Source organism: Raineya orbicola (assembly GCF_002843425.1).
In the GTDB taxonomy this organism is placed as follows: domain Bacteria; phylum Bacteroidota; class Bacteroidia; order Cytophagales; family Thermonemataceae; genus Raineya; species Raineya orbicola.
Genome location: NZ_NKXO01000003.1, coordinates 1 through 57,671 on the forward strand (window position 1 = coordinate 1; position 57,671 = coordinate 57,671).

The following is a 57,671-nucleotide window of genomic DNA, read 5'->3' on the forward strand; positions in this document are numbered from 1 at the left end:
TGTCCTAACGGGCGTAGAGAGTTCTCTTTTTTTAGGTATGGTTTCCTGTTTTTGCAATATTGCCTCTTAAATGATACCCAATATCCACAACTTGTAAAAACTATTCAACTTTTGTCGGAGGACTAAAAAACCAACAATAAAAATGTATTTTTTCATTGAAAGGGAAATTTCCTTGCAAAGATAAAAATTTTGCACAGATTTTTGATGATGAAGGCAAGTTGTTTCTTGTAAAAGTAGAATTATGCTTGCATTAGCTGATTGGTATTTACCTGATTACTTCACTCAACTTTTCCCAAATCTGATTTTGAATATCAAAGGCAACTAATGAGGTAGTAGAGCCTCCCATTCCCATACGCACTACAATGAGGTTCTGACTGGGTACAATATTCAGGATTTGTCCATTTTTACCAACAGCCGCATACATATCTGCGGGAGCATACGGACAAATAGTTCCACTAAAAACCAATTGTGATTGAGGTATCATAAAGGAGTTTTTACCATTAAGCCACCACAAATAGCCATAGCTCTGATTGAGATTTTGCGAGGTATTTATCATTGCTTCCAAGTAGTTGGTATCGTTTAGAATGGTTTCATTTTGCCATTTACCTTTGGCAGAAATCAGTATGCCAAAGCGTGCCATAGACCGAGCCGTGCTGTAGTACACGTTATTAAAATTCTGACTATTCCAAGAGCCGTCCATACCAATTTTATCACGAATACGGCTTGCAAAGTAATTGTTATAGGTTTGTCCTGTGGCATTTTCCACAACTTTGCTCAAAAGTGTGTAAGGGGCATTATGATACGCCCAACGAGAGCCTGCACTTGCTTTGAAAGTCAGACAATTAGGGGTTGTGCAATCGGGGTTACTTACGGCATCATCAAGTCCTGTGGTCATAGTGAGTTGATGACGAATGGTAATTTGGCTTTCTTGGGCAGGTGTGAGGCTTGTCCAGCCTGTACCTAAAAAGTCAGAGGTTTTTTGATTGATATTCAGAAAGTTCTCCTCTTGGGCTTTTCCTACAATAGTAGCAGTAAGTGATTTGCCTGCTGAAGCCCAATACCAAATGCTATTTTGTGTAAAGGGCTGTCCGAAAAGGTCGTTATTGTAGTATTTTTCTATGACAATTCTGCCGTTTTTTAGAACAATAAAAGCTCTTGTACCATTTTGTTGTAAAATATTTTCTAAATCTGCTATTTTGGCGGTGTTCCAACCTAAATCTTCAGGTTTGATTTGTTCCCAAGTTGTACTTTGCAAAGGAGGAAAATATAAATCAGTAGGGATAGCTGGTTTTGTATCTTTTTTCTTGCAAGAAAAGCCTACCAAAAATATTAGCAAAAGTAAAAGTATTTTTCTCATAAAGTTCAAATTTTTGGTTAGACGAAAAATTGAACGAAAGGTTTAATCAGTATCAGTTTTTTGAATTTAGCCTTCAAAAGATTGAAGTTAGGAGACGCAAAATCCTGTTTCCTGTTTCCTGTCTCCTATTTCCCAAATATATTTGTCTCATTGTCTAATTTTTAGGTAACTCAAAAGGAATTTTGAGCATTAGTTTCTTTTTTTGGGGCTTTCCTGATGCGTCAAACACAATAAAACGAGGTGCATTCGCAATAAGCCTGCGAACTTCCTCATTAAAATACTCTTCACAACTAAAATTTGCACGCTCTTTATCTATTTCCATTTTGCCAGTTTCATCAATCACTACTGCTACAAATACATTGCATTCTTTACGTTCTCGCAGTGCTTGGGGTGGATAGCGTAAATTCTTTTTCACATACACGCTCCACATATCAGGCGAATAAGTTTGAGCTGGCTCGTTATGATTGCTTTCAGACGAAGTAGAGTTTGGGAGGGTATCCTTGTTAGGTTTATTTTCTGTTGAAGTAGAGCCTTTCTCATTTTGGGGTGTTTTATTTTGTGTAATATCTTCAACGACACTGATTTCTTGGTTATTTTCTGTATTTTTTTCTGAGTTTTTTTGAGGTTCAGTTTCGTTTTTAGGAGGCGGCGGTGTTTGCGGTAAAAGCAAAATAGGCGTTTCCTCAAAATTGATGTCCTGTAATTCAACTTCTTGCACTTGTAGCATAAATTCTTGTCCTTGCGGCTTGGAAGTAGTTGGGGAATTACTTTTAGAAAAAAATTTTACATCAAGAGCTAAAAGTAAAATAAGCGGTAAATTCGTAAGAAAACCTATGGTAAGAGCTTTATGATAATTTTTTCGCAAATAATACGCTCCGTAAAGTTTGTTGCGATTTTCAAAAATAATTTCTGTAAGTTCAAATAGCATAGCCTGTGAATAATTTTTCTAAACAACTTTCTATCAAAAATAAAGCCAATGCCAATGAAATCCATTTCTAAAATTATATTCCAAAGCAGGAGCAGGCAAACGAATAGTGCCGAGCGTCCAAAAAATTTTTTTCAGCAGACGATTTTTGGTAGGAATATTCTGCAAATGAAAATCTACCCCCAAATAAAAACGTCTGTACGATTGAAATCCATTCGCATTATTTTCAGGCTCACGAGCATAAACCATTTCGCTGGCTCCTGTACCCAAAGCAAGATTTAGCCAAGCAGGAAATTTTTTACTTTTCACAAAATAAGCCAAATCTACCGAAAGCCAATAAGTTTGCCCGTTGTAGTCTTTGAGAATTTGTTCGGACAAGTTTTTGCCCAATACATTAGGACGCAAACTTGCATATGGGCTTTGTGAAAAAGAAAATTTGAAATGCAGATGTGGTTCTTGCCATAGTTGCCCCTGTCCCCACCAAAGCAATGCCCCTGAAAAATTAGCGAGCAAATCACCCCAAGAAGCTCCATAAGAAGCAGAAAAGCCATCAAAAATTTCAATAGGTGTCATCAGGATTTGGCTGGTAATAGCTCCCCAAAGCATAGCCTTTTTGCGTTGCAAGCCTGCCCATTGAAATAGCTCGGTACTGGCACGACTGATATGATATGCCGAGTAGGCGTGTCCGATTTTATCTATTTGTCGCCATTGGGGGTTGTCGTCAAAGAAATGAAACTGCGTGCGAGGGCTGTTTTTATACCAAGCCTCATTCAGAAGCACCAAAGAACCCGCATAAGTTGCTCCACCTGCCCCTATTATCCAGTACAAACGTTTTTTATGCAGTGGCTTCGTAAGCGTATCTTGGGCTGAAAGGTGAAAAGAAAATAGCAGAGCTATAAGAAATGAAAAGCTAAATTTCACAAGAGCAATTTTTACGCAATTTACTTAAATTCTATCAAGTTCTTTATCATTTAAGTAAGTTTTTTTTGCACTTTTTGAGGAATAAAAATAACTTTGCGTACTTTTTTGAAAACCAAAAACTACGCAAATGCAATCTATTTTTGAACAATTAAACCTTCATCAGCACGAGCAGGTTGTTTTCTGCAACGACCCTCACACAGGGCTAAAAGCCATTATTGCTATTCATAATACTACTCTCGGACCTGCCGCAGGCGGTACGCGTATGTGGCTTTACAATTCCGAAGCCGAAGCACTCAATGATGTTCTGCGACTTTCACGAGGTATGACCTACAAAAATGCCGTAGCAGGCTTAAATATTGGCGGGGGCAAAGCCGTAATTATTGGTGATGCTCGCAAACATAAATCCGAAGCACTTTTCAGAGCTTTTGGGCGTTTTGTAGATAGCTTGGGCGGAAAGTATATCACCGCCGAAGATGTTGGCATAAGCACCCAAGATATGGAATTTGTATCAATGGAAACCCCTTTCGTAGCAGGAAAACCTAAAAGTTTAGGCGGTAGTGGCGACCCTTCCCCTTTTACTGCTTATGGCGTGTATATTGCAATGAAGGCTTGTGCCAAAAAAGTGTATGGTTCTGAAAGTTTGGCAGGCAAAAAAATTGCCGTACAAGGCGTAGGACACGTAGGACAAAACCTTGTTGAGCATCTCATCAAAGAAAACGCCCAAGTGCTGATTTCAGATATTTACGAAGACCGCTTGCAAGCTATCAAAAACAAATTTCCACAAGTGCAAATTGTAGATAAAGATAAATTTTACGATGTAGAAATGGATATTTACGCCCCTTGTGCGTTGGGTGCAACCATAAATGATGAAACTTTAAGCAAACTTAAATGTAAAATCATTGCGGGTGCCGCCAACAACCAACTTGCTGATGAAAATCGCCACGCTGATATGTGTGCAAGCAAAGGCATCTTATACGCCCCTGATTTCCTTATCAATTCAGGCGGTATTATCAATGTTTATTGCGAAATTGCAATGCCCGTGTATAACGAACAAAGAGCCTACGAACAAACCGAAAGAATTTATCAATTCACTACTGATATTATTGAAACTGCTGAAAAAGAAAACATCAATACACACCAAGCCGCAGTAGCACTCGCTCACAGGCGTATGGAAGCTATTGCCCGATTGAATGCTAATGCTTTTAATCGTAAAAAGTGAGTAAAAAAGAGACAAGAGACAGGAAGCAAGAGACAAGAGAAAGCAAAAAGAAATAAGTTTCAAACTTTGTATATTTTCATTTAGACCTTCAACCTCAAATATTTACGCAAAAGAATGGCATCAAAACATTGGTACGCTGTAATAATGGCAGGGGGCATAGGCACAAGGTTCTGGCCTTTTAGTCGTCAGCGTTTTCCTAAGCAGTTTCACGACATTTTGGGCACAGGGAAAACGCTCATTCAGCAAACCGTAGAACGTTTTGAGCAGATTTGCTCTGCTGAAAACATTTACATTGTAGGAAGTCGGGAACACGAAAATTTACTCTACGAGCAGTTACCCAACCTCGCCCCACATCAATTTATCCTTGAACCCAGTCGGCGAAATACTGCCCCTTGCATTGCGTATAGTGCTTTCAAAATTTTTCAAAAAGATAAAAAAGCTAATTTAGTAGTCTCCCCTGCCGACCATTACGTTAGCAATGAAAAAGAATTTACCAAAACTATTCAGAAAGCCCTCAAAGAAACCGCTCAAAAAGATATTTTGGTAACTTTGGGCATACAACCCTCTCGCCCCGATACAGGGTACGGCTACATTCAATATTGCGAAGAAAAAACTACGCTTTGGAAAAAGATTTTAGGCATCAGCTCGCCTATTAAAAAAGTAAAACTTTTTGCCGAAAAACCCCCCTTAGAGCTTGCGATAGAATTTTTACGTAGCGGTGATTTTCTTTGGAATTCGGGAATTTTCATTTGGAATGCTCAAACTATTCTCAAAGAATTTGAAAAACACCTACCCGATATTTATGAGGCTTTTTGGGAAATAAAAGACACTTTTTTTACAGAAAACGAAAACAAAGCCGTTGAAAAGGCTTATACGCAATGCCGAGCTATTTCCATAGATTATGGTATTATGGAAAAATCAGAACACGTTTTTGTAATGCCTGCAAATTTTGGTTGGTCAGATTTAGGAACGTGGAAATCTCTTTTTGAATTAAGCCCCAAAGATGAAAAAGAAAATGTTATCAAAGGCAATGTAGTAGCTTTGGATACCGAAAACTGCATCATTCAAACACCTGATAATCGTTTGGTGATTGTGAAAGGTTTGAAAAACTTTATTGTTGCCGAATACGAAAATGCCCTAATGATTTGCCCCAAAGATGAAGAACAGAGTGTCAAAGAGTTTGTAAGCATTGCCGAAAAAAAGGGGCAAGATTTTGTATAAAAAGCTATTGTGTGGTTTTAATTTTTCACTTTTCTTATGTATCGTTTCGCACTGGTAATTTTTGGGATTTTCTTTTTTGTATTTGGCTTTGTAACTTGGCTCAATAGTGTGCTTATTCCTTATTTGAAAATAGTTTGCGAATTGCCAAGTAATTGGCAAGCCTATTTAGTAGCTTTTGCTTTTTACATTTCTTACTTTGTGATGGCTTTGCCTTCGGCTTGGTTTTTGGAAAAAGTTGGCTTTCAGAAAGGAATGGCTTGGGGTTTATTGATAATGGCTATTGGCTCAATTATTTTTATTCCCGCCGCCGAAAATAGAATGTATGAAGTTTTTTTAGCAGGGTTATTTGTACAAGGTACGGGACTAGCAATTTTGCAAACTGCCGTCAATCCTTTTGTGGCTATACTAGGTAAGCCCGAAAGTGCCGCCCAACGTATTAGTATTATGGGCATTGCCAACAAAACCGCAGGCATCATTAGTCCGATTGTGTTGGGTTTTATTGTTTTCAGCGATATTGAAAGCATTGAAAAAGAACTTTCTACTGCAACAATCACCCAAAAAGCTCAAATCCTAACCGACCTTGCCAGCAAAGTTATTGAACCTTACGGCATAATGGCTTTTGTACTTATACTGCTTGCCGTGATGATACGCTTTGTTTCATTGCCTAATGTAGCCCCTGAAAGCAAAGAAAGTGATAGTTCAAAATCTTTGTGGCAATATCCTCAACTGGTTTTGGGTGTGATAGCCCTCTTTTTGTACGTAGGCGTAGAAGTAATTGCAGGTGATACGATTATTCAGTATGGAATTTCGTGGGGATACAACAAACAAGAAGCGAAGTTTTTTACTTCTTTTACGCTTGCGGGTATGCTTGTGGGTTATGTGATAGCTATTTTTACTATTCCTCGCTTTCTTTCACAAGCAAAAGTGCTTGCTATTTCGGCAATTTTGGGCATAGTTTTCAGCATTTTTATTCTTATTACAGAAAAATCTGTTTCTGTAATGTCGGTAGCACTTTTAGGACTGGCTAACTCGGTGATGTGGCCTGCTATTTTTCCGCTTGCCATAGCCGATTTAGGCAAAAATACTCCCAAAGGTTCGGCTTTGCTGATTATGGCGATAGCGGGTGGTGCTTTGATGCCCCTAATGTATGGTGGCATAGCAGATTGGCTCAAAAACGAACAATTTGCCTACATCATACTCATTCCTGCTTATGCTTTTATTGCTTATTATGGAATAAAAGGCTATAAAAAACGTTCTTGGCGATGAGTAGTGAAGAAATCAAATCACTTTTACAAGTCCAATTTGGCGAAAATTGTATTCTTGCCGAAGACAAACGCTCCCCACAAACGATTTGGCAAGTTCCTTGCGAACTTTTGCCTGAAATTTGCTTTTTTCTGCAACAAAATCCACAAACCTATTTAGATTTCCTTTCTTGCATTACAGGCATAGACAACGGCAAAGAAGCAGGAACAATGGAAGTAATTTATCACTTGTATTCCATTCCTTACAACCATTGGGTGATTTTGAAAGTAATTGTGCCTCGCAACGCTGAAAATGAGCCTCTCCCCGAAGTTCCTACGATTAGCCACATATGGAAAGCCGCCGATTGGCACGAAAGAGAAATTTACGATTTACTTGGTATTCGTTTTACCAACCACCCTGATTTACGGCGTATCTTGCTCCCCGCCGATTGGCAAGGACACCCGCTTCGCAAAGATTATGTTCCACAAGAGAATTATCACGGCATACAAGTAAAATACTAACTTCACTCCCCCACTCCTTTGGCTCGGCTTACCCAAGCATTGCCCTTGATGCGAAATCGCCAAGGTAAAAAGGCATCTTCTTGTGCATATGCAATTCCTACACGCGTAGAAGTAAGAATTTCAAAATTTTCTCGGCAAAACTGATTTTCAGCTATCCAAATGGTATCTCCCCAAAGAATTTCTCCATAATGCTCCCTGCCTATTCCCAAAGCCTGTGATAAGGCACCGGGTCCTGCCGTGAGTTGTGGTTTGATTTTCGCAAAATTTCGCCTTTCAAGCATTATTTCAATTCCTTCCACAGGTTCAATGGCTCGCACCAAAACGGCATCTGCTTCGCCTTTTATATTTGTAACCACATTAAAAAGCGAATGCATACCATAACACAAATACACATACGCCCTACCTCCTTCCTCAAACATAATTCGGGTGCGTTCCGTGTAGCGATTTCGGTGAGCGTGGCAGGCTTTATCAGTTTTGCCACAATAGGCTTCCGTCTCTACAATTTTTCCTGCGGTAATCACTCCATTTATTTTTGTAAAAAGATACTTGCCTAATAAATCTTTGGCTATTTGCACTACATCATCTCTTGTGTAAAATTCTTTGGAAAGTTTTTGCATAAAATTCCACTTCAAAAACCACTCATTTTTCGTAACTTTGAAAAAGTGCTTAAAATTACAAAAAGAAGCAATTCAATGTTTTTAGTAAAAAGGTTTTGGCAAAGCTTGTTCCAACAAAAAAATAAAAATCTCTCATCTTGGTGGCAAAGTGAGCATTTGCGTTTAGAAGTAAGTAGCAAATGCCAACTCAAATGCCCTTTGTGCCTTACAGGAACGCACTATCACCGAAAACACTCCGCTATTGGTTGGGGGCATTTGAGTTTAGAAAATTTCAAAACCTTTTTAAGCCAAAATCCACAAATCAAGAGCCTTGAGCTTTCTAATTATGGCGAACTTTTCTTGCACCCACACATTGAGGAAATTTTACGGCTTGCTTATGAAAAAAATATCAAACTCACTGCCCTCAATGGAACTAACCTCAATCATTTGCCCGATAGCACCGCCGAAGCCCTTGTAAAATATCGCTTTGAGAAAATCAAAGTTTCCATTGATGGAGCAAGCGAAGAAACCTACCAGATTTACCGAATTGGCGGGAGTTTTGAAAAAGTTTTAGAAAATATCCGAAAAATCAATTTTTACAAGGCAAAATATCAAAGCCCTTACCCAAAACTGAAATGGCAGTTTATTATTTTTGGGCATAACGAACACGAAATCAGCAAGGCAAGAAATTTGGCAAAAGAGCTAAAAATGGGTTTCAAGTTGAAATTCAATTATTCACCTAAAAAGTTTCCTATTCGCAATGCTGAATACGTTGCCCAAGAAATGGGAGCAAGCACTATCACAGAATTTGAACAAAAAAACCGAAAGCTGTATTCACCTGCTTGCTTTCAGTTATGGTCTGCTCCGCAAATCAATTGGGACGGCAAACTTTTAGGCTGTTGCGTTAATCATTTTGGCGACTTTGGTAATGTTTTTCAGGAAGGTTTGGAAAATTTATTGCAATCAGAAAAATATTTGTATGCTAAAAAAATGCTTTTAGGCGAAGTACCTGCCCGAGCAGATATTCCTTGTGTGCAGTGCAATCGTTACAAAAAAGTTTTACAAATTCCTTTTCGCAAGCAATTAGAGGCACATCTCAAAGCACTGCAATTTTAGCTACCTCTCCTGCCTCGCCTTCGGCATTTACAGAAAAAACCAAATAAATACCCGGTGCGGCACGTCTGCCGTTGTAGTCTCTAAGATTCCACGTAGCTGTACCACCTTTGGCAGTAGTTTGATAAATGAGCGTTCCTGAAACATCAGTAATTTTGACTTCTGCATTTTCGGCAAGTCCTTCAATACCCACCAAACCCGAAAAATCGGGCTTTACAGGATTAGGGAAAACTTTTACTTTACCCAAATTTTCGGAGGCTACCGTAACCCCTTCTCGGTAAGAGCATAAACCCTGATTGGTGGTAATAAAAACTTCTCCGTTTCTATCATTGATGCTAATATGACGAATTTGATTGGAAATCAGCGGACTATTTTCTGTAGTAAAATGAGCTAAAAGTTTGCTTACAGTAGCATCAAAAAGATATACGCCATTTTTGTGAGTGCCAAACCATTTCCGATTGGCTCCGTCTATGGCAATAGCCGTTACGGCAATACTCTCGAGCAATTGTCTTCGCTCAAAAATAGGAAAAGTAACTTCAAAATTGCTGTTAAAAACATTTTGAGGGTTAAAAACGGTCATTACACCACTTTCAGAACCGAGCCAGAGAACACCATTGCGGTCAATAGCAATAGAAAGAATATTTGGGTTTGTCAGTTTGCCATTTGTAGGGGTAAGATGTTTGTTTTGCCCGCCTTCGGTATCACACACCCATACACCTGTGGCGGAAGGTATAGGCGAAAGTCTTATCCATTTGTAGCCTCTAAAATCCACGACAATATCCTCGGGAAAGCGTGTAGCACTATTGAAACCAAAACTTTGCCAAGTGCCATCAGTTCTACGGCAAAGCAAAGAATTGGTTGCTCCATATCTACCAACCCACAAGTTACCCTGACGGTCTGTGGTCAGGGCGGAAACTTTTACATCAGAAGCCCCAAAAAAAGGCGTATTAGGGGTAGTTTCATCAATGACGCTAAAAGTTCCTGTTTCTGTGTTTTGCTGAATAATTCCGTTACCAAATGAGCCAAGTGTTAAGGTTTTTTGAGAAGCGTTGTAAGCGGCACAATTCAAATCAAAAGCAAAAGGCATCGGCAAGGTATTAGACAAATTCTGAAAATGATAACTCTGCCAAAATCCCTCACTGAAAATATCAAAGCCATCGGTATTATTCAAATTAGCATAACTGCTATTGTACCCCCCTGAAAGAGCAACTATTTTTCCCGCAAAATAAAAATTTTTCCAGTTTCTTATGCTAAAAGTCCCATTAGGGCTGTAAGACCTGAAACTCCCTTCCCAATCAGAAAGCAATCCATTGATAGCATCAGCCAACCAAAAACGATTGTTTATTTTTTGAATAGCGTTTATTTTTTGAAAAAGTGGATTTGAAAGATTGCCCACTATACCTGATGTATTGAGCCAAATTACTTGGTTATTTTGCAATACAGCAATTTGATTATCAATATTTTGTAAATTATTGTAGCCATTGATAGGCATACCTGTTACCGCTTGCCAAGTAGTAGGATTAATGAGTTTGTACAAGCCAAAACCTTCTAATGAAACATATAAGAGATTATGCGAAAAGGCAATGTTTTGCACTGCTACATTTGCAGGCAAGCCGCTACTTACTCCAAAAAACTGCCAACTATTGAAGTCTTGCAAATTTGCCGAAACACTCGCAAAACGCACCCCTTGTGGGGTTGCCAAATAGAAACGTAAGCCATCAGAGGCAATCGCATTCACGGCTAAATTACTTCCTCCTGTGCCTAAATTTCGCCAAGTTTCGCGAATTTCGTTTTTTTCTAAATCTACTACCACCACTCCGAAATTAGTTGCTAAATAAGCCCAACGCCCTTGCAAAAAGATATGATTGATGTTTTTTAGGTTTTCAGCAACTTGTGTAGAATTACGAATAGCAGGCAAATTGATGATATTTCTACCTGCAATCAAATCAATATTTCCATTAAAATAACCCACAATGAGTTTTTGATATTCAACAGAATAAGCAATTTGCGAGGCTTGGGCTTCGGCAAGACCATCGCTTTTAGAAAGAATTTGCGTGCTATTTTCTTGCAAATCATACACAAAAAGCCCCGATTGAGCCACTGCATAGATTTTACTTTCACTCGCCGCCAAAGATTTTACAGAGCGATAAGGCAAATGCACTCGCCACGTACCCAAAGGGATATTTTCTTGAGCCAAAGCGTAGGTAAAAACTTGAAAAATCAGGCAAAAAACAGTTACTTTTTTCATTTCAGACATCAAACCTTTTTCTTTTGAATTCGTACAATTCGCCCAAATATTTAGCTCTTACTTCCTTATCATTTACCAAATCTTCGGGAACGCCTTCTTTGAAAACTTTTCCTGCACTCATTACATAAACCCAGTCGGTAATAGAAAGAGTTTCATCGGCATTGTGGTCAGTGATAAGTACGCCCAAATTTTTGAATTTCAACTTATAGACAATCTTTTGAATTTCCTCAACTGCTAGTGGGTCTACCCCTGCGAAAGGTTCATCAAGCAAAATAAATTTAGGATTCGTAGCCAAAGCTCTTGCAATTTCGGTGCGTCTGCGTTCTCCTCCTGAAAGCACTTTCCCCATACTTTTTCTGACGTGAGTAAGATTAAATTCCTCTAAAAGGGCTTCTGTACGCTCTTTTTGCTCTTGCTTGGAAAGGTTTGTCATTTCCAAAACGGCTTTGATATTATCTTCTACGCTCAAATTTCTAAAAACCGAAGCCTCTTGTGCCAAATAACCCAAACCCATTCTTGCCCTTTTGAACATAGGCAGTTGCGTAATATCCTCATCATCTAAAAAAATTTTGCCTTCATCGGGTTTTACAAGCCCCACGGTCATATAGAAAGAAGTGGTTTTACCTGCTCCGTTGTGTCCGAGAAGTCCCACAATTTTCCCTTGCTCTACCTGAATAGAAACGTGATTTACTACATAACGCTTACCGTACTTTTTGACCAAATTCTCTGCCCGAAGTTGCATATTTCTCTCATTTTTCGCTGATAGTAGCAAAATGTATTCCAATTTTTCCTGTAAATGCCTTCTATAAAACTTTTATTGGCTTATAGCTTGTGCTTTATTTTTGCAAAATTAGCCAAAATTCGCCAAAATTCGCAAGGAATAGCCCATTAGTCTTGTCTTTTCTTTTTTAACCACACATAAACAGGCAAACCCGAAAGTACAATCAGAAAGCCGTAACGTGTGTAAGGTTCGTAAATCAACCAAATAATGCTAATGATAGTTATCAAAACCAAATACAAAGCAGGTAAAAAAGGATACGCTACAGCTTTGTAAGGACGAGGCAAGTCAGGCATTTTTTTACGCAAAATAAACACTGCAAGAATAGTCAGAAAGTAAAAAAGCATCACGGCAAACATCACATACCCCAACAAGTCGCTATACGCCCCCGAAAGACACAAAACCGAAGCCCAAATTGCCTGCACTACCAAAGCATTCTGAGGTACATCATTTTTATTTAGTTTGCCCAATGCCGAAAAAAATACTCCATCTTTTGCCATAGCATAATACACCCTCGCCCCCGAAAGAATACAGCCATTATCAGAGCCAAAAGTAGAAATCATTATCAAAACGCTTACCAAGAGTAAGCCTATTTGCCCTAAAACCTGCGAGGCGGCGGCAGTTGCTACTAATTCATTGCTTTGTATTTGTGGAAAGGGTAAAGCTATCAAATAGGCAACATTGGTAAGCAAATAAATCAGTGTTACAAGCCCTGTACCTATTGCCAAACTGCGAGGAATGGTTTTTTCAGCATTGACAATTTCATCACCTGCAAAACTGATATTATTCCAAGCATCACTGGAAAATAACGAACCAATCATTGCTACTGCAAACAAAGGCAAATACTCTGCAAGTGAAACATTTTCAGGCAAAGCCCAATATTTTCCAAAATTTTCACTGATAGCCACAACATTTCTACCAAAAACAAAGATAATGAGCAAAAGTAAAGCCAAGGCGATAATTTTGGTACTACCAAAAAGATTTTGAATCAGCGTTCCGTATTTTACGCCTTTGGTATTGATGAAAGTGAGTAGCCAAATCACGATAATTGCCAAAATTTGATTAGTAGCAATGCTAAAATTGCCTATTTCTATGATTTTGTTGTTTTTACTAATAAACGGAAAAAGATTTCCTGTAAAATTGGCGAAAGCTACCGCCACTGCCGCAATTGTGCCTGTCTGAATGACCGCCAGTACCGTCCAGCCATACAAAAACGCAATGAGCGAATTGTAAGTCTTACGCAAAAATACATATTGCCCTCCTGCTTGGGGCATCATAGCGGCAAGTTCGCCATAGCTCAAAGCTCCTGCCATTGTAATAAGCCCTGTAATAAGCCAAACTATCAATAAACCGAAAACAGACTGCGTTTTTTGGGCAATATCAGAGCTTACAATAAAAATGCCCGAGCCAATCATTGTACCTGCTACGAGCATTACGGCATCAAATAAACGAATTTCCTTGCGAAAAGACATTGGAAAAGGTTTTTAATCTTCAAATAAATCGTTTTGTTTAGTAAATTGGCTAATTCCTAAATGTTTATAGGCTTTTTCGGTAGCTTCTCTACCCCTTGAAGTTCTTTTGATGTAGCCTTCTTGTATTAGGAAAGGTTCATACACTTCTTCAATAGTTTCTGCCTCCTCACCGCAAGCCGTAGCGATAGTAGTAATACCCACGGGTCCTCCCTTGAACTTATGAATAATGGTTTGCAGAATACGATTATCCATTTCGTCCAGTCCGTTTTTATCTACTTCCAGAGCTTGTAAAGCTACATCAGCAATAGCCAAATCTATATTGCCATTCCCTTTGACTTGTGCAAAATCACGAATGCGGCGAAGTAAGTTATTAGCAATACGAGGCGTGCCTCTACTACGGCGGGCAATTTCGTAGGCGGCTTCCTCCTCAATTTTTACACCCAAAATTTTGCAAGAACGCTTGACAATTTGGGTGAGCAAATGAGCATCATAATATTGCAGACGAGCATTGATGGCAAATCTGGCTCTCAAAGGGGCTGTCAGCAGACCTGAACGCGTCGTTGCTCCGATGAGCGTAAAAGGATTTAGCCCTATTTGCACGGTACGAGCATTCGGACCTGAGTCCAGCATTATATCAATTTTGTAATCTTCCATTGCAGAGTACAAATACTCCTCTACAATAGGATTGAGGCGATGAATCTCATCTATGAAAAGTACATCATTAGAATTGAGTTTTGTGAGCAAACCTGCCAAATCGCTGGGCTTATCTAATACTGGTCCCGAAGTAGTCATCATTTCTACTCCAAGCTCATTGGCAATGATATTAGAAAGTGTTGTTTTTCCTAATCCGGGCGGTCCGTGTAGAAGGACGTGGTCAAGGGCTTCCTTGCGTTGTTTGGCGGCAAGTACAAATATACGCAAGTTTTCAACGATTTTTTCTTGCCCTGTAAAATCCTCAAAACTCAAAGGACGCAAAGCCTTTTCTATCTCTCTATCCGAAGGCGAAAGTTTTTCTTCCTCACCCGTGAGGTAATCTTTACGCATAATTTTTTTTACTGCTCTGCAATAATTCTGATATTGAAGGTAATATTTTCCAAAAGATCTTGATAATCTTTACCCGCTTCAATCATATCGTCATCAAACTCTTCGCACCACCAGTTTATTTCTACGGCGGCTCCCGATGCTTTCAGTTGGGCTATTTTTTTGAATACATCAAGCAAACATTTGGAAGAACTTGTGTTGAAATATTCTAATTCTACATCAAGGCTTAAAACTCTTTCAGCCGCTTGTGCTTTGAAGCGTTCCAGCCAATCGTTGATAGGCGTGTAGAACTCCAAGGGGTTTTCTGGTACAGAACGCCCTTTTATTTCCAACTTTCCTGTATCAGGATCTAAATGTACAAAGGGAGTATTGAGCGTTTTTTCAATTTTCAAGCTTTCCATAAAAAATGCTATTTAAGACGAATGTTCCTGTTTGTTTTCAATTCTTGGAATTTCTACTTTCAAGGTAAAAAAAGCTAAGTTATCATCTAAATGACTAAACTCATATCGTAAGTTACCCTCCGATTTACGGGCAATATCCACAAAACCCAACCCTGCTGTGCCTTTTTCCGAAAAGCCCTCACTACCAAGTATTTGTTTATGGTACTCTCGTAATTCTTCTTTGCTCAAAGAGTTGATATAATCAATTTTTTCTTTAATTTTTTGCTCGCTTTGCTTAAAAACATAGTTACCTGTAGCGATAATGTACTTATCCTGATAGGCTTCAAACACAGCAAGCCCTTTCATTCCTATTTCTTCACTATGCTTTTCTAAATGATGACTTAAATTCTGATAGCATTCGGTTGCGATATTATAGACTTTTTTGCGAGTTTTAGGGTTTTGTTCGGCAGTTTCAAGTCTATCTTCAATGATACGAAGCAAAGAATTAATTTGCACAAACCCCACCTGCCCTTTGTAAGACAAGATAAAATTCTCATCTTGCATTTCATTATACACTTGGCTATAATCTTTTTTCATTAGCCTATACAATTTTTGGTGATGGAATTATTGCCAAAACTAAAAAAAACTAATTTACTTGCAAAAGATTTTGTTTAATTTTTGAAAAAATGAATTTTTCTCTTGAAAGCAAAGGACGTTTGTTGCTCTTGGATAAACCTTGTATAATGGGTATTTTGAACCTCACCCCTGATTCTTTTTTTGAAGGAAGCCGACAAAAAAATATTGATGAACTGCTCAAAAATGCTGAAAAAATGCTTTCGGAAGGAGCTAATATATTGGATATAGGAGGGTATTCTACACGTCCAGGGGCAAGCGAAGTCAGTTTGCAAGAAGAATTACAAAGGGTAATTCCTGCTATTGAGGCAATACGCAGAAATTTTCCCGATAATTTGATTTCGGTGGATACTTTCCGAGCCGAAGTAGCTCAAAGAGCTATTGAAAGTGGAGCAAATATTATCAATGATGTTTCAGGCGGAGAACTTGATAAAAAAATGTTTGAAACAGTTGCTCATTTACAAGTTCCTTATATCTTAATGCACAGCCGAGGAAATCCGCAAACTATGAGCCAAATGTGCCATTACGAAAATATTTTGTTAGAAATTTTACATTTTTTTGAACAAAAAATCAAAAAATTACGTATCTTGGGGGTGAAAGACATCATCATTGATGTGGGTTTTGGCTTTGCCAAAAATATAAACCAAAATTTTTTCCTACTTAAAAATTTATCGTATTTTCAAATCTTACAAGTGCCACTGCTCGTGGGAATATCACGTAAATCAATGATTTATAAGACGCTATCTATCAGTCCCTACGAAGCTCTCAATGGCACTACGGCTCTCAATATGTTTGCTCTGATGCAAGGAGCGAAAATTTTAAGAGTTCACGATGTGAAAGAAGCCAAAGAAACGATTCTTCTATACCGAAAATTATTAGAAAGCTGAATATGTGGTTTTTATTCAAAATATGGTTTTTCAATTTCACTTGGGTAGATGGTTTAGATGTCTTACTCGTAGCTTACCTAATTTACCAATTTTACAAACTTCTAAAAGGCAGTATAGCCGTACGTATTCTTTGGGGGATTGCAATGTTGGGCATAGGCTATTTAGCCGTAAACTTATTGCAACTCAAACTTTTAGGAAACATTTTAGGGCAATTCTTTGGCGTTGGCGTGATTGCTATGATTATCATTTTTCAGCAGGAAGTTCGTAAATTTTTGCTTTTGGTGGGGCGTTCGCAAGTATTCGGAGATGATAACTTCTGGGACGCTTTGCCTTGGCGTAAAAACAAAAAAAGTAAAGTAGATATCAATGCCGTAGTAGAAGCCGCCCGTGCATTGAGTAGTAGCAATACAGGAGCTCTGATAGTTTTTGCTCGTAGTACAGATATGAAATTTTACGCAGAGTCGGGAGATATGTTAGATGCTGTACTTTCTAAAAGGCTACTTCTTTCTATATTCAACAAATATAGCCCCTTACACGATGGGGCAGTTATTGTAGGGCAATCTGGGAGAGTAGTAGCGGCACGTTGTATTTTACCTGTTTCCGAAAACCCTCATATTCCCGCTACTATGGGCTTACGGCACCGTTCTGCTATCGGTGTAACAGAAGTAACTGATGCAGTGGTGTTAGTAGTTTCGGAAGAAACAGGGCAAGTCTCCCTTGCTAAAAATGGAGAAGTACATCAAGGTTTGAGCTATCAGGAGTTACGCACCAAACTCACCAAGTATTTAGCAGAAAAAACCTCTGCTCCACCTATGAGAGAAGTAAGCGTAGAAGTTGCAGAAAGGTAATTTTACTTAACCCTTCAAAGAAAAAATCTCTAAATTTTTACCTTGAAACACAATAAAAAAGTATTTTTACGTCCAAAATACAAAAGCAATGAAATTTATAGCCGAAATCAACATAATGCCTTTGAAAGAAATATTAGATCCACAGGGTAAAGCCGTACTGCTTGGCTTAAAACATCTTCAGCTCTCTGAAATCAAAGATGTACGTGTAGGAAAACATATTACGCTTTCTTTGGAAGCGAGCAGTCAGCAAGAAGCCAAAGAAAAAGTAGAAAAAGCCTGTTCAGAGCTTTTGGCAAACCCAATTATGGAAAGCTATTCTTACACTTTGCAAGAAATCAATGAAAAAATTATCAGAAGATAATTTGCCCAAACCTACTGAAAATCCTTGGCAAATTCTGCAATCCAAAGATATTTACGAGAACCCTTGGATTAAAGTCCGCGAGGACAAAGTTATCAATCCCAGTGGCAACGAAGGTATTTATGGCACGGTAAACTTCAAAAATAAAGCAATTGGCATCATTCCAATTGATGAAAATGGCTTTACGTGGTTAGTAGGTCAATATCGTTATCCACTCAACGAGTATAGCTGGGAAATACCTATGGGAGGTGGTAAAATTGCTGTACCTTCGTCAAAATCTTTTGATGAACAAATTTTAGAAGCCGCCCAAAGGGAACTATGGGAAGAAACAGGAATTATCGCTGAAAAATGGACAAAAATTGCTCGCATTCATACATCTAATTCCGTAACAGATGAAGAAGGTTTTGTTTTCATTGCCGAAAACCTGAGTTTTGGAAATAACGCACCCGAAGAGACCGAGCAACTCTTAATAAAAAAAGTGCATTTAAGTACCGCTTTACACTGGGTTCTTGCTGATGAGATTACTGATGCTATCAGTATGATTGGCATATTGAAAGTATGTCAATTAAGAGGAATTAGCTAAATTTGCAGGAAATTTCGAAATATGCAAATTCTCAATCCTTTATATGATGTAGTATTCAAATATTTAATGGAAGACAACAAGGTCGCCAAGCTCTTGCTTTCGGCTCTCATTGGGCAAGAAATCACCGAACTTGTATTCTTGCCACAAGAATTTCTCGCCGATTTTGACTTTGAAACTGCTAAAAAACGTCAGGAGGAAAATCCTTCTATTCAATTTTCATCAGGACTGACCGTCTATCGCATTGACTTCACCGCTAAAATTCGCACTGAAACAGGCGAAGAAAAATTGATTATTATTGAAGTTCAGAAAAGCAAACTCACCAGCGATATGCTTCGGTTCAGGGCTTATTTGGGCAGTCAGTATGCGAAAAAAGAGTATTTTCAGTGGGTAACCTCCCGCAATACAGGCAGGCAATACAAAGCAGGTATTCCGATTTATGCTATATTCTTTCTCGGCTACGGATTGGAAGAATACGAAGGAATTCCTGTGGTAGAAGTAGATACCTGCGTAAAAGACAAACGCAACGGAGAAATTTTAGAGGAAAAAGGATATTTTATTCCCTCCTTATTTCACAAGGGTATTATCGTAAATATTCCTTATTTGAAAGAGCGTTATCAGAGTGATTTGGAAAAAGTATTGAGCATTTTTGACCAACATCACCGAGATGAAGACTTTCATATTCTCAATGTTAAAGAGGAGGATTTTCCTGAAAAATATCGTCCTATTATACGCAGATTACAGGCAGCGGCACAAGAAAAAACACTCAGAAATAAAATGATAGCCGAAGACGATTACCTTACTGAAATGAACGAATATGAGGAAAGAATAAACAAATTGCAGAAAGAAAAAGAACAAGAAAGACTGAAAGCCGAAAATTTAGCCTACGAAAAAGAACAAGAAAGAGTGAAAAGTATCAAGGTAATGTTGGAGTTAGGCATAGATTTAAGAACAATCTGTGAAAAATTAGATATTGATGAGCAGTTTTTGAAAAAACACAACCTTACAAACTAAAATTTATGGAAGCAATCTTTGATTTATTGAAAATCACTTTACCTGCCAGCATTGTACTTCTTGGAATGTACCTAACTGCCCGAAATTTTTTAGAAAAAGAATTTGAACGCCGTTTAGCTGAAATCAAACTTAAAAATACTGAAACTATTACGACTATTCGCCTACAAGCCTATGAGCGTATGTGTTTATTTTTGGAAAGAATTGCTCCCGAAAATATGCTTACTCGCTTGCAAGTGTCGCAATTCACATCAGAAGAGTTACAGCAAATTCTTTTACACGAAATCCGTAACGAATTTGCCCATAACTTTTCCCAACAAATGTATATGAGCAATGAGGCTTGGAATATGATACAAACCGCCCGAGAAGAGATTGTGTCGCTTATCAACAATTCAGCCGCTCAAGTTGCCCCCGAAACTAATGCTTTGGAACTTGCTAAAAAAATTTTAGAAAATGCCAATAACTACGATATTCGTCCTACTATTGCGGCTATTGGCTTTCTAAAAAATGAGTTAAAACAGCTATTCTCATAAAATTTACCTACTTCCAAACAAAGCACTCCCTATACGCACCATAGTAGAACCTTCTTGAATGGCTATGAGATAATCCCCACTCATACCCATTGAAAGTTCTTGAAAATCAAGGTTAAAATCTTGGTACTTTTGCTTACAATGCTGAAAAAAGCCTGCCAAGCCTCTGAACTCTTTACGTATTTGTTCGGCATTTTCCGTAAAAGTAGCCATTCCCATTAAGCCTTTTATGCGAATATTTTTTAACTCTTTTAGAGCCGTATTCTGTAAAAGATTTTCAGCCTCCTCGTAACTCAAACCAAATTTAGTTTCCTCTTGGGCGATATGAATTTGCAAAAGGCAGTTTATTACTCTACTATGCTTTTGAGCTTGCTTGTTAATTTCTTGCAAAAGTTTCAGGCTATCAACCGAATGAATAAGATGCACAAAAGAAGCAATATATTTGACTTTATTGGTCTGCAAATGCCCTATCAAATGCCAACGTACATCTTGAGGCAAATGTGGTTGTTTTTCGCACATTTCTTGTACTTTGTTTTCCCCAAAGTCTCTTACTCCCGCTTGATAGGCTTCTTGTAAATCGCTAATAGGTTTTGTTTTACTCACAGCTATCAAGCGAACCTCTCCTATTTCTTGTAAAATTTTTTGATAAACTTCTTGATTAAACATTGTATTTTTTTTATTTTTTATTGCACTTTTCAAATTTTTGCAATTTTTCTTGGAAAATTCAAAGCAAATCTACATATTTGAAAGCAAATTAAACAAACATTTTTACGCTTATGGCAATTCTTGGTACTCTTCTCAAAAAAGGCATCAGACTACGCAAAAGCATAGAGCAGGAAAATAAATCCCCTTTTATTTTACAGAAAAAAGAACTGCTCAAATTGCTTACTAATGCTGAAAGCACAGCTTTTGGTAGAACATATAACTTCCATAAAATTATTGATGCTATTCAGAAAAACGCCAAAAACGATAGAAAGTTTTATGAACTCTTCAAAGAGCAAGTTCCTACTTTCAATTACAACAAAATCTATAATGAATGGTGGCACAAAGCTCGTGATGGCGAAAAAGATATTTGTTGGCGAGGACAAATCAAGTATTTTGCATTAAGTTCGGGAACTTCCGAAGCCTCCAGCAAGTACATTCCTATCACCAAAGAAATGATAAAAGCCATTCGCAAAACAAGTATTCGCCAAATTCTTTCACTTGCTCACTACCCCGAACTACCCCCAAAACTTTACGAAGGAGGTATTTTGATGCTCGGTGGTAGCACTCATCTCAACTACAACGGCACTTATTTTTCAGGAGATTTGAGCGGTATTACTGCTTCAAAAATTCCTTTTTGGTTTCAACATTTCTACAAGCCGGGTAGGAAAATCGCTAAAAAAAGTAATTGGAATGAAAAATTAGATGAAATCGTCCTCAAAGCTCCTAAATGGGATATTACCATTGTGGCAGGCGTGCCTGCTTGGATACAAATCTTGTTTGAGAAAATCATTGCTTATTATGGTGTAAAAAATATACACGACATTTGGCCCAACCTAACCATTTACGTTCACGGAGGCGTAGCCTTTGAGCCTTACAAAAATAGCTTCAACAAACTATTGGGCAAACCTTTGGTGTATATGGAAACTTACTTGGCTTCAGAAGGTTTTATAGCTTATCAGGCTCGCCCACAAGGAGAGTTACAATTAGTGCTAAATAATGGCATCTTTTTGGAATTTGTGCCTTTCAACGATAAAAACTTTGACGATAATGGCGAAATGATTGAAAAACCCCAAACCTTGCTCATTGATGAGATTGAAGAAGGCAAGGAGTACGCCATTTTGCTTTCTACTTGTGCAGGAGCTTGGCGTTACCTTATTGGCGATACCGTGAAACTTGTAGATAAAAAACATTCTGAAATTGTCATCACGGGCAGAACCAAACATTTTTTAAGTCTTTGCGGCGAACATCTTTCCGTAGATAATATGAACAAAGCTATTGAAAGTGTTGCTGATGAAATGGGCTTCCCCCTAAAAGAATTCACCGTAGCAGGTGTAAAATACGATACCCTTTTTGCTCACCGCTGGTATATTGGCATTGATGAACCTATCAACAGCGAAGAACTGAAAATCCGATTAGATAACAAACTCTGCGAACTCAATGATGACTACAAAGTAGAACGTAGTGCCGCCCTTAAAGAAATATTTGTACATACACTCCCCACACACGTATTTTACGATTGGATGCGTTCCAAAGGTAAAGAAGGCGGACAAACTAAATTCCCACGCGTATTGAAAGGTAAAATTTTAGAAGATTGGGAAAACTTCATCAAACAAAAAGGCTTTGTCAGCGTTTAATATATCAAATAAAAACTTGAATATTTGCTCTCATAGGTGAGTTTGTTTTTTATTGCTAAATTATTTACGTGCTTATTATGGAACATAAAGTTTGTATAATTGGTGCAGGTTCAAGTGGCATTGTTGCCTGCAAAGTTTTGCAAGAAAACAACATACCTTTTGATTGTTACGAAAAAGGCTCGGGCATTGGTGGAAATTGGCGATATATGAACGACAACGGAATGTCATCTTCTTATCGTTCTTTGCACATCAATACTTCCAAAAAGGTAATGGCTTATTCCGATTTCCCTATGCCCGAAGATTATCCCGACTATCCAAGCCATTACCAGATTATGGAGTATTTTGAAAGCTATGTGAATCATTTTGGTTTTAGGGATAAAATTCGCTTCAAAACAGGTGTTGAACGAGTAGAAAAGTTATCTGATGGCTCATACGAAGTAACTTTGGATAATGGCGAAAAAAAAATCTATACTGCGGTAATGGTTGCGAGTGGGCATCATTGGAAACCTCGCTATCCAAATTTTGAAGGCGAATTTAATGGTCTGATTTTACATTCTCACGATTACAAAACTCCTGATATTTTTCAGGGGCATAAAAATGTAGTAGTGGTCGGTTTTGGCAATTCGGCGGTGGATATAGCTTGCGAGGCGGCTCGTACCAGCACAGGCAAAGTGATTATTTCCACCCGAAGCGGAGCCTATGTTTTGCCTAAATACATTCTCGGAAAGCCTTTTGATACGCTCAACAAATACAGCGTAGAGTGGTTACCGATGTGGTTTAAGCGAGGGTTACTTTCTTTTTGCCTGTGGGTAGCTCGTGGTAAGCAAGAAAATTACGGCATTCCCAAACCCAAACGCCCCCTACTTTCCGAACACCCTACTATTTCGCAAGATTTATTTTCACTTGCAGGACACGGCAAAGTGCATATCAAGCCCAACATTCAAAAGCTCGCAGGAGATACCATTATTTTTGAAGACGGCTCACAAGAAAAAGCAGATGTGCTCATTTACGCCACAGGCTATAAAATTGCTTTTCCGTTTTTTGATAAAAACTTTTTGAACGCCGAAGAAACCAATGAGGTTTCACTTTACAAGCACGTCATTCACCCCGAACATAAGAATCTCTTTTTCATTGGTTTGGTACAACCACTTGGAGCAATTATGCCTCTTGCCGAAGTGCAATCAGAATGGGTTGCAAGAATTTTGAAAGGCAAAAGCAAACTACCCTCAAAAGAAGCTATGCTGGCTGATATTGAAAGCTACAAAGGAAAACTTCGCAAACGCTACAAAACCTCGCCTCGCCACACTATTCAAGTAGATTTCTACCCTTACAAAAATATGATTAAACGTTTATAGATAAAAAAGCCCTTATGAAATAGGGCTTTTTTATGCTTTCTCATAGCTTATCAGAAGTAATAATCCGTTTTTTTACCTTCTTTGGTATCTTTTTCTAATTTCTTAATAGAGCCTTTTTTATCAATCTGATAAAACTCTTTGAGTTCGTTGTTGTCGTAATCTTTGCCTGTAATGCTAATTTGCAAATCTTTACTCATTACGAAACGCTTATTGTAATCTTGTGAAAACAGATTAGCCACCTCTAATTCATCAATAATATCTCCGTTAGGGGCATAAGTGGTAAGGGTGAAATCTACTCGTCTGAAAAAAGTGTTGTTAGTTTCATAATCATAGCCTTCATAGCCAAAATCAGCAGTAGCATAGATTACAGCGGCAAAGTCCTTATTTTCTGCAATTTTAGCAACATAAAAGCCTTTCAATTCACGAGGGATACGACTAAATTCCGCCTCACGAATACGAGGAGCAAACTTAGTAAATCTCTCATCAATTTGCCTTACCTTTTTCCAATCAGGCTCTTTTTGCATTTTAAGAAAGCTCATTGTTCTTTCATCAACTACAAAAGGGTATTTAGCCATAGGAAACCCCTTCAAAAATTCTTTCAAACTCTCTGAATACTCTGTGGGTTTTCCCAAATCGTTTTTAGCTTCCCAAGCCACTGCTCCCATCAAAGGAGGAACATTTTTTCCTGTACTTTCTGCTACTTTTTTTTGGTTTGCAATAAGCACTAAACCTCCCATCGCCACCAAAAACGCAATAAACAAACGTGGATTTTTCATAAAAATAAATTTTACATACCTAACAAATGTAGGCAATTTCTGTGCAAAAACCAAAAAATTGAAACGAAAAATTATGCAATGTAAAATTTTATTTTTCAAATTTCCCAAAAAATTATTTCTTTGGGTAAAACACAAGATTTTTTTGCATCTTTTGATGTATTGTAATCAAAACAATTAGTATCCTATTGCTGTATCATCACGGCGATAGTCAGCGGCTCCTTCCCATTTACCATTAGGTAGCTTTCGGATACCATTCACTTTCCCGATGATGCTACGAGTTTGAAACTTGTAGCCCAATTTTTCAAGCTCCTGAATAAGTGTAGCTTTGAAACCATCTTTTTCCAAATATACCTCATCAGGTTGCCACTGATGATGAAAACGAGGCTGATTGATAGCCTCTTGCAAAGACATACCAAATTCTACTACATTCAAAAAGACTTGAAGCACCGAAGTAGGAATTGTTGTACCACCGGGCGTACCCAAAGCAAAGAGAAACTTACCATTTTTTTCTACTATGGTAGGGGTCATAGAACTTAACATTCGTTTTTGAGGAGCTATTGCGTTTGCCTTTCCACCCACAGCCCCGTACATATTAGGCACGCCTGCCTTAATGCTAAAATCGTCCATTTCGTTATTCAAAAAAAAGCCTGCTCCTTTTACCATCACTTTGGAGCCAAAAGCTCCGTTAAGCGTTGTAGTTACACAAACTACATTCCCCCACTTATCGGCTATGGTGTAGTGTGTAGTTTCCTCACTTTCAGGAATATTTCCTGCGGTAATATTTTCAGATTTTCCTGCCTTTTCAAAGCTAAAATCTTTCATTCGGCTTTGCAAATACTTTTTGTCTAAAAGTTTTTGGACAGGCACTTTGTAAAAATCAGGGTCGGCGATATGTGTAGCACGGTCGGCATAAAAGCGGCGTTCAGCTTCTATGATTACTTGCATAGTACGTTTATCACGAAATCCCCAACGAGCCAAAGGGTATTTTTCTATCATTGCCAAAATTTGTAAAAGTCCTATACCTCCTGATGAAGGGGGAGGCATTGTGATAATTTTATGCCCTTTGTAATAACCAATTAGTGGCTTTCGCCAAACTGCTTGATAGTTTTTCAAGTCTTCGTAAGTGATAATGCCTTTTTTAGAAGGGTCTGCGGGGCTTTGCATTTCGGCTACAATCAAATCAGCAGTAATTCCTTCATAAAAACCTGCTCTACCATAATCCCTAATCCGTTCCAAAGTTTTAGCAAGCTCTATGTGGCGTATAGTATCTCCTGCTTTCCAAAGTTTGCCTTCGGGTTTTACAATATGTGTAGGCGTATGTGTATTGATACGCAAAAAAGCCTCTCGGTAATCGTTTAGTTGATTTGCCTCGTGTTGGGTAAGCACTACCCCCCTGTAAGCCAAATCAATCGCAGGCTGAACAAGGTCTTTGAAAGGCAAACTACCATATTTCTGATGTACTTTTATCATTCCATCAACGGTGCCTGGTACTCCCACCGCCAAATGTCCGTCAAGACTCAAACGCTCAATAACATTTCCCTTTTCATCTAAATACATCTTTTCTTGAGCTTTGAGCGGAGCTTTTTCACGATAATCCAATACATCATATTCCCCTTTGGCAGTGCGAGCCACCATAAAACCACCACCCCCAAGATTTCCTGCAATCGGATAACATACCGCCAAAGCAAATTCTGTGGCAACCATAGCATCAAAAGCATTTCCTCCTTTTTTGAGTATCTCCACGCCTATTCGCGAAGCATCAGGATAGGCACTAGTTACCATACCATTTTCTGCGATAACTGACTGCTTTTGAGCCTGTAAAAAAATAGGAAAAGCCGCAAAAAAACTCAATGAAACGAATTTCAAACAAAACTTGAACATAGATTTTATCAGAACCTTTTTTGGCAAGTTAGTTTTTTTTTGTAAGTTTGTAAAATGTAAGTGTAAAATTTGACTGCAATGCGAAAAGATATAGAATTTCCAACCGTTGAAGGAGTACAAATTGCCATTGCTCGTAAAAAAAACGGAAGTCAGGAATACGAGTGGTTTGCGTATCTTATCAATACCAATGAAACCGATTTGCAAAATGTTATTATCACGTGCAGAGGCTATGGCGAAATAAATGGAGAAAAACGCAATACCTCTACCATTCGTTATTATTTTGAGGTAGTTCCTGCTATTAGTCATTGCCTTATTGAACCTATCTCTCCCGAAGTATTTGCCCTAAATAGTGAATATTGGATTAGCTATTACATTGACAACCAAATTTTTGACAAACAATTTGTTTTCGCACCCGAGCATATTACCGAAGCTAATTACAAGTACATCAAACAAATTGATTTAGAAGGGATTTTGCAGTAAAAAATTACTTTTGGGCTACTACCACTCTATTTTTATCTGCAAAATCTTTCAGAATTTGCACTTTCTGCAAATCATAACCTTCAAATAAGTTTTTTACTTCAATTCCAAAAGCCTCATTGATTTCTACGTATAGAAAACCACCCTTCACGAGATTATTTTGGGCAATTTGAGCTATTTTTTCATAAAAAAGCAAAGGCTTTTCATTCGGAACAAAAAGAGCTTGATGAGGCTCATAGGCTAAAATATTTTTTTGCATTTGTGTTTGTTCGTTTTCACAAATATATGGCGGATTGCTTACAATTAAATCCCATTCTTGCATAGTTTGCCACGATAAAACATTAAGAGTTTGAAAGTGGATATTTGCTTTGTTTTTCAAAGAGTTTTGAGTTGCTAAACTGATAGCAGTATCCGAAACATCAATAGCCGTAACCTTGGCTTGTGGAAACGCCTTTGCCAAAGCAATTGCAATACAGCCACTTCCTGTACCAATATCTAAAATTTGCTTGAAATCGTACTTTTTGTGTTTTTGAATGAGATTTTGCACCCATTCCTCCGTTTCAGGGCGAGGTATTAGCACCGTAGGATTAACTTTTAACTTTGAGCCTAAAAAATCTACTTCCCCTACCACATATTGCCAAGGTTCTTGGGCGATAATTCTTTGTAAATCGTTTTCTAAAAGTTCTTGCTGTTCTTGGGTGAAGGTAAATGCTGTATTCAGCAAAATTTGTGTTTTATTGAGTTGGGTAACTTTTTCTAAAAGGATAGAAGCTAAAAAATCGGCTTCTGATGCAGAAAAGTGAGCTAAAAGTTTTTCTTTTGTTTCAAGAAATATTTTTTTGACTGACATAATTTTGCCATTTTTCTAAAACTGCCTGAAAATCAGCAGGTAAAGGACTTTCAAAAAACATTTCTTTGCGTGTAGTGGGGTGCAGAAAACCTAAACTTTGTGCGTGCAAAGCCTGACGAGGCATCAGTTCAAAACAATTCTCTACAAATTGCTTATATTTTTGTGTAAGCAAACCTTTCAAGATTTTATCGCCTCCATAAGCACTATCAGCAAAAAGCGGATGCCCAATGGATTTCAGATGCACACGTATTTGGTGCGTTCTGCCTGTTTCCAAATTGCATTTGAGCAAACTGACATAGCCAAAAGATTGTACTACCTCGTAATGCGTAATAGCTTTTTTGGCAGTTGGCTCATCAGCCTCAAAAACGTCCATAATTTTTCTGTCTCGCTTGCTTCTGCCAATGTAGCTATCAATTGTGCCTTTGAGGTGCTTGGGTTCGCCCCAAACCAAAGCCAAATAAGTACGCTGAATGGTATGGTCAAAAAACTGCTTGGCAAGATAGCTTAAAGATTTTTCATTTTTAGCAACCACCAGAAGCCCCGAAGTATCTTTATCAATTCTATGCACCAAACCCGGGCGAATTTCATTGCCTTCGGTGTGAGGCAGGTGCTGAAAGTGATACAAAAGGGCATTGACAAGCGTTCCGTTCCAGTTGCCAAAGGCAGGATGTACAACCATTCCTGCGGGTTTGTTGATAATTATCAAATCCTCATCTTCGTATTCAATTTGCAGAGGGATATTTTCGGGTAAAATTTCCTCGTTGCGAGGCGGTTTGGGTAAATGAACGGTAATTGTATCTTGTGGCTTTACTTTATAGTTGGCTTTGGTGATTTTGCCATTTACTTGAACAAGCCCCGCTTCTATAGCATTTTGCACTCTACTGCGAGTAATGCCTTCTAACCTATTTGCTAAAAATTTATCAATTCTAATCAAACTCTGCCCTTTATCAGCCGTAATACGAAAATGCTCATAAAGTTCAGTGCTATCATCTTCTTCTAAAAACTCTTCATTGGCATAATTTTGCCCCGATATTTTTTGTATCTTGCTCATTTTATACACTTTTTCTTGTCTCTTGTCTCTTGTCTCTTGTCTCTTGTCTCTTGTCTCTTGTCTCTTGTCTCTTGTCTCTTGTCTCTTGTCTCTTGTCTCTTGTCTCAACTCACAACACATTCATAGATTGCTCTTTGATTTTTTCCAGCTCTTCTTTCATCAGCACTACCCATCGCTGAATGATAGCATCATTTGCTTTTGAGCCAATGGTATTGATTTCTCTACCCATTTCTTGCGAAACAAAGTTGATTTTCTTGCCATTGGAATTTTTATCAGAAAGAACTTCTCGCAAATAATCAATATGCTTTTGCAGACGCACTTTCTCTTCGGAAATATCTAAACGTTCTGCATAAAAAATCATTTCTTGCTCCAAACGATTTTTATCAAAGTTTTCATCGCCAAGAACTTCCTGCAAACGACCCTGAATTTTTTGTTTGATGTATTCTAAACGATTTCGGTCTTGCTTTTCAATTTCTTGCAAGTAATTTTCAATATTTTGAGCATATTCCAAAAGTTTATCCCGAATAATAGCTCCTTCGTGCAGTCTGAATTCTTTGCAACGCTCCAAAGTTTGTAAGAGAACTTCTTTTATCAAATACCACTCCTCTTCACTTAAAGTCTGCAAATTACTTTGTTGATTTTTTTCAGCCATTTGCACAGCTATCTGAAAAATATCTTGCGAAGTAACCTTCAATCTTTCAGCTATTTCAAGTAATTTTTGATAGTAAAGCGTGATAGTGTTTTCATCAATGATAGCCACTTGAAATAAAGAAGGTTTTTGAAAATTGATAGTGAGATTTACTTTTCCCCTCTCTACATATTCCTGCAATAAGGCTCTCATTTCTAATTCTTTTTCATTGAGTTCTTTGGGCATACGCAAAGAAACATCTAAAAACTTGCTATTCAGCGTTTTAATTTCTATTTCTACGATATAGCCATTTTTTTCGGTTTGGGCTTTTCCATAGCCCGTCATAGATTGTAGCATAATGAAGAATTACCTTTCTAACATTTTTAACATCAGAAAATATAAAGAATAAAGAACGCAAAAATAAACAGAATAATTTAATTCGGAAATTTTTATCTTTGCAAGCAATATTAGATTTTATATGGCTACAGGCAGAACCATTAGTGCAAGCTTTTTAACAGAATTAGATAAGAAAGTAATTGAACTTTGCGAGAGCATTGCTGAAGCAATAAGCCATAGTATCCCGAGCAAGGATTTACAAAAAGACTTCCAAAAGCAATTCGGTAAAATTTCTTATACTCGCGACGGTGGTTTGGGTTTAGGTGGCGGAAAATTGCAACGCGATGCTATTTGTGTAAGAGGCAGGCAAGGAAAAGCCCCTTTTTCCAATCGTAATTTACGTTGGCATCCGCTTGTAGTAGCCCAAGAACCTATATCTTTTGCCAAAGAAATTGAAAAAATTGAAATTGAAGGTACAGATGAAAGCCAAGTTTTAGTTTTTTACATCAAGGAAAACGGCAAATTAAAAGCATATCCCGCCGATAAAGTTCACGAACTGCCCGAAAGATATGTTGCTTTGCCCAAGCACTGGCAACCTCACATTGAAAAACTAAAAAATTGGAATGATACACTCTGGACGCAAAATTCCTGTGTCATTCCCGCCTTTGAGTGTTGCAAATGGCAAGACAGCATAGAAACTTATGCAGTTTTAGGAATTGCGGTAGCAGTAGATTTTTATGGTGTTGATTTTGAAAAAATTTATGAAAAAATCTTTACTATTCTGCAAAATCAAATCATTTATTCTGATATTTCTCTACCTTCCAATCTTTTCCCTACGCAAAAAGAAGAGTTTGTAAATTGTCCTGTTTGCCTGTGTTCTATTTCCGATCAACCTGCTAACTTTGCTGAAAGAGAAAGACCCGCTACTTGGCAACCCGAGTGGCGACCTTCTAAAAAAAATGAAGGCGAGGACGCAAGTATTCAAGTAATGCACGTCAATCCTTTGATTGATAAAGAAATCAGGCATACTGCTAAAAATGTTCGCTATGGTCATCGTTGGTGCAATATCGCTATGACCGACCACTCGCTCGAAGAAACACTGGATTTTATGGAATTTATCGTGAAAGCACATAAACGCATCTAATAATGGATTTATTTGTAACCGCCGAAATCAACAAACCTAAAAAACTGATTTACAAGCAAAACCTTTTCCCCATCAATAATCTGAAAATAATTTTCAGAGAAATTCGTGATTATTTTGCAGGCAACGTAACGGGCATCACCCGAGACGAAAAAATTGCTCAAAACATTATGCGTCTGCTTTTCTGTAAAATTTATGATGAAAAAAACACCCAAGATGAGCAATTAGTAAATTTTGCCAATCGCCCTAATGAAACCTTGCAAGAATTTGAAAAACGTATTTTTGCACTTTTTGAAAAAGTTAAAAATCAATATGCCGATATTTTTGAAATAGATGAAGAGATTGAAATTCAGGCGGCGGATTTATCTTTCATCATTTCAAAAATGGAAAATTATTCTATTCTGAATGCCGACCGCGATATTATTGCCGATGCTTTTGAGGAACTCATAAGCACATCATTTCGCGGCGGTGAAGGACAATTTTTTACGCCTCGCAATGTAGTGCAAATGATGATTGATGTACTGCAACCCGCTTCAGGCGAGCGAATTATTGACCCTGCCTGCGGTTCAGGGGGATTTATCGCTCATATCTTGCAATACCTTATCAAAAATAAAGCCTCAAACTACTATATTTCGGGCATTGATAAAGATTTGTTTTTGTCTAAATTAGCAAAAATTTACTTGACAATTTTAGGCGAAAGCGAATATCACATCTTCTGTGAAAATAGTCTTGAAAATCCTGCGAACTGGAAACCTGAAACTCAAGCCCAAATTCAATTAGGTACATTTGATTTGATTTTGGCAAATCCGCCTTTCGGTGCAAAAATTCCTGTAATCGGCAAGAATTTACTGAAACAATATGAATTAGGACATTTTTGGGTAGAAAATAATAATCTGAACGGCATTACTTCAAACAAAGCTCGTTGGATTTTAACCAAAGATTTGAGAGAAAAACAACCGCCTCAAATTTTATTTATTGAGCGAATTATACAACTTTTGAAAGAAGGTGGTAGAGCAGGCATTGTACTGCCCGAGGGTGTTTTTGGCAATCCATCAGACCGCTATATTTGGGAATATGTAAAGCAATATTGTTCTATTTTAGGCATTGTTTCGCTTTCGCAAGAAACCTTTCAACCGAGTACGCATACTAAAACAAGCGTAGTTTTTTTAGAGAAAAAGCCCAATAATCGCAGTCAGGTTTTTATGGCAATTGCTAAAAATGTAGGACACGACAAAAACGGAAAACCCACTTTCAAGTTCAACAAAGACGGTACTTATATTCTTGACAACAACGGTAATAAAATTCTTGATGACGACACCCCCGAAATTGCTCAAAATTTTATCAAATTTCTGAAAGGAAATTTAGAAGAAGAAAGTACTTTGGGCTTTTTCGTTTCTGTGGAAGAAACGGACAACCATATTTACATTCCCGAAGTCTATAAACCCGAAGTTAAACAAAGACTTGCAGAAATCAAAAAAAGCGGTTTGTATGATTTAGTGAAAATAGGTGATTTGGTAGAAAAAGGTATTTTGCAAATCAAACGTGGCAATGAAATAGGCTCAAAATATTATGGAACAGGCGATGTGCCTTTTGTACGAACAACAGATATTGTAAATTGGGAAATTAAAATCAATCCCGTAAAATCTGTTTCGGAAGAGATTTATCAGCAATACAAAAAACAGCAAGACGTAAGAGAAAATGATATTTTGTTTGTTAATGACGGCACATTTTTGATTGGCAGATGTGCCATAGTAACAGAGAACGATACGAAATGTATCATTCAAAGCCATTTGCGAAAAATCCGTGTCTTAAAACCTGATGAACTCAATCCATTTTATTTGTTTTATCTACTCAATTCTAACATTGTTCAAAAACAAATAGAAATGCTTACGTTTGTGCAAGCAACACTTTCTACTTTGGGGAATAGAATTATGGATCTAGAGCTACCTATCCACAAAAATAAAAAAGAAACAGAAAAAATCGCTAACGAAATAGAGATGATTATCCAACTAAAAAAGCAACTAAAACAACAAGCAAGAAAAATAATAGAAGATAGCTTGTAAAAAATGCCTTTATCAGTTTTTTTACAATTTTTCCATTAAAACCTGAAATAAATAAACGGATTATAGCTTCTGCCTACTAGCATCGCTATTGAAATTATCAGCAAAATAAACTGAAAAGAATGCACAATCACCCAAGTATAAAGTTGTGGTCTGTATTTCATTTTCAGTGCAAACCACCTTGCTACCCACGTGTATATGGGTGTGCATAAAAACAAAGCCAAGACAAACCAAAAGACATTTTCTTGTAGCTTGAACGTAAGCTCGAAGTTCCAAAGCGGATTGGGCGTAAAGCCAAATAAAATTTTGAGAAAATACACAAGTTTTTGAAAATCTGTAAAATAAAATAATGCCCAACCTAAAATAGCTACAAAAATCAAGTACAAATGAGCAAATATCGCAGGAATTTTTTCTAAAATTTTCCCCAAAAAAAGTCTTTCCAAAGCTATTAGCAAACCAAAATACAAACCCCAAAGCACAAAGTTCCAACTTGCTCCGTGCCAAAGCCCTGTAAGTCCCCAAACAATGAAAAGATTACGATAAAAAAATCTTTTATTCCCTCCTAGTGGAATATACACGTAATCACGGAAAAAACTCCCCAAAGAAATATGCCACCTACGCCAAAATTCGGTTGCCGATTTAGAAATATAAGGATATTTGAAATTTTCGTAATAATGAAAGCCATACATTCGCCCCAAACCGATTGCCATATCCGAATAACCCGAAAAATCAAAATAAATTTGTAAAGAGTACAAAATAATGCCAAACCAAGCCTCCCCAACAGAAATTTCTGCAAGGTTGCCATCTAAATAATTTTTAGCTATCTCGGCGGCAATATTAGCAATGGCTACCTTTTTGAAAAGACCTATGCAAAACCTGTGTATGCCCGCTCCCATATCTATCCAATTAAATTTGCGATTTTCTATTTCGTGAGCAATGTGAGCGTAACGTACAATAGGACCCGCTACAAGCTGATGATACATACTCACAAACATCAAAAATTTCAAAAATGATTTTTGAGCCTTCACTTCGCCTCTATACACATCAATCGTGTAGGAAATTGTCTGGAAGGTATAAAAAGAAATCCCTATGGGTAAATCTATTTTTGGGACGGGTAAATTTAACCCCAAAAGGGCATTGATATTTTCGGCTAAAAAGCCACTATATTTGAAGGCTATCAATAAACCCAAATTGATAACCAAAGAGGAAACTACACCCCAACGTGCTTTCTTCTTAGAAACAGAAAGATATTTCCCTACCCACAAACCATTGAGATAATCTACCAAAGCAGAAAAAAATAGTAAAATCACCCATACAGGTTCGCCCCAAGCATAAAAAATAAACGAAGAAAGTGTCAGGACAACATTCTGATAGGTTTTATTACTCCAAGCATAATACAGAAGTAAATTAATGGGTAAGAAATAGCATAAAAAAATCAAACTCGCAAAAACCATTCTACATCAGCATTTAGAAACCAACAGCAGAGAGCCTCAAAAAATTCAGCTTTTCAACTTTGCAAAAGTAGGCTTATTTTATATTTTTTCAAAAAACATTGAATTTTATTTGTTTATTTAAAGCGAAAAAGTTAAATTTGCGGGCTGAATTTTGAACCCTTAAAAAACCTATTTAGTATGTACGCTATTGTAGAAATCGCTGGTCAGCAATTCAAAGTTCAGGAAAATCGCTACATCTATACGCATCGTTTAGAGGGCGAACCTGACGCTGCCGTGACCTTTGACAAAGTGTTGCTCGTAGAAAACGAAGGCAACGTAACCGTAGGAGCTCCCACGATAGCAGGAGCAACCGTGCAAGGAAAAATCCTTGAACACCTAAAAGGCGATAAAGTGATAGTTTTCAAAAAGAAACGTAGAAAAGGCTATCGCAGAAAGAATGGACACAGACAACATCTCACCAAAATAATGATTGAGAAAATCGCTGTGTAAAAATTAACATTCGCTTAAAAAAAATCTAATTTTTTTTTGAAAAATCCAAAACATTTACTAATATGGCACACAAAAAAGGAGTTGGTAGTTCCAAAAACGGAAGAGAATCCGAAAGTAAACGCTTGGGTGTGAAAATTTTCGGTGGAGAAAAGTGTATTGCAGGAAATATCATTGTAAGACAACGTGGAACAAAACATCACCCTGGAAGAAATGTAGGTATAGGCAAAGACCATACCTTGTATGCTCTCATTGATGGTATAGTGATGTTCCAGAAAGGTAAAAACGATAGGTCTTTTGTACACGTCGTTCCCGTGGGCGAAGCCTAAAACATTCAAAGAAAAGTTTTCATAGTTATAGTGGTTTAAAAGACTTCACCTCTGGTGGAGTTTTTTCCTTTTGTAAAGCAATAATCATACCAAATTTTTATGATAAAACCCAAATTTTTACTTTTTCTCGTAGCTATCATTGCTTTGGCTCTGATTGTGTTTGTGGTTGTTTCAGAGCAAAATGATACACAAGCCTATATTCAAAAGATTGAAATAGAAAGAGAACAACGCAATCAGACTTTCAAAATCTCTGCCGAATCACCCATAGCCAAAAGAGACAGCTTTCAAGGCTTGCAATACTTCCCTCCTAATCCTGATTGGCGTATCAAAGCTCGTGTAGAGTACATCAAAAAAGGCAAACCTGTTGCTATTGCAATGACCAAAAGCGACCCCGAACCTTATTTGCCTTATGCTTATGCTTATTTTAGTTATCAGGGCAAGGAATACAAACTAATGCTCTTGCATAAAACAGGCGATAAATTTTTATTTTTACCCTTTTATGATGCCTCTAACGGCAAAGAAACTTACAAAGGAGGAAGATACATCAACAATGTAGCTTTTCCGAAAGGTGAACAAATTGTTTTGGATTTTAATTATGCTACCAACCCCTACTGTGTCTATAACCCCGATTACACCTGTCCTATTCCACCCAAAGAAAACAAACTGGATTTTCCTATTTTGGCAGGTGAGAAAATGTATCAACCGCCTTCTGATAAATCTCCATAAGTTTCTGGTATGAAATTTCAGGGGTATAACTCGCTAAATAAGTCTTACGAGCATTTTCATACCAAAGCGGATTAGCATTTTTTTCAAAAAAAGCTATCTTTTCGGCTAAATCCTGACTGCTACCTGTTTGGAAATGTATCCCATTCCACTGATGAGTTACTAACTCATTCAAATTGTCAATATCTGAAATAATCACAGGCGTACCCGTAGAAAAGGCTTCTATGAGCGTAAGAGGCAAGTTCTCGTAGCAAATAGATGGTAAAATCAGGGCTTTTGCTTTTTTCATTTTAGCAAGAACAAAGTCTTGATTTTGCTTTCCGTGAAAAATAATTTTAGGATTATTTTGAGCCTGCTCCCTAACAAGGTTTTCCATTTCACCGCTACCAATAATCTCTAATGCAAAATCGTGCAAGCGAGTAGCTTCCATAAGCGTTTGAACGCCTTTTTCAACAGAAAGTCTGCCTACAAATAAAAAATAACTTTCCCTATCCTCCATACTCGCCTCTCCTCTATCTTCTACAAAATTAGGCTTGACACTGATTTGATTTTCTTGTAAATGCAACGCAGATGCCAAAAACTTGCGTTTGGCAAACTCTGTAATCGTGATATAATGCGAAACAAGGTTTTTCCAAGTACCTAAAACTTTATGAATAGTGCTTAAAAATGTAAGCTGTGCAGTTATGAAGCGATTTTCATAACAAGCATAGCGAATACCTGCAAGTGGAAAAGTTTTTTTTACACAAAGTTCACAAGGTTGGTTTTGGCGTAAAAGCAAAGCATTCGCACAAAGCAAACGAAAATTATGCAAGGTTTGTACCACAGGAATATTGTAGCGTTTGGCAACATAATAAACCGCAGGTGAAGCCTCTTTCCAAAAGTTATGAATATGCAAAATTTGTGGCTGAAAATCTTTGATTTTTTGAGCGAGTATTTTAGCAGAATATGGGTTGTAAAGACTTGTAAAGCTGGTTCGGATTTTTTCAGAAAAAGTTTGTAGTTTCTGATTTTGAAAAACAAGCGTTTCTACTTCGTGCCCTTTCTGCAAAAGTAAGTCTCTTTCAGATTCAAATACTCCATCTTCTCCACCTCTTTGAGTGTAATAATTGTGTAAAAGCAAAATTTTCATAAAGTACAAAAGCAAGCTCAAATATAACAAAAATGGCTAACGTAATTTCCGTTAGCCATTGATGATTTACAGAAAAACTGATTATTTTTTCTTGGCAGTCGCTTTGGCTTCCTTGGCGGCTTCTTGTTCTGCCTGACGCAAAGCACGTGTAACTTCTACCGATACAATAGGATTTGTAGGGCTGTTCAAGATTTTGTAAGGCTTTTCGCTTAAATCTTGCACCTTAAATGATTTGCCCACTTCCAATGGAGTAATATCAACTTCTACAAACTCAGGCATATCCTTGGGAAGAGCCTTGATAGTGAGTTTGCGTAATTTTTGTACCAATCTACCCCCTTTTTGCACCCCTACGGAGTTTCCAACAAGTTTCACAGGAATTTGCATAGTAATAGGGCGGTCATCACGCAACAAAAGGAAATCAGCGTGTAAAAGCATTTCGTTGGTAGGGTGAAATTGAGCTTCTTGCAAAATTGCATCATACTCATCTCCTTCAATATTGAGCTTTACAAAAGCCGCATCAGGCTTATAGATAAGCTCTCTGAATAAGCTCATAGGAGCATAGAAATGAATTTGCTCTTTGCCACCATACAATACGCAAGGTGCATTTCCTTCGGCTCTTAGTGCTTTTGATGCAGTTTTTCCGAGATTTGCTCTTTTATACCCTATAATCTCGACTACTTTCATAAAATTTTTGGTTTATTGGTTTAAGTGAAAAATGGGTTGCAAAGTACGGAAAAATAAATTGTAAAAACAAGGAAAATTCTTACATTTTTGCATTTGGTCTGCCAAAAATGTAAATCCACACTTCTTTGAGGCTTTTTGCTTTACGAACATCTTTGGCAATAGCAATAAGTTCGTGCGTGATAATACTGAAAATACTATTTCTTTTAGGCGGATTTTTGGTTAAGCCATAAACAGGTTTTTCTTTTTCCTCCTCAAAAGTACCAAAAAGTCTATCCCAAATAATAAAAATTGCTCCGTAGTTTTTATCAATGTATTGGGCATTGGAGGCGTGATGTACCCGATGGTGTGCAGGCGTATTGAAAATGAATTCAAACCAACGAGGCATCTTGTGGATAATTTCCGTGTGAATGTACATTTGATAGTAAAAGCTAATTTCATCAACAAGCACAATCATAATGGGGTCAAAGCCGAGCAAGGCAAGCGGCGACCAAAATACAAAGCGATAGAAAAAATGCAAAAAATTTCCTCTAATCGCTGTTGATGTATTCAAAATTTCAGAAGAATGATGAGCTACGTGCATAGCCCAAAAAAAACGACTTTCGTGAGAAATTCTGTGATACCAGTAAAAAATCAAATCGTTGAGTAAAAATAAAATCAAAATGCTCCACCAAGTATTCGGAATATCCGTGATTTTCCAAAACGATTGCACCCAATAGAAAAATACAAGAGTTGTTCCCTTGATAAAAACTTTCACAAAAGAAGTCAGCCCGCCCAAAGCTAAATTTACTGCTGTATCTTTGGTTTCAAAGAGCTTTAAGTTTTTACGTAGGCTAATGATTAGCTCTACTGCTAAAAGCGAAATAAAAGCCACCGTAGCAATAGCCTGAGCCGTAGATTGTGGCGAAGCGAAAATCTTATGAAACAAATCTTGAAGGTTCATAGTAAAAAAATTTTTTGCAAAAGTAAATTTTTTAGTCCCGAAAAGCAAATGCTCCTAACACTAATTCTGTGTAGTTATTCAAGAAATTAGGTGTCTTGAACAAACGCAAGCACACCCAATTTATAAACCTAAATCGCATTTATTACCACCCCCCGCCCAAAGCCCTATAAATATTTACCTTAGCAAGTAGCTGGCGAAGTTTGATTTCGGTCAGTTCCATTTTTACATTCAGAGCTTCGCGTTGCGTAAGCAGTACCTCCATATAATCGGCACGTGCGTATTTGTATAGCTCGCTTGAAATATCTACCGACTTACTCAAAATTTCGGCTTCTTTGCTTTTGGTTTGGTAACTCTGTGAATAGTTTTTCACTGCCGCCCATTGTGTTTGCACTTCCAAATACGCCACAAGCACTCTTTGCTGATACCTGTACAATGTTTGTGCTTGCCTATGATGTGCCGAATAGTAATTCGCCTGCAAGGCATTTCTGTTGATAATTGGAGCTACCATATCACCCATTAGCGAAAAAATAAGCGACTCGGGATTGAAAAGCAAATGAGGTTGAAATGCCTGCACACCTGCAAAGCCATTCAAGCGAAAAGCAGGATTGAAAGCGGCTCGGGCAGAAGCAATATCCAGTTTTGCCGCCTGCAATTCCCATTCTGCCTGACGTATATCAGGACGATTGCGAAATAATTGGCTTGGTATCCCTAATCGTAAAGAATCTACACCAACACTATGAAAAGCATCCGAATTACGGCGAATTTCCTTCGGAAAGCCCCCCGTAAGCAAATGCAAGCGATTTTCGGTTTCAGTGATTTTTTGTTTGATTTCGTATTGTAAATTGGTAGTATTGAGCAATTGAGCCTCAAACCGATTGACCGCCAATTGCGATACCTTTGCCGAGTTTTTTTCTTGCTTGATTATCTCCAAAGCATTTCGCTGAATTTCAATGTTTTGTTTTACAATTTCCAATAAATTATCCAAAGCCAAAAGTTCGTAATATGAGCTGGCTATTTCGGCAACAAGTTGTGTTATAAAGAAATTTTTACCTTCTTTGCTTGCCATATAACGAGCTACGGCGGCTTTTTTGGCATTGCGAAGGCGTTTCCAAACGTCCAACTCCCAAGAAGCACTAAAACCTACCACAAAATCACTAAACACTTTCGGAAAGGCTTTACCCGGTTCTATTTCGGTGCTTTCTTCCAAAGCTCCAAAACGTGTAAATCTACCTACTCTATCAGCTCCTGCACCGCCGTTGAGCGTTACGAAGGGCAAGTATTCGCCTCGCCTCGCCCTGATTTCATTTTGGCTAATAGCAATTTCTTGTTCCAAAATGTTCATTTCTTGGTTGTTTTGCAAGGCTGTATCTATCAGAGCTATAAGGTTCGGGTCTTGGAAATAATCTTTCCAAGAAATTTTTGCCAAAGAATTGGTATCTGTGCTACTTGCAAATTGTTTAGGCAAATCTTGCGAGCGAGTTTTTACGGCGTATTGGGGGGCTTTACAAGCAGTCCCTAAAGCCACGAGTAAAAATATGATGAAAATTTTATTCAATGCTTCCATTGCTTTGTTCTTTAACTTTTTTGCTGAATAATTTTTTGAATTTGAGCAAAACCGATTTTTTCTGCACCTTATTCTCCATAAAATCTTCGGTGAGCGGGTTTTCGTCCTCATCTTTGATGAGTTTTTTGCCGTCTGCCATTTTACCAAAAATGTAATACAAGCCGGGTATAATCAGTACTCCGATAATGGTACCCAAAAGCATACCCCCCATTGCCGAAGAGCCAATGGTTCGGTTACCTACTGCTCCTGCTCCTGTGGCTCGCACTAAGGGAATCAGTCCTGCAATAAAGGCAAAGGAAGTCATCAGGATAGGGCGGAAACGCACTTTTGCCCCTTCAATGGCTGCCTCTAAAATACTTGCCCCTTCTTGGCGTTTTTGCACGGCAAACTCTACTATCAGCACGGCGTTTTTGCCCAACAAGCCTACCAGCATTATCAAACCGATTTGGGCATAAATATCATTTGCCAAACCCATCATTTTCAGCATTGCAAAAGAACCAAATACGCCCACAGGCAAGGAAAACACCACCGCCAAGGGAATGATAAAACTCTCGTATTGCGAAGCAAGTACCAAATACACAAAGACCAGCACAATCACGAAAACATAAATCGCCTCATTGCCTCGCCTTGCTTCATCATACGAAAGTCCCTCCCAAGCAATATCATAGCCCTGCGGCAAAGTTTCTTGGGCTACCTCCTGAATAGCCTTGATTGCCTCGCCTGTGGTATAACCCGGTGCCGGAACGCCCCGAATTGCCGAAGAAGTATAAAGATTGAAGCGGGTGATTTCGTTGGGTCCTTGTGTCTTGACTAATTTCATAAACGAAGAGTAAGGCACCATATCGCCTTTGTCGTTTTTGATGAAAAGGTTGGTCAAATCCGAAGGAATTTTGCGGTACTCGGGTGAGGCTTGCGTATAAACCTTGAAAAAGTTTTGGAAACGTGTAAAACCTTGCTCGTAGGTGCTACCAATCAGGATATTGAGATTTTCCATTGCCTTGCCAATAGAAATACCTTTTTGCATCGCTTGGGCATTGTCTATCACGAGTTCGTACTGCGGATAATTGGCGGCGTAGAAAGTGAAAAGCCCCGTGAGTTCTTTTCTTTTGCTCAAAGCCTCCATAAATTCTTTATTGACTTTGTCAAATTCTTGGTAATCAATTTCGGTGCTTTTGTCTAGAAGTCTTAAAGAGAACCCATCTGATGAGCCATAACCGGGCACAGCAGGCGGTTCAAAAAATTCTACCACTGCTCCCAAGTTTTGAACTTTTTCCTCCAATTCTTCAATAATTTCGTGTACTGATTGCTTACGCTCCGACCAGTCTTTGAGGTTTATCAGACACGTACCTGCATTTGAGCCACGTCCTTCGGTCAAGATTTCGTAGCCTGCCAGCGAAGTAACCGACTGAATGCCCTCAACTTCTTCGGCGATTTTTTGAAGTTGGCGAGAAATCTCATTGGTTCGCTCCAAAGTAGAACCCGGAGGCGTTTGGATAATGGCATAAATCATTCCTTGGTCTTCGTTGGGAATAAAACCTGCGGGCAAAGTCTGATTGACAGCGAAAATACCAAAACCAAAAGCCGCCAAAATGCCAAAGGTAAGCAAGCGTCTATTCACAATAAAGCCTAAAAGTTTTGTGTATTTGCCCGTGAGGCGTTCAAAATTCCGATTGAACCAATCTAAAAAGATTTGCACAGGGCTTCGGCGGTGCGAATGAGGGTTGTGCGGTTTCAAAATTATTGCACAAAGTACGGGTGTAAGCGTAAGGGCTATCAGACCCGATAGCAAAATAGAACTTGCCATCGTGATAGAAAATTGCCTGTAAAACATTCCGACCGGTCCTGTCATAAAGGTAATAGGCACAAAGACTGCCGTCATCACGAGCGTAATGGCGATAATTGCCCCGCCAATTTCTCCCAAAACCTTCTTAACCGCCTGATAAGGGTTGAGATGCTCTTCTGCCATTTTGGTATGTACAGCTTCTACCACCACAATCGCATCATCTACCACAATACCAATAGCCAGCACGAGAGCAAAAAGTGTAATGAGGTTGATAGTAAGCCCCAAAAACTTCATAAAAATAAACGCCCCCACCAAAGAAATAGGCACAGCAATAATCGGAATGAGGGTAGAACGGAAATCGCCCAAGAATAAAAATACCACTAATGCTACCAAGACAAAAGCCTCCACCAGTGTATGCACAACTTGCTCAATAGATGCATCAAGAAATTTAGATACATCGTAGTTTATTTCGTAGTGCATACCGGGCGGGAAGTCTTTTTGGAGTTCCTCCAATTTTACTTTTACGTGTTCAATAAGCTCGCTGGCATTGGTACCAAAGTTTTGTTTGAGGACGATAGATGCCGAAGGGTAGCCATCTTTGTTGGAATAAATATCAAAAAATTGGCTCCCTAATTCTACTTTCGCCACATCTTTTAAGCGAAGTACTTCGCCTTCGGCATTGGCACGAACAATGATGTTGCCGTATTCTTCGGGCTTGTTGAAACGCCCTTTATACACAAGCACATATTCCAAAGATTGTACTTCTTTACCCGAACTCAGCCCTAATCGTCCTGGACGTCCGATGACACTTTGCTCATTGATAGCTTCCATTACTTCTTCAGTAGAAACCTTGTAGGCTCGCATTCGGTCGGGTTTGAGCCAAATACGCATCGCATAATTGCGAGAACCCAAAATTTGAGCCCTGCCCATACCCTTGATGCGTTGCAGTTCGGGAATGATATGGACGTTGGCGTAGTTGTAGAGAAATTTTTCGTCAGCGTTTTTGTCGGTGCTGTACAAATTCACGTACATCAGCATACTAGGCTGAATGGGTGAAATAATAATTCCTTCACGTTGTACCAATGGTGGCAAGTTGTTGATGACTTGGTCAACGCGTGTCTTTACGTTCACAACGGCGGCATTGGGGTCGGTGCCGGGTTCAAAAACAACTTGAATAGTGGCTTCACCTGCACTAGTGGCATCAGAGATGATATATTGCATACCTTGCACCCCATTGATGGCTCTTTCCAAAGGAATAAGCGTAGTATTCACAAGCACATCGGCACTAGCACCAGGGTATGCCATAAATACCATTACACGAGGAGGGGCTATTTCGGGAAATTGCGAAACAGGAATGCTTTTCATAGAAATAAGCCCTAAAAATACGATGACAAGCGAAATAGCAATCGCTAATACGGGTCTTTGAATAAATTTAGAGAACATAGTTTTCAAGATTTGAGCTTATTCGGCGTGGATATGTTTCATTTCGTTCATCACCTCATCAAAACTTTGGAATTTCGTTTTGATGTGTTGTCCGTCTTTGACCTTACGCAAACCTTCAATCAATACTCTATCGCCTTCTTGCAAGCCACTGGCTATGGCAAAAGCGTGGGGCATTTCTTCGGCTACTTTTATTTCACGAGCGTGTATGGTATTGGTTTTATCTACCACATATACAAATTTTTTCTCCAAAATCTCAAAAGTAGCTTTCTGAGGAATAAGCAAGGCATTTTGGAGTTTTACAGGCATCAGGATATTACCTGTTTCGCCGTGCCGAAGGAGGCTATTGGGGTTGAGAAAAGTTGCCCGAAAGGCGATATTACCCGTTTCGTTGTTGAAATCGGCTTCTATGGTTTCTACAAAGCCTTTGAGCGGGTAAGTTCTGTTATTAGCCAGAATAAGTTGAACGGAGTCTAATTGATTATTTTTCTTTTGCAGGGTAAAATCCAAATATTCAGCTTCGGGTACATTAAAATATACCCACATTCGGCTGTTATCGGAAAGAGTGGTAAGCAATTCGCCTTCGTCAAGCAAACTACCCAAACGTACCATAAAACGCCCCACGTAGCCATCAAAGGGAGCTCGGATTTCTGTAAAACCTAAATGGGTAGTTGCAAGTGCCAATTCGGCTTTGGCTTTATCGTATTTGGCTTTGGCGAGTGCAAGCTCATTAGCCGAAACAATATTTTTATCGGCGAGATTTTGTGTGTTTTTGAGTTCTATTTCAGCAAAATTTGCTTCTGCCATAGCTTTTTGGGCTTCTGCTTGATACACCATTGGCATTATTTGGAAAAGCAGTTGCCCTTTACGTACAAATTTACCTTCATCTACAAAAATATTTTGCAGGTAACCTTTTTCTAATGCACGCAATTCTATATGCTGAATAGAGCGAATTTGGCAGACATACTCTTTGAATATAGTAGTATCTTTCTTAACTACCTTGCTTACCAAAAAGGTAGGTTCTTCTTTTTTGTGATGTGCCTCGTGATGACAGGCGGTTTGCACCATTGCCAAAGCAAGCAAAGTGCAAAAAATTACAATATTTTTCATATTTTTTACGAATTTAGGGTTGTGAAAAGGAATAAAAGGAAGCATAAGAGGCTAGTCTTATGGAATACGACAAGCATATACAAGCCCAAAAGGACTTGGATATGAAATAGGACCCTTAAATTTCGTAAAAAATAAGTTTATGGTAGGCTATGTAAAGAGGACAAGCAGGAGTAAAAAAAACGTTTTGTTTAGAATATAAGTTTTGATTGGATATCGCTTTGGAAAGGCAAAAAAGTGATTTCAGCGATGGATTTTCTTGTATTGCGGAAACTTTCAGAGAAAAATATGAAGGATTTTTTTTAATTTTTTTGCACTTGCCAAAATGTGCGATTTCTTCACTTTCTTCACCTAACCCCTCTTTTTCAGATTTATTCTCTTTTTCAGTTTCGGCAGTTTTTTCAGCGAAAAGGTCAAAGGAAGTATTGGGTGTGAAGCCTAAAAGATAAGTAAAAGCAAGCAAAAAAGAGAAACAAATAAAGCGTTTCCCAAAAATTTGCTCAATATGTTTTTGTATTTTTTTCATACATTGCTACAAAGGTAGCAAAAGTTTCGTACTACAGCAAGAAAAATTAACGATTTTTGTTTTTTCAGGTTTAACAAAATATGTACGACAAATTTTTTGCCAAACTTTTCGCGATAAGCTATTTTTCTTATTTTTGGCGAAAATTTTTTCGCAATGTACTCGCTTTTGCTTCGCCAAGCTACTATTTTGGATAAAAATAGCCCTTTTCATTTGCAAAAAAAAGATATTTTCATCAATGATGGTAAGATTTTACAAATTGCTGATAGCCTCTCTGTTTCTGAAAATACTCGCATCATAGAAAGCCAAAACTTATCTGTAAGTATTGGTTTCGTAGATTTACGTTGCAGTGTACCTGATTTAGGAGCAGAACACAAAGAAACCTTGCAAACAGCTCGCAAGGCGGCTTGTAGAGGTGGTTTTACGCATATTTGCGTACTTCCGAATATGTCGCCTGCTCTGGATAGCAAAGATAGCTTGCAATATATTTTGCAAAAAAACGAAGCCCATTTAGTACAAGCCCTACCCATTGCCGCTGTTACACTGAAAGCCAAAGGCGAAGACCTTGCCGAAATGATTGATTTACACTACGCAGGAGCAGTAGCATTTTCCGATGGTTTGCAACCTATCACTAACGCCGATATTTTGCTAAAAACTCTTTTGTATCTGCAACCCTTAAATGCTTTGCTGATACAACGCCCCGAAGATACACTACTGACGCGATTTGGGCAGATGAACGAAGGCATTACAGCTACCTATTTAGGACTAAAAGGTATGCCTGCTCTTGCTGAAATACTTATTATTCAGCGAGATTTAGAAATTTTGCGTTATACAGGAGGCAAAATTCACTTTTCTTGTGTTTCTTGTGCAAAATCCGTGGACTTGATACGAAAAGCCAAACAAGAAGGATTAAACGTAACTTGCGATGTTTCTGCCCTAAACTTATACTTTACAGAAGAAAAATTAACAGATTTTGATACTAATTTCAAACTCAACCCTCCCCTACGTTCCCAAGCCGATAAAGAAGCCCTTTGGCAAGGCATTGCCGATGATACCATTGATGTCATTGTTTCCGACCACCAGCCCCAAGACACCGAAAGCAAAATATTAGAATTTGATTTGGCTCAATTTGGAGCAATCAACCTGCAAACTGCTTTTTTAGCCTGCAGTACTGCCAAAAAACAAGTTTCTTTGGAGAAAATCATTGAAAAACTTGCACAGAAACCACGTGAAATTCTCGGGTTACCTATACCCACTATTCAAGAAAACTATTACGCCGACTTATGTATATTTGATAGCGATCAAGAACAAATCTTTACTACTGAACAAATTATTTCTCTTTCGCAAAACTCGCCTTTTGTGGGTGAAAAGCTAAAAGGTAAAATTTTGGCAGTTTGCCGAAATCATTTTTGCGAAATATTCTGATTTTTTCACAAAAATTCTTGAAAAAAACTAAAAAAAAATTTCTAATTTCGCTTGCAAATTTAACCCTTCCACTCAAAATACAATGAAAAGCTACATAGACCTCATAGAGCAAACCTTTGAATTCCCAACACCCGAATTTAAGGTAAAAAATAATGAACTGCTGTTTAATGGTGTGCCTTTGATGGATATTATTCGCGAGTACGGAACACCTATGAAAATCACCTACCTTCCCAAAATTACAGAGCATATTCAGTATTCCAAAGAACTTTTTAACAATGCAATGAAAAAATTTAAGTACGAAGGCGAATATGTCTATTGTTATTGCACCAAGTCCTCACATTTTAGTTTTGTATTAGAAGAAGCTCTCAAAAATGATATTCATATTGAAACATCATCAGCCTTTGATTTACCCATCGTAAAAGCCCTTTACAAAAAGAAAAAATTTACCAAAAAACAGTACGTTATCTGCAATGGCTACAAAAGACCGCTTTATTTGCAGTATATCAATGAAATGCTCTCCGATGGCTTTCGGATAATACCTGTACTGGACAATTTGGAAGAGATTGATGCCTATCAGCACAACAAAGCCGAAGTTGTAGAAGTGGGTATTCGTATTGCCGCCGACGAAGAACCCAACTTTGAATTTTATACTTCTCGCCTTGGGGTGCGTTATAGCGATATTGTACCACTCTACAAAGAAAAAATTCGCGACAATCCCAAGTTTAAGCTAAAAATGCTCCATTTTTTTATCAATACAGGCATTAAAGATACAGCTTATTATTGGAGCGAGCTAAGCCGTTTTATGTATAAATATTGCGAACTTAAAAAGATGTGCCCCGATTTGGATACCGTAGATATTGGCGGTGGATTTCCTATTCAGCTTTCTTTGAGTTTTCAGTACGACTATAAATATATGGTAGAGCAAATCATTGAAAATATTCAATGGATTTGCCAAAAAAACAATGTGCCAGTGCCTCATATTTTCACTGAATTTGGCTCTTTTACGGTAGGAGAAAGCGGTGCCGTGATTTATTCGGTGATTGGTCAAAAACTCCAAAACGATAAAGAGCTATGGTATATGATTGATGGCTCTTTTATCACCCAACTTCCCGATGCTTGGGGTATCAATCAGAAGTTTATTCTGCTTCCTATCAACAATTGGGATAAGCCTTATCAGAAAGTTCATTTAGGCGGTCTGACCTGCGATAGTTTAGATTATTACAGCACCGAAGCCAATCTTTCAGAAGTATTTTTGCCCATTGTTGAAAATGGAGATACCCAGTATGTTGGTTTTTTCCATACAGGAGCATATCAGGAATCGGTGGGCGGATACGGCGGTATTCAACATTGTTTGGTGCCAGCCCCCAAACACGTCATTATCAATCGGGATAAAAAAGGGAATATCAGTACGCAACTATTTGCCCCCGAACAAGATAGCGATTCTATGCTAAAAATTTTAGGTTACAAATAAATACTTAAAAATTTGAGGTTCAATGATTTAAGATTTCAGATTGATGATTTAAATTCTGTTTCTTACTTCTTACCTCCTATTTACATTTTTTAGTAATAATCTGAAAAACACATACATAAATTTTTGTTGTTTTCAAAAATTTGATTTTTTTTGTTTATTTTGCGAGAAAAATTTGCTTTTTTCGTTTGCATTTATTTACTTTTTGAACCAAAAACAACACAATGAAATCTAAAAGCTACAAAATTTTTGCTTGGGTGGCAACGGCTTTGTTTGTATTACTTTCAGGCAAATTGTTTTATGATTTTTACACCCTTGATGCACGTATAGTGGAAGAGTTAGAAATCATAGAAATTGCCAAAAAAAGGGTCTTGGCAAATACTATTCTTATCCCTTTTGTAGCTTTTGGGATAGCCTTTTTTATGGCAATTTTGGCTATTTTGCTTACTAATATCGCAGGTTCAACTCGCTATGCAGAAGGCATAGTAATAGGGGAAGTAAAAAATGAGAAAAACACGGAGAAAAAAGGACAAACAGATACTCAAAGCACAAGCAAAGGTATGAGCCTTTCAGCTTTGGGCGAAGTGAATAAAGTTTTAGGAGAATATAATGGCGAGGAGCGTTTAGAACGTATCTTGAGCCTTATCTGCAAAAATTTGGAAGCCGCCCAAGGAGCAGTGTTTCTGCTTCGCAAAGAAGGTAGAAAGAAATTTTTTAGCTTTCAAGTAGGTTATGCTTATTATTTGGCAGAAAGTCAGAAGTTAGAATACGAAGAAGGAGAAGGTTTGGTAGGGCAAGTAGGCAAAGATGGCGTGCCTATTTTGCTCAAAAGCGTTCCCGAAGGCTATATGAAAGTGATTTCGGGTTTAGGAGAAGCCTCTCCTCGCAGTCTGCTGATAGTGCCTATTTTTGCAAGAAATGGCAAAGATGTAATCGGTATTTTTGAGCTTGCTTCTTTTTCAACTTTTACCGAATTACAGAAAAGTTATGTGCAACAAGTGGCTTCCTTGCTTATCGAGCAAATGGAAGAAAGTCTTATTATTACGGCTTAAAGTAGTTTTTCCAAAATTTTGTGCGTATGCTCAACTTATTCAAAAAGTTCAAAATTGGTGCAAAGATTTCACTTATCTTACTGCTGGTAGTTCTTTTAGCGGTAGCTTCGGTAAGTTTTTTTGCCTATAACCAAAGTAAAAACTCCATAGAAGAGCGTTATTTGCAATCTTTGAATGGGGTTGCTGATTTGAAAGTGGAAAAAATCCAAACTTTCATCAACGAAATCAATGCCGCTGTAAAAGTAGGTAGCGATTTGAAGCCTATCGTGGATTTTCTCAAAAAAATAGATGCCCCCTCCAAGCCAGAAGAAAACAAAGAAGAAAAAAAGGCTAATGATGATGAGCTTGGAAATATATTTGAGCAAGATGTACAACAATCAGATACCACACAAACAGGACAAGATACTCAGGCTAATCCTACACCTTCTACAGATTTTGCTATCAATGTAGAACTGGAAAATGCCGTCATTGCTATTCAGTTTGCTTACGAACTCAATAACGTTTATTTGCTGGATAAGGAAGGTAAAGTAAGGTATATCAGCCGTTCTACCCCCGAACAAACCTTGAACGAAACATTCAAAACACCTCCCATAGACCCTGCTATTGTGGTAAAAGGCAGAGATACTACTTATTTCAGTAAAGTTTCTTTACAACAACTGGGCAAAGAAAAAAGAACGGTATTTTGGGTATCTGCTCCTATCCGTGATAAAAACGTGACGGGGAATCCACTCGTTGGTCAGCTTATCTACGAAGTAGATATGGATAAAGTACAAAAACTCGTTTCCGATAAAGTTGGTTTAGGTGAAACGGGGCAAGTGTGGCTCTTACAAGAACAAGAAGGACGTTTTGTGTATCTTAATAGTTTCAAAGCAAAAAATAAAGAAATCAAATCATTAGACAAAGCAGGTGAAAAAGAAGATGCAGGTACGCCTTTCATTATCCGTAGAGCTTTGGATAAAAATGCTAAACACAGCGAAGCCATTGAAGAAGCAGACTTTTTAGCCGTTTCTCGCTATATTCCGGGAGTAGAGTGGGGAATGGTTGTAAAAAACGATAAAGCAGAAATTTACGCTCCTGCGGTGGCTTTGCTCCAAAGGTTTCTCATTGCTGGTGCTGTGGTAATCGTGATTGCCGTTGTTATTGGGATACTTTTCTCCCAACTCCTCACCCGCCCGCTGGCTGTTTTGCGTAGAACTATCACCTTGCTTGGAAAAGGAGAACTTCCTCCTGTGGTTACCACCAATAGCCAAGATGAAATCGGTGAAATGACCGAACAAATCAATGCTTTGGTGCAAAACCTTGAAAAAACTGCTAACTTTGCCCAAGACATCGGTTCGCAGAAATTTGACGTAGATTTCAAACCTTTGAGCGAAAAAGACGTACTCGGAAACGCTTTGATAAACGCCCGTGATAGTTTGATTCGCTCCGCCGAAGAAGCCAATATCAATGCTTGGGTGAACGAACGTCTCAACGTAATCAACGACATTTTGCGTACTACCGACAAACTGGAAGTAATGGCTGAAAAAATCTTGGCTTATGTGGTACGCGAAGTAGGAGCTATTCAAGGAGCTTTTTATGAAATGAAACGAGATGAAAAAGCAGGAACAGAAGAACTTGTAATGATTGCCAGCCACGCCTACAACAAGAAAAAATATTTAAGTGCTTCCTTCAAAGTTTTCAAAAATCGCTACGCCGAAGGGCTCGTAGGGCAAGCCGCTATTGAAAAAGAAGCTATCCGCCGTACTGAAATTCCTGATGATTATGTAACTATTACATCAGGGCTTTTAGGTGAAAAGAAACCTAAATTCTTACATATTTCTCCTCTCATTACCGCCGATACACGAGAAGTGTATGGAGTTTTAGAAATTGCCGCTTTGGAAGAAATTCCCAAAGGTTCACGCGAAGATGAATTGCTTACGCGTATCAGCGATAGTATTGCTCGTACTATCTTCAACATCAAAGTAAGGGAAAGTACCGATTTGCTTTTGAAAGAACAAACTAAACTTACCGAAGAGCTACAAGCCAATCAGAAAGAATTGGAAAAAAATGCCAAAGAACTTGCCGATAAAAACAAAGAAGTAGAAAAAGCCAACCAAGAACTCCAAGAACAAATTGAAAAGGTAAATCAAGAGCAACGCAAAACCCAAGCACTCCTTGAAAACTCATCGGAGGTTATTATTATTTACGACCCCGATAAAACCATTCGCTACGCTTCGCCTTCCGTAAGAAGAATCTTGGGCTTTGAAGCAGACGATCTTTTAGGAAAAAATGATTGGGATAATATTGAACAAGGAAAAGATGCTTTTGAAAGACTTTTCCGAGAGTTATTAGAATACCCTGATGAAAGGCACGCTGCCATTGAGTACTTGTACAAAACTGAAAGCGGGCATACCATTTGGATGGAAGCCACAGGTAGCAATCTAATTCACGAACCCGCCATTCAAGGCATTGTTATCAATGCTCGTGATATTACAGTTCGTAAAGAAGCTGAACGTGAGCAACGCCTTCGCGGTCAGATGCAAGCTCTCTCCGAAAACTCTGCCGACCTTATCTTACGTATGGACAAAGAAGGAACGGTTTATTACGTAAACCCCGTAATTGAAAGCCTTACAGGACACCCCAAAGAAGAGTTCTTGCAGAAAAAAATTACTTCCGATTATATCCCTCAAAAAGTTTTGAACGCTTGGTTCAAACTTGTAGAAACCTCGGTAAGAAACATCACTCGTGGCGAAGCTAAAGCCAGTGGTGTGGTAGATTTTGAAACCATAGAAGGACGTAAAATTATGAGCGTAAATGCCATTCCTGAAAGGAATGATATGGGTGAAATTGAAACTTTCCTTCTCGTTTCACACGATATTACCAAAAGTGAAGAAGACAAAGAAATTATCGCCGCTGCTAATAAGAAAATTACCGACTCTATCAATTACGCTAAACGTATCCAAAGTTCTATTTTGCCCGATAGCACTTGGTTACAAAGTGTATTCCCCGATTCTTTCGTGATGTTCAAGCCCAAAGATATTGTAAGTGGTGATTTCCCCTGGATGCTCAAAACGGATAATGGTGTATTTGTGGCAGTAGTGGATTGTACAGGTCACGGTGTTCCCGGTGCCTTGATTTCACTGATTGGCTATTTCCTTTTGAACAATATTTTCAGCGTGGAAGAAAATAAAAAGCTCAAACCCAGTGAAATTTTGGATATTCTTGACGAGTCTGTTGTACGTACGCTCAGGCAGACCGAAGAAGATGCTATCAGTAAAGACGGTATGGACGTTTCGCTTTGCAAAATCAATTTTGATACAAAAATTTTGGAATACGCAGGGGCTCACAGACCGCTTTACTATGTAGATACCCACAAGCCCGAAATAGAAGACCCATTAGAAGAAATCAAAGGCGACAAAATGCCTGTGGGTGGTGGGCAATATAAAAACAGAGGTGCTTTCGCCAATCACGAAAGACCCTACCAAGAAGGTGATATGATTGTCATTTTCTCGGACGGCTTGCCCGACCAATTCGGCGGACCCGATAACCGCAAGTTTTCACCCAAACGTATCAGAGATATTATCAAAGCAAATTTGAATGTGCCTATGATGGCTCTCAATGATGCCCTTGAAAATGAACTTAAAATATGGATGCGTTTAGATGATGAAAAAAATGCCACTAAACAAACTGACGATATTTTAGTAATTGGTATACGTTTTTAGATAAAATACATAGAAAAAAGCAAAAGATATAGAGTATTTAAGACTTCAAACTCTCAAACTTTGGACTTTTTCAAACAATTTTTAGGAAAGTTTTTTGTTTTCAGAAAAATATTTAACTTACAGCAAAATTTTCAAAATAAAGCATAGTAACCATCAAAAATAGTTAAGCTATATGAAATATGTTTATGAACTGCACAAAACAATGATTGCCAATAATCTGATTTTGGTATATGAAGGGGAATTTACCCAAGATATTACCAAATCCATTTTGGCAATGGCAGAAAGAAATATGGACGCTATTGGCGAACTGGGGGGGGTAAAAAGAAAGGTTTTCAGTGTAATGGTGGAATGTTTGCAAAATATTGTGAAACACTCCGAAGAACTCAACGAAAAAGATGAAGATGGCTTGAAAAACAATGCTATTTTTATGCTTGGAAAGCAAATCAACGAATATATCGTTACTTCGGGTAACCCTATTCGTAATGCCGCTATTCCTTCGGTACAAGCTAAAATTGAAAGAGTAAATTCTTTGGATAAAGACGGCTTGAAAGACCTCTACAAAGAAATTATCAAAAACACTGAAATTTCTGATAAAGGCGGGGCTGGTTTGGGCTTTGTAGATATGGCAAGAAAATCAGGGGAGAAATTAGGGTATAGTTTTGAACCTATCAATGATGAATATTCTTTTTTTGCCTTGAAAATCATTGTTCCTCGTAGTGAATAAATTATTTTTCCCTCAAAGTTAAACATACAAAAATTTGTGATATAGTTATGGAAATCATCAATTTAGAAGGGACCGAAGAAACACCCAAAGTGATTTTGGATAAAGATAATGGTATATTTGAAATTTCGGGACGCTCACTGCCTGAAGATGTAAGAACTTTCTATCAGCAAGTTTTAGATTGGCTTGATAAATATGCCGCCGCACCCAATCCCGAAACTAAATTTACTTTCAAACTTGAATACTTCAATACAGCCTCTTCCAAAGTTATTCTTGATGTATTGACTAAACTGGAAGGCATCAGTGGGGCGAAAGTAATTTGGTATCATCACGATGACGACGAGGATATGGAAGAAGCTGGCAAAGAGTTTCAAGATATTGTAGATGGATTGCCTTTTGAATTCAAAACCTACTAAACCGCTACCTTATAGGCTTTTAGAAGCCTATAAGGTTTTCTGATTAGAACCTTTTTATCGTTTTTTCTCAATCCCTAATTCTATTTATTACTTTGCTATAATTTTTTGCATATATGAGCGAAGCTGTACTCGATGCCCTCACCAAAGTTTTTGCTATTACTATTTTACAAGATGGCGGAGTTTCTCCCAAAGAAGAAAATTTTGTAGCTGAATACTTCCAAGAGGTTTTAGCCCAAGATTCCATTCCCGCTTATATGCAAAAATATAAAGAATATTACCAAAAATTGTGGAACGACTTTGGTGCAAGAGTAAGCGAAAACGAAAAAGAATCTTTGCCCGGTGAAGAAGAAACTGGTAGTAAAAAAGTAACCGACGAAGAAAGGGCTTTTCAGAAATTTTCTGTAAAACTCGGTGGTCTTTTCCGCAAAGAAATCGCTCCCGAAAAAGAAAGTCGCTTGGTTTTAAGCCAAAAAATCCTCATTGTAGTACGAATGTTGGAACTTTTGGCTTCAGATAATCGTGTAACCAAAAGACGTTTAGAAGTAGTATCCACTTCTGCTGATTATCTGCTAAAAAACGAAATACTCTACAAAATTATTTATGATTTCGTTTTCAAGAAAGCAGATGAATTGGTAGGTAACGAAAATATACTCACGGTTAGCTCGCTTTATATCCCTCGTACCAATACTATTAAACACATTCAGATAGAAAGATTAGACGGAGAACTTATATTTTTGCGTATGCCCGAAGCCAATATGTATTTTGTGAAATACACGGGTAGTGAAAATATCAAGCTCAACGACTTCTTGATGAAGCCCAACAAAATTTATCAGTTTACTTCGGGAAGTATCATCAGAACACAAGCAGGTAATTCTTTCTATTTCAGCGATATTGTTGCTAACTTTACTGATGTTCAGAAAAAACAAAAACTTTCTTTCAATGCCATAGATATTGAATACAAGTTCAAAAATGGTAATTTGGGTTTGCGTGGTGTAAGTGTAGCTGAAAGTGCAGGAAACCTCATTGGCATTATGGGAGCAAGTGGGGCTGGGAAAACTACCCTGCTCAATGTTTTGGCTGGTCTTGAAACGCCTTCGCGTGGGCAAGTTCTGCTGAATGGTATTGATATTCACAGAGAAAAAGAGAAAGTACAGGGAGTTATCGGCTATGTAGCCCAAGATGATTTACTTATTGAAGAACTCACTGTTTATCAGAACCTTTACTACAATACCAAACTTTGTTTCAAAAGTTTTACCGAGAAAGAACTGCACGAGCGAGTAATGAAAACCCTTGAAGACTTGGGGCTTGCTCATATCAAAGATTTAAAAGTTGGAAATGTTCTCAATAAAACTATTAGCGGCGGGCAACGCAAACGCCTCAATATTGCTTTGGAACTCATACGTGAGCCTGCTGTCCTTTTTCTTGATGAACCAACCTCAGGACTTTCGTCCAAAGACTCCGAAAACGTCCTTGACCTTCTCAAAGAGCTTTCTGCCAAAGGAAAACTGATTTTTGTTGTAATTCACCAGCCTTCCTCCGATATTTTCAAAATGTTCAATAAACTGATTATTTTGGATACAGGAGGCTATCAGGCTTTTTATGGAAACCCTGTTGATGCCGTTATTTATTTCAAGAAACAAGATAACCAGCTCAAAGCCGAAGAAGGACAATGCCCCAACTGCGGTAATGTAAATCCTGAACAAATTTTCGATATTATTGAGGCTCGTACCATTGACGAAAACGGACAATATACCAACCAACGCAAAAAAACGCCTATTCAATGGAATGAGTTATTTTTGAAAAATTTTAGCGATAAAATTCGCCCCGTAGAAGAGCAAAAAGAAGTACCCCCTAAGGCTTTGGATTTGCCTCATTGGACAAAGCAAACTATTCTTTTTACCATTCGCGACTTTCTGGCAAAAGCAGGTAATACGCAATATATGGCTATCAACCTTTTAGAAGCCCCCCTACTTGCTTTTTTACTTGCTTTTATTATACGTTTCAACAACGACCCGCTTACCTTGGGGTATAGCTATCGCTACAACGACAATATCCCTGCTTATATCCTGATTTGCGTGCTGGTGGCTCTTTTTATGGGACTTACCGTAAGTGCCGAAGAAATTATCAAAGACCGAAAAATTCAACGCCGAGAATCTTTCCTCAATTTGAGTAGGCACAGCTACCTACTCTCTAAACTGATTATTCTGTTCGGACTTTCTGCCATTCAAACGCTTACTTTTGTACTCATTGGTAATGCTATTCTGGAAGTGAAAGGTATGAATATGATGTATTGGGCTGTGCTTTTCACGGTTTCTTGCTTTGCCAATATGCTCGGCTTAAATATCTCGGCTACTTTCAATTCCGTTGTAACCATTTACATTACCATTCCGCTACTACTTATTCCACAAATGATTTTGAGTGGTGTAATTTTCAATTTTGATAAGCTCAATCAATTTGTAAGTGATAGAGGGCAAGTGCCTCTCCTTGCCGACCTTATGGTGTCGCGTTGGGGATTTGAAGCCATCGCCGTTGAGCAGTTCAAAAATAACAAATTTCAAAAGCCATTTTTTGAGTATGAAAAAGAAATAAGTGTAGCAGATTTCCGACAATTATGGCTTGATGAACTCGGCAATGCTCGTGTAAGGCTTTCTAAAATTTTGGATAAAAATTCCGATTCTTTGAACAATGTAAAAACTGCCGAACTCAAACTTATTGCCTATGAATTGCAAAGAGAAAAAGCCTTTGACCTAAAAACCCAGTATGGCAAAGAAAATCGCCCTGCTTTCAAAGATTTTGATAACCTACTTGCCAAACTCAATATCAATACCTACAACGAAAAGGTTGAGGAAGAACTTAAAAGCTATTTAGAAGAACTTGCTGAATATTACAAGGCTCGTAGAAATTATTTCAGCCGTGAAAAAAATGACTTGGAAGATAGGTTAGAGGAAAAAGTGAAGGGCTATTCTTTGGAAAAATACAAAAACACCTACTTTAACGAAAGTCTATCCGATTTGGCTCGGAATGCCAATGTGAGAGATAAAATTTTGCTTTACAAAGAAAAACTCTTGCAACAAGCCGACCCAATTTTCCAAGAGCCTCTGCTCCCTGCACATATTTTAGATTACAGAACGCAATTTCTTGCTCCTTCCAAGCATTTTGCAGGTATGCTCATCAATACCTACTATTTTGATATAATCGTAATCTGGCTGTTTTCGTTGGTACTGTACATTACCCTATATTATGAAACCTTCAAAAAAGCTCTCTCTTTATCTATTTTTGGCTTTTTCAAAAAAACAGAAAAAAACAAAACAAAAAAATGAAAATTTTTCAGGGAATGTTTGAAATTTTAGAAAAAACTACTTTATTTTGAACTGAAATTCTTGTTTTGGCAAAATTCATACCCCAAATTAAAACGTGTAAATTTTATGAAAAAAGTAATTTATAGCCTTCTGACTTTTACTTTCATAGCTATTACAGCTTGTGATAATAGTGATGATATTAACAAAGTAGCAAGCGATACAACTAAAAAAGTAAAGTCAGGGAAAGAAGCTATTGATAAAAAAACTATCAAAGAATTTGTAGATAGAATCCCCAGTCCTATGATTATCTCTTCCATCATCAAAGATAGTGGGATTGATTACGACCAAACTCTGCTCAATTCAGTAGATAATGAATCTAAATATGTGATTGAGTTTAAGCAAGCTCTCAATCTTGGTGTTTTCAGTACAGATTTGGGTTATGCTAATATCTACGAAAAGTCGCAAGATGCTATCAATCTGCTTGTAGGGGTTAAAGATATGGCTGATAATCTTAAAATCGGTCAGTATTTTGAATTTGAAAAAATTAAGCAACTCTCTAAAAGTAAAGACAAACTTGATGAACTCTTGCAACTTACCGAAGAGAATCTTATCAATATCAATAATAAATTGTATGAGCAAGATAGAAGCGATT

The 57,671-nt window shown here is 38.0% G+C and carries 51 protein-coding genes (1 of these 51 running past the window's edge); 27 read left to right on the top strand and 24 right to left on the bottom strand.

The genetic code is table 11. From position 1 onward, the window contains the following. Positions 1–265 precede the first annotated feature (265 nt). The 3 genes from Rain11_RS01030 to Rain11_RS01040 all read right to left on the bottom strand — a co-directional run bounded on the left by Rain11_RS01030 (position 266) and on the right by Rain11_RS01040 (position 3,203). Positions 266–1,357 carry a serine hydrolase domain-containing protein gene (locus Rain11_RS01030; protein ID WP_101357475.1) on the bottom strand — a complete coding sequence of 364 codons (1,092 nt, stop codon included), beginning with the start codon at positions 1,355–1,357 and terminating at the stop codon, positions 266–268. A gap of 154 nt (positions 1,358–1,511) precedes the next feature. Then, complete coding sequence (locus Rain11_RS01035; RefSeq protein WP_101357476.1) at positions 1,512–2,285, bottom strand: energy transducer TonB; 774 nt, start codon at positions 2,283–2,285, stop codon at positions 1,512–1,514. A gap of 33 nt (positions 2,286–2,318) precedes the next feature. Continuing rightward, positions 2,319–3,203, bottom strand: a complete 885-nt coding sequence (locus Rain11_RS01040) for a DUF2279 domain-containing protein (protein WP_165778049.1) — start codon at positions 3,201–3,203, stop codon at positions 2,319–2,321. A gap of 127 nt (positions 3,204–3,330) precedes the next feature. Here Rain11_RS01040 and Rain11_RS01045 point away from each other — a divergent pair, with 127 nt between their 5' ends. The 4 genes from Rain11_RS01045 (at position 3,331) to Rain11_RS01060 (ending at position 7,406) form a co-directional block, all read left to right on the top strand. Then, positions 3,331–4,422: a Glu/Leu/Phe/Val family dehydrogenase gene (locus Rain11_RS01045; RefSeq protein ID WP_101357478.1), complete on the top strand. Its 1,092-nt coding sequence runs from the start codon at positions 3,331–3,333 to the stop codon at positions 4,420–4,422. Positions 4,423–4,536: 114 nt separating this feature from the next. Beyond that, a complete protein-coding gene (locus Rain11_RS01050; RefSeq protein ID WP_243390519.1) occupies positions 4,537–5,643 on the top strand; it encodes a mannose-1-phosphate guanylyltransferase in 1,107 nt (368 codons plus the stop codon). A gap of 36 nt (positions 5,644–5,679) precedes the next feature. Beyond that, complete coding sequence (locus Rain11_RS01055; RefSeq protein ID WP_101357480.1) at positions 5,680–6,909, top strand: sugar MFS transporter; 1,230 nt, start codon at positions 5,680–5,682, stop codon at positions 6,907–6,909. Then, entirely contained in the window at positions 6,906–7,406 is a 501-nt protein-coding gene (locus Rain11_RS01060) for an NADH-quinone oxidoreductase subunit C (RefSeq protein WP_101357481.1), read from the top strand. Before Rain11_RS01055 ends, Rain11_RS01060 begins: the two co-directional genes overlap by 4 nt. A gap of 2 nt (positions 7,407–7,408) precedes the next feature. On the opposite strand, the gene Rain11_RS01065 is transcribed toward Rain11_RS01060, so the two are convergent. Beyond that, positions 7,409–8,023, bottom strand: a complete 615-nt coding sequence (locus Rain11_RS01065; protein ID WP_101357482.1) for a DNA-3-methyladenine glycosylase — start codon at positions 8,021–8,023, stop codon at positions 7,409–7,411. Positions 8,024–8,098: 75 nt separating this feature from the next. On the opposite strand from Rain11_RS01065, the gene Rain11_RS01070 reads away from it, so the two are divergent. Beyond that, the gene (locus Rain11_RS01070; RefSeq protein WP_133121456.1) at positions 8,099–9,118 is read left to right on the top strand and encodes a radical SAM protein; all 1,020 of its coding nucleotides are present in this window, start codon (positions 8,099–8,101) and stop codon (positions 9,116–9,118) included. On the opposite strand, the gene porZ is transcribed toward Rain11_RS01070, so the two are convergent. The 6 genes from porZ to Rain11_RS01100 form a co-directional block, all read right to left on the bottom strand. After that, on the bottom strand, positions 9,099–11,372 hold the full coding sequence (gene porZ, locus Rain11_RS01075) for a type IX secretion system anionic LPS delivery protein PorZ (protein ID WP_101357484.1): 2,274 nt from the start codon (positions 11,370–11,372) through the stop codon (positions 9,099–9,101). The genes Rain11_RS01070 and porZ overlap by 20 nt on opposite strands. Then, the gene (lptB, locus tag Rain11_RS01080; protein WP_101357485.1) at positions 11,365–12,105 is read right to left on the bottom strand and encodes an LPS export ABC transporter ATP-binding protein; all 741 of its coding nucleotides are present in this window, start codon (positions 12,103–12,105) and stop codon (positions 11,365–11,367) included. Before lptB ends, porZ begins: the two co-directional genes overlap by 8 nt. A 146-nt stretch (positions 12,106–12,251) precedes the next feature. Next, a complete protein-coding gene (locus Rain11_RS01085) occupies positions 12,252–13,613 on the bottom strand; it encodes an APC family permease (protein ID WP_101357486.1) in 1,362 nt (453 codons plus the stop codon). A 12-nt stretch (positions 13,614–13,625) separates the two neighbouring features. After that, positions 13,626–14,657, bottom strand: coding sequence for a Holliday junction branch migration DNA helicase RuvB (gene ruvB, locus Rain11_RS01090; RefSeq protein WP_101357487.1), 1,032 nt, complete (start codon positions 14,655–14,657; stop codon positions 13,626–13,628). A gap of 8 nt (positions 14,658–14,665) precedes the next feature. Next, on the bottom strand, positions 14,666–15,055 hold the full coding sequence (locus tag Rain11_RS01095) for a DUF1987 domain-containing protein (protein WP_101357488.1): 390 nt from the start codon (positions 15,053–15,055) through the stop codon (positions 14,666–14,668). 12 nt (positions 15,056–15,067) lie between these two features. Continuing rightward, a complete protein-coding gene (locus Rain11_RS01100) occupies positions 15,068–15,631 on the bottom strand; it encodes a SiaB family protein kinase (RefSeq protein WP_101357489.1) in 564 nt (187 codons plus the stop codon). 89 nt (positions 15,632–15,720) lie between these two features. On the opposite strand from Rain11_RS01100, the gene folP reads away from it, so the two are divergent. The 6 genes from folP to Rain11_RS01130 all read left to right on the top strand — a co-directional run bounded on the left by folP (position 15,721) and on the right by Rain11_RS01130 (position 19,884). Further along, a complete protein-coding gene (gene folP, locus Rain11_RS01105) occupies positions 15,721–16,554 on the top strand; it encodes a dihydropteroate synthase (protein WP_101357490.1) in 834 nt (277 codons plus the stop codon). Between the two features lie 2 nt (positions 16,555–16,556). Then, positions 16,557–17,402, top strand: a complete 846-nt coding sequence (gene cdaA / locus Rain11_RS01110) for a diadenylate cyclase CdaA (protein ID WP_101357491.1) — start codon at positions 16,557–16,559, stop codon at positions 17,400–17,402. Positions 17,403–17,490: 88 nt separating this feature from the next. Further along, positions 17,491–17,763: a phosphoribosylformylglycinamidine synthase subunit PurS gene (purS, locus tag Rain11_RS01115; RefSeq protein WP_101357492.1), complete on the top strand. Its 273-nt coding sequence runs from the start codon at positions 17,491–17,493 to the stop codon at positions 17,761–17,763. Then, positions 17,741–18,343 carry an NUDIX domain-containing protein gene (locus Rain11_RS01120; protein WP_101357493.1) on the top strand — a complete coding sequence of 201 codons (603 nt, stop codon included), beginning with the start codon at positions 17,741–17,743 and terminating at the stop codon, positions 18,341–18,343. Before purS ends, Rain11_RS01120 begins: the two co-directional genes overlap by 23 nt. A 21-nt stretch (positions 18,344–18,364) precedes the next feature. Next, positions 18,365–19,354: a hypothetical protein gene (locus Rain11_RS01125; RefSeq protein ID WP_101357494.1), complete on the top strand. Its 990-nt coding sequence runs from the start codon at positions 18,365–18,367 to the stop codon at positions 19,352–19,354. Between the two features lie 5 nt (positions 19,355–19,359). Further along, entirely contained in the window at positions 19,360–19,884 is a 525-nt protein-coding gene (locus Rain11_RS01130) for a DUF7935 family protein (protein ID WP_101357495.1), read from the top strand. Positions 19,885–19,887: 3 nt separating this feature from the next. Here the strand turns inward: Rain11_RS01130 and Rain11_RS01135 are convergent, their stop codons facing one another. Continuing rightward, complete coding sequence (locus tag Rain11_RS01135; RefSeq protein WP_101357561.1) at positions 19,888–20,547, bottom strand: YggS family pyridoxal phosphate-dependent enzyme; 660 nt, start codon at positions 20,545–20,547, stop codon at positions 19,888–19,890. Positions 20,548–20,657: 110 nt separating this feature from the next. Here Rain11_RS01135 and Rain11_RS01140 point away from each other — a divergent pair, with 110 nt between their 5' ends. Both Rain11_RS01140 and Rain11_RS01145 read left to right on the top strand, forming a co-directional pair. Further along, positions 20,658–22,220 (top strand): GH3 family domain-containing protein, encoded by a 1,563-nt coding sequence (locus tag Rain11_RS01140; RefSeq protein WP_101357496.1) that lies wholly within the window; start codon positions 20,658–20,660, stop codon positions 22,218–22,220. A 77-nt stretch (positions 22,221–22,297) separates the two neighbouring features. Further along, the gene (locus tag Rain11_RS01145; protein ID WP_101357497.1) at positions 22,298–23,575 is read left to right on the top strand and encodes an NAD(P)-binding domain-containing protein; all 1,278 of its coding nucleotides are present in this window, start codon (positions 22,298–22,300) and stop codon (positions 23,573–23,575) included. A gap of 50 nt (positions 23,576–23,625) precedes the next feature. Here Rain11_RS01145 and Rain11_RS01150 read toward each other — a convergent pair whose 3' ends face one another. Further along, entirely contained in the window at positions 23,626–24,351 is a 726-nt protein-coding gene (locus Rain11_RS01150) for a hypothetical protein (RefSeq protein ID WP_133121457.1), read from the bottom strand. A gap of 174 nt (positions 24,352–24,525) precedes the next feature. Continuing rightward, the gene (ggt, locus tag Rain11_RS01155; protein ID WP_101357499.1) at positions 24,526–26,232 is read right to left on the bottom strand and encodes a gamma-glutamyltransferase; all 1,707 of its coding nucleotides are present in this window, start codon (positions 26,230–26,232) and stop codon (positions 24,526–24,528) included. 78 nt (positions 26,233–26,310) lie between these two features. Here ggt and Rain11_RS01160 point away from each other — a divergent pair, with 78 nt between their 5' ends. Continuing rightward, on the top strand, positions 26,311–26,712 hold the full coding sequence (locus Rain11_RS01160; protein WP_101357500.1) for a hypothetical protein: 402 nt from the start codon (positions 26,311–26,313) through the stop codon (positions 26,710–26,712). Positions 26,713–26,716: 4 nt separating this feature from the next. Here the strand turns inward: Rain11_RS01160 and prmC are convergent, their stop codons facing one another. From prmC to Rain11_RS01175, 3 genes are all read right to left on the bottom strand, one after another. Next, a complete protein-coding gene (gene prmC / locus Rain11_RS01165; RefSeq protein WP_101357501.1) occupies positions 26,717–27,559 on the bottom strand; it encodes a peptide chain release factor N(5)-glutamine methyltransferase in 843 nt (280 codons plus the stop codon). Then, positions 27,534–28,610: an RluA family pseudouridine synthase gene (locus tag Rain11_RS01170; protein WP_101357562.1), complete on the bottom strand. Its 1,077-nt coding sequence runs from the start codon at positions 28,608–28,610 to the stop codon at positions 27,534–27,536. The genes prmC and Rain11_RS01170 overlap by 26 nt, the downstream gene beginning before the upstream one ends. Before the next feature lie 109 nt (positions 28,611–28,719). Further along, positions 28,720–29,595: a YicC family protein gene (locus Rain11_RS01175; protein WP_101357502.1), complete on the bottom strand. Its 876-nt coding sequence runs from the start codon at positions 29,593–29,595 to the stop codon at positions 28,720–28,722. 121 nt (positions 29,596–29,716) lie between these two features. On the opposite strand from Rain11_RS01175, the gene Rain11_RS01180 reads away from it, so the two are divergent. Together Rain11_RS01180 and Rain11_RS01185 are read left to right on the top strand one after the other, a co-directional pair. Then, positions 29,717–30,718, top strand: coding sequence for a hypothetical protein (locus Rain11_RS01180; protein ID WP_101357503.1), 1,002 nt, complete (start codon positions 29,717–29,719; stop codon positions 30,716–30,718). A gap of 2 nt (positions 30,719–30,720) precedes the next feature. Continuing rightward, the gene (locus Rain11_RS01185) at positions 30,721–32,778 is read left to right on the top strand and encodes an N-6 DNA methylase (protein ID WP_101357504.1); all 2,058 of its coding nucleotides are present in this window, start codon (positions 30,721–30,723) and stop codon (positions 32,776–32,778) included. 35 nt (positions 32,779–32,813) lie between these two features. Here the strand turns inward: Rain11_RS01185 and Rain11_RS01190 are convergent, their stop codons facing one another. Then, positions 32,814–34,229, bottom strand: coding sequence for an MBOAT family O-acyltransferase (locus tag Rain11_RS01190; RefSeq protein WP_101357505.1), 1,416 nt, complete (start codon positions 34,227–34,229; stop codon positions 32,814–32,816). 177 nt (positions 34,230–34,406) lie between these two features. Here Rain11_RS01190 and rplU point away from each other — a divergent pair, with 177 nt between their 5' ends. The 3 genes from rplU (at position 34,407) to Rain11_RS01205 (ending at position 35,770) form a co-directional block, all read left to right on the top strand. Next, positions 34,407–34,718 carry a 50S ribosomal protein L21 gene (gene rplU / locus Rain11_RS01195; RefSeq protein ID WP_101357506.1) on the top strand — a complete coding sequence of 104 codons (312 nt, stop codon included), beginning with the start codon at positions 34,407–34,409 and terminating at the stop codon, positions 34,716–34,718. A gap of 62 nt (positions 34,719–34,780) precedes the next feature. Then, complete coding sequence (gene rpmA, locus Rain11_RS01200) at positions 34,781–35,044, top strand: 50S ribosomal protein L27 (protein ID WP_101357507.1); 264 nt, start codon at positions 34,781–34,783, stop codon at positions 35,042–35,044. A 99-nt stretch (positions 35,045–35,143) separates the two neighbouring features. Beyond that, positions 35,144–35,770, top strand: a complete 627-nt coding sequence (locus Rain11_RS01205) for a DUF1684 domain-containing protein (RefSeq protein WP_101357508.1) — start codon at positions 35,144–35,146, stop codon at positions 35,768–35,770. Here the strand turns inward: Rain11_RS01205 and Rain11_RS01210 are convergent. The 7 genes from Rain11_RS01210 to Rain11_RS01240 all read right to left on the bottom strand — a co-directional run bounded on the left by Rain11_RS01210 (position 35,718) and on the right by Rain11_RS01240 (position 44,940). Beyond that, positions 35,718–36,896, bottom strand: coding sequence for a glycosyltransferase family 4 protein (locus Rain11_RS01210; protein ID WP_133121458.1), 1,179 nt, complete (start codon positions 36,894–36,896; stop codon positions 35,718–35,720). The two genes, Rain11_RS01205 and Rain11_RS01210, sit on opposite strands and share 53 nt — an antisense overlap. An 81-nt stretch (positions 36,897–36,977) precedes the next feature. Next, a complete protein-coding gene (locus tag Rain11_RS01215; protein ID WP_101357510.1) occupies positions 36,978–37,580 on the bottom strand; it encodes a 50S ribosomal protein L25/general stress protein Ctc in 603 nt (200 codons plus the stop codon). A 79-nt stretch (positions 37,581–37,659) separates the two neighbouring features. Continuing rightward, a complete protein-coding gene (locus Rain11_RS01220) occupies positions 37,660–38,520 on the bottom strand; it encodes a sterol desaturase family protein (RefSeq protein WP_101357511.1) in 861 nt (286 codons plus the stop codon). 142 nt (positions 38,521–38,662) lie between these two features. Beyond that, positions 38,663–40,084, bottom strand: a complete 1,422-nt coding sequence (locus Rain11_RS01225) for a TolC family protein (RefSeq protein WP_101357512.1) — start codon at positions 40,082–40,084, stop codon at positions 38,663–38,665. After that, positions 40,068–43,310, bottom strand: coding sequence for an efflux RND transporter permease subunit (locus Rain11_RS01230; protein ID WP_101357513.1), 3,243 nt, complete (start codon positions 43,308–43,310; stop codon positions 40,068–40,070). The genes Rain11_RS01225 and Rain11_RS01230 overlap by 17 nt, the downstream gene beginning before the upstream one ends. 18 nt (positions 43,311–43,328) lie before the next feature. Next, the gene (locus Rain11_RS01235) at positions 43,329–44,417 is read right to left on the bottom strand and encodes an efflux RND transporter periplasmic adaptor subunit (protein WP_101357563.1); all 1,089 of its coding nucleotides are present in this window, start codon (positions 44,415–44,417) and stop codon (positions 43,329–43,331) included. Between the two features lie 115 nt (positions 44,418–44,532). Then, positions 44,533–44,940, bottom strand: a complete 408-nt coding sequence (locus tag Rain11_RS01240) for a hypothetical protein (RefSeq protein WP_101357514.1) — start codon at positions 44,938–44,940, stop codon at positions 44,533–44,535. A 153-nt stretch (positions 44,941–45,093) separates the two neighbouring features. On the opposite strand from Rain11_RS01240, the gene Rain11_RS01245 reads away from it, so the two are divergent. The 8 genes from Rain11_RS01245 to Rain11_RS01280 form a co-directional block, all read left to right on the top strand. Next, positions 45,094–46,362 carry a dihydroorotase gene (locus Rain11_RS01245; RefSeq protein ID WP_101357515.1) on the top strand — a complete coding sequence of 423 codons (1,269 nt, stop codon included), beginning with the start codon at positions 45,094–45,096 and terminating at the stop codon, positions 46,360–46,362. Between the two features lie 82 nt (positions 46,363–46,444). Further along, a complete protein-coding gene (locus tag Rain11_RS01250) occupies positions 46,445–47,833 on the top strand; it encodes a type III PLP-dependent enzyme domain-containing protein (RefSeq protein WP_101357516.1) in 1,389 nt (462 codons plus the stop codon). 221 nt (positions 47,834–48,054) lie between these two features. Further along, a complete protein-coding gene (locus Rain11_RS01255; protein WP_101357517.1) occupies positions 48,055–48,882 on the top strand; it encodes a GAF domain-containing protein in 828 nt (275 codons plus the stop codon). A gap of 26 nt (positions 48,883–48,908) precedes the next feature. Further along, positions 48,909–52,583: a PAS domain S-box protein gene (locus Rain11_RS01260; RefSeq protein WP_101357518.1), complete on the top strand. Its 3,675-nt coding sequence runs from the start codon at positions 48,909–48,911 to the stop codon at positions 52,581–52,583. A 172-nt stretch (positions 52,584–52,755) separates the two neighbouring features. Beyond that, complete coding sequence (locus Rain11_RS01265; protein WP_101357519.1) at positions 52,756–53,307, top strand: SiaB family protein kinase; 552 nt, start codon at positions 52,756–52,758, stop codon at positions 53,305–53,307. A gap of 47 nt (positions 53,308–53,354) precedes the next feature. After that, positions 53,355–53,720 (top strand): DUF1987 domain-containing protein, encoded by a 366-nt coding sequence (locus tag Rain11_RS01270; RefSeq protein WP_101357520.1) that lies wholly within the window; start codon positions 53,355–53,357, stop codon positions 53,718–53,720. A 113-nt stretch (positions 53,721–53,833) separates the two neighbouring features. Beyond that, positions 53,834–57,040 carry an ATP-binding cassette domain-containing protein gene (locus Rain11_RS01275; protein WP_101357521.1) on the top strand — a complete coding sequence of 1,069 codons (3,207 nt, stop codon included), beginning with the start codon at positions 53,834–53,836 and terminating at the stop codon, positions 57,038–57,040. Positions 57,041–57,145: 105 nt separating this feature from the next. Beyond that, on the top strand, positions 57,146–57,671 hold the 5' portion of the coding sequence (locus tag Rain11_RS01280) for a hypothetical protein (RefSeq protein ID WP_133121459.1). Its footprint extends 374 nt past the window's final position; the window shows 526 of its 900 coding nt (coding positions 1–526); it begins with the start codon at positions 57,146–57,148; its stop codon lies off the right edge, out of view.

Coding starts and splice junctions, on each gene's coding strand:
- Rain11_RS01030 (WP_101357475.1), bottom strand. CDS start 1,357: ATGAGAAAAATACTTTTACTTTTGCTAATATTTTTGGTAGGCTTTTCT.
- Rain11_RS01035 (WP_101357476.1), bottom strand. CDS start 2,285: ATGCTATTTGAACTTACAGAAATTATTTTTGAAAATCGCAACAAACTT.
- Rain11_RS01045 (WP_101357478.1), top strand. CDS start 3,331: ATGCAATCTATTTTTGAACAATTAAACCTTCATCAGCACGAGCAGGTT.
- Rain11_RS01050 (WP_243390519.1), top strand. CDS start 4,537: ATGGCATCAAAACATTGGTACGCTGTAATAATGGCAGGGGGCATAGGC.
- Rain11_RS01055 (WP_101357480.1), top strand. CDS start 5,680: ATGTATCGTTTCGCACTGGTAATTTTTGGGATTTTCTTTTTTGTATTT.
- Rain11_RS01060 (WP_101357481.1), top strand. CDS start 6,906: ATGAGTAGTGAAGAAATCAAATCACTTTTACAAGTCCAATTTGGCGAA.
- Rain11_RS01065 (WP_101357482.1), bottom strand. CDS start 8,023: ATGCAAAAACTTTCCAAAGAATTTTACACAAGAGATGATGTAGTGCAA.
- Rain11_RS01070 (WP_133121456.1), top strand. CDS start 8,099: ATGTTTTTAGTAAAAAGGTTTTGGCAAAGCTTGTTCCAACAAAAAAAT.
- porZ (WP_101357484.1), bottom strand. CDS start 11,372: ATGTCTGAAATGAAAAAAGTAACTGTTTTTTGCCTGATTTTTCAAGTT.
- lptB (WP_101357485.1), bottom strand. CDS start 12,105: ATGCAACTTCGGGCAGAGAATTTGGTCAAAAAGTACGGTAAGCGTTAT.
- Rain11_RS01085 (WP_101357486.1), bottom strand. CDS start 13,613: ATGTCTTTTCGCAAGGAAATTCGTTTATTTGATGCCGTAATGCTCGTA.
- ruvB (WP_101357487.1), bottom strand. CDS start 14,657: ATGCGTAAAGATTACCTCACGGGTGAGGAAGAAAAACTTTCGCCTTCG.
- Rain11_RS01095 (WP_101357488.1), bottom strand. CDS start 15,055: ATGGAAAGCTTGAAAATTGAAAAAACGCTCAATACTCCCTTTGTACAT.
- Rain11_RS01100 (WP_101357489.1), bottom strand. CDS start 15,631: ATGAAAAAAGATTATAGCCAAGTGTATAATGAAATGCAAGATGAGAAT.
- folP (WP_101357490.1), top strand. CDS start 15,721: ATGAATTTTTCTCTTGAAAGCAAAGGACGTTTGTTGCTCTTGGATAAA.
- cdaA (WP_101357491.1), top strand. CDS start 16,557: ATGTGGTTTTTATTCAAAATATGGTTTTTCAATTTCACTTGGGTAGAT.
- purS (WP_101357492.1), top strand. CDS start 17,491: ATGAAATTTATAGCCGAAATCAACATAATGCCTTTGAAAGAAATATTA.
- Rain11_RS01120 (WP_101357493.1), top strand. CDS start 17,741: ATGAAAAAATTATCAGAAGATAATTTGCCCAAACCTACTGAAAATCCT.
- Rain11_RS01125 (WP_101357494.1), top strand. CDS start 18,365: ATGCAAATTCTCAATCCTTTATATGATGTAGTATTCAAATATTTAATG.
- Rain11_RS01130 (WP_101357495.1), top strand. CDS start 19,360: ATGGAAGCAATCTTTGATTTATTGAAAATCACTTTACCTGCCAGCATT.
- Rain11_RS01135 (WP_101357561.1), bottom strand. CDS start 20,547: ATGTTTAATCAAGAAGTTTATCAAAAAATTTTACAAGAAATAGGAGAG.
- Rain11_RS01140 (WP_101357496.1), top strand. CDS start 20,658: ATGGCAATTCTTGGTACTCTTCTCAAAAAAGGCATCAGACTACGCAAA.
- Rain11_RS01145 (WP_101357497.1), top strand. CDS start 22,298: ATGGAACATAAAGTTTGTATAATTGGTGCAGGTTCAAGTGGCATTGTT.
- Rain11_RS01150 (WP_133121457.1), bottom strand. CDS start 24,351: ATGAAAAATCCACGTTTGTTTATTGCGTTTTTGGTGGCGATGGGAGGT.
- ggt (WP_101357499.1), bottom strand. CDS start 26,232: ATGTTCAAGTTTTGTTTGAAATTCGTTTCATTGAGTTTTTTTGCGGCT.
- Rain11_RS01160 (WP_101357500.1), top strand. CDS start 26,311: ATGCGAAAAGATATAGAATTTCCAACCGTTGAAGGAGTACAAATTGCC.
- prmC (WP_101357501.1), bottom strand. CDS start 27,559: ATGTCAGTCAAAAAAATATTTCTTGAAACAAAAGAAAAACTTTTAGCT.
- Rain11_RS01170 (WP_101357562.1), bottom strand. CDS start 28,610: ATGAGCAAGATACAAAAAATATCGGGGCAAAATTATGCCAATGAAGAG.
- Rain11_RS01175 (WP_101357502.1), bottom strand. CDS start 29,595: ATGCTACAATCTATGACGGGCTATGGAAAAGCCCAAACCGAAAAAAAT.
- Rain11_RS01180 (WP_101357503.1), top strand. CDS start 29,717: ATGGCTACAGGCAGAACCATTAGTGCAAGCTTTTTAACAGAATTAGAT.
- Rain11_RS01185 (WP_101357504.1), top strand. CDS start 30,721: ATGGATTTATTTGTAACCGCCGAAATCAACAAACCTAAAAAACTGATT.
- Rain11_RS01190 (WP_101357505.1), bottom strand. CDS start 34,229: ATGGTTTTTGCGAGTTTGATTTTTTTATGCTATTTCTTACCCATTAAT.
- rplU (WP_101357506.1), top strand. CDS start 34,407: ATGTACGCTATTGTAGAAATCGCTGGTCAGCAATTCAAAGTTCAGGAA.
- rpmA (WP_101357507.1), top strand. CDS start 34,781: ATGGCACACAAAAAAGGAGTTGGTAGTTCCAAAAACGGAAGAGAATCC.
- Rain11_RS01205 (WP_101357508.1), top strand. CDS start 35,144: ATGATAAAACCCAAATTTTTACTTTTTCTCGTAGCTATCATTGCTTTG.
- Rain11_RS01210 (WP_133121458.1), bottom strand. CDS start 36,896: ATGAAAATTTTGCTTTTACACAATTATTACACTCAAAGAGGTGGAGAA.
- Rain11_RS01215 (WP_101357510.1), bottom strand. CDS start 37,580: ATGAAAGTAGTCGAGATTATAGGGTATAAAAGAGCAAATCTCGGAAAA.
- Rain11_RS01220 (WP_101357511.1), bottom strand. CDS start 38,520: ATGAACCTTCAAGATTTGTTTCATAAGATTTTCGCTTCGCCACAATCT.
- Rain11_RS01225 (WP_101357512.1), bottom strand. CDS start 40,084: ATGGAAGCATTGAATAAAATTTTCATCATATTTTTACTCGTGGCTTTA.
- Rain11_RS01230 (WP_101357513.1), bottom strand. CDS start 43,310: ATGTTCTCTAAATTTATTCAAAGACCCGTATTAGCGATTGCTATTTCG.
- Rain11_RS01235 (WP_101357563.1), bottom strand. CDS start 44,417: ATGAAAAATATTGTAATTTTTTGCACTTTGCTTGCTTTGGCAATGGTG.
- Rain11_RS01240 (WP_101357514.1), bottom strand. CDS start 44,940: ATGAAAAAAATACAAAAACATATTGAGCAAATTTTTGGGAAACGCTTT.
- Rain11_RS01245 (WP_101357515.1), top strand. CDS start 45,094: ATGTACTCGCTTTTGCTTCGCCAAGCTACTATTTTGGATAAAAATAGC.
- Rain11_RS01250 (WP_101357516.1), top strand. CDS start 46,445: ATGAAAAGCTACATAGACCTCATAGAGCAAACCTTTGAATTCCCAACA.
- Rain11_RS01255 (WP_101357517.1), top strand. CDS start 48,055: ATGAAATCTAAAAGCTACAAAATTTTTGCTTGGGTGGCAACGGCTTTG.
- Rain11_RS01260 (WP_101357518.1), top strand. CDS start 48,909: ATGCTCAACTTATTCAAAAAGTTCAAAATTGGTGCAAAGATTTCACTT.
- Rain11_RS01265 (WP_101357519.1), top strand. CDS start 52,756: ATGAAATATGTTTATGAACTGCACAAAACAATGATTGCCAATAATCTG.
- Rain11_RS01270 (WP_101357520.1), top strand. CDS start 53,355: ATGGAAATCATCAATTTAGAAGGGACCGAAGAAACACCCAAAGTGATT.
- Rain11_RS01275 (WP_101357521.1), top strand. CDS start 53,834: ATGAGCGAAGCTGTACTCGATGCCCTCACCAAAGTTTTTGCTATTACT.